The organism is Mediterraneibacter sp. HA8405 (genome assembly GCF_056148955.1).
The window spans coordinates 2189318-2246525 of record NZ_CM148758.1 but is presented as its reverse complement, the minus strand read 5'-3'; the positions used below and the strand labels follow the sequence as shown (position 1 = coordinate 2246525).

The following is a 57208-nucleotide window of genomic DNA, read 5'->3' as shown; positions in this document are numbered from 1 at the left end:
GTTATAATATTCATCGAATTTATCGAATCCGTCTGTAAACAGACCGAAAGTAGTGCAGACAAATACCCGGGCGGCTTTGCGGTTTTTCAGCTGTTTTGCCACATCCAGCATACTTTCCCCTGATGAGATCATATCATCAACAATAATAACATCCTTTCCGGCCACGTCGTCGCCGAGAAATTCGTGTGCCACAATCGGATTTTTCCCGTTTACGATTCTGGAATAATCTCTTCTTTTATAAAACATTCCCATATCAACGCCCATTACGTTGGAAAAATAAACAGCACGGTGCATTGCGCCCTCATCCGGGCTGATGATCATCATATGCGCTTTGTCCGGTTTCAGATCCGGCACTTCGCGGAAGAGCGCCTTTAAAAACTGATAGGGCGGATTAAAGCTGTCAAATCCGCTCAGAGGAATCGCATTCTGAACCCGGGGATCATGGGCGTCAAATGTGATAATATTAGAAACGCCCATTGCGTTTAATTCCTCCAGCGCCAGAGCGCAGTCGAGAGATTCTCTTCTGGTCCGCTTATGCTGGCGGCTTTCATACAGAAACGGCATGATCACATTGATGCGTTTTGCCTTTCCGGTTGCTGCAGAAATAATACGCTTCAGATCCTGATAGTGGTCGTCCGGCGACATGTGGTTGAGATGACCGCTGACAGTATAGGTAAGGCTGTAATTGCATACATCTGTCATAATAAAAAGATCTGTACCGCGGATCGTTTCTCTGAGGATGCCTTTTGCTTCTCCGGTTCCAAAACGAGGGCAGCAGCAGTCCACCAGATAATTGTTTGATTTGTAATTGACATAAAGAGAGGATTCGGAAACTTCATTGATCGTGTTTTCACGGAATGAAACGATATAATCGTTCACCTTCTGGCCCAGATCTCGGCAGCTTTCCATAGCTACAATTTTCAGCGGGGCCACGGGAAGGGTTTTTTCCAGCAGTTCAATATTTGACATGATTTTCTCCTGTATAAACATAGATTTGAGTTTCGCCCCGGCAGAAGCAATATACTGTCAGCCGGAGAATGCTTCCTATCCGGCTTATATCCGGTCAGGTTAACACATATCTTTTATATCATTTTTTATATTGAAATTCAAGCATGCCTTTGCGGGAAAAGGGAATTATGTTATACTTACAGAGAAATGGTTCCGCAGAAAGCGGATATTTCAGAAATATATAAAGATGCTTTGAAGAGGAGCAGGTTTAAATACATGAAGAAACATATACACAAAATAGCGGCTGTGGAAGAAGGCAGTATTGCCTGGGAACTGGGAATTGAACCTGGCGACCGGCTGCTGTCAATTGACGGGCATGAAATAGAAGATATTTTTGATTACCAGTTCTATGTGGAGGAAGAGGAGCTTCTGCTTCTGATCGAGAAGCCGGACGGCGAAGAATGGGAGCTGGAAATCGAGAAGGATCCGGACGAACAGCTTGGGATTGAATTTGAACAGGGACTGATGGATGAGTATCGTTCCTGCCGGAATAAATGTATTTTCTGTTTTATTGATCAGATGCCTCCGGGGATGCGGGATACGCTGTACTTTAAAGATGATGATTCCCGCCTGTCTTTTCTGCAGGGGAATTATATTACACTGACAAATATGAGTGACAGAGACGTGGAACGGATTGTCCGATACCGTCTGGAGCCGATTAATATTTCCTTTCATACAACAAATCCGGAACTTCGCTGCAGAATGCTTCATAACCGATTCGCCGGAGACGCGCTGAAAAAGGTGGACATTCTGTATCAGGGCGGCATTGAGATGAACGGTCAGATCGTTCTGTGCCGGGGTATCAATGACGGAGAAGAACTGGAGAGAAGCATCCGGGATCTGGGAAGGTATCTCCCGCTTTTAAAAAGCGTCTCTGTTGTGCCGGTGGGCCTTACAAAGTACAGAGAAGGGTTGTGCCCCCTGGAACCATTTACAAAAGAAGATGCGGTAAAAGTACTGGAAGTAATTCACCGCTGGCAGAAGAAATTTTATCAGGAATACGGGCTTCATTTTATTCATGCAGGGGACGAGTGGTATCTGCTGGCTGAGGAAGAACTGCCGGAAGAGGAACGCTATGACGGATATCTCCAGCTGGAAAACGGAGTGGGGATGCTCCGGCTCCTTCTTAATGAATTTGAAGATGTATACCAGAGTCTTGACGGCGGAGATAAAAAAGAGGTTATATCTATTGCTACGGGAAAGCTGGCCTATCCTTATCTTGCGCGTATGGCCCGGAGGATTGAGGAAAAATATCCGGGTATCTGTATTCATGTATACTGCATTCGAAATGAATTTTTCGGGGAGAGGATTACCGTATCGGGACTGATTACCGGACAGGATATTATCTCACAGCTGAAAGGGCAAAGACTGGGTAGTCGGCTGTTGATTCCCTGCAGTATGATGAAGGCTGACGAGGACGTTTTTCTGGATGATTACACGGTAAAAGAACTGTCCGAAGCTTTACAAGTACGGGTTGATATTGTAAAATCAAGCGGACAGGATCTGATCGATTCGATATTAAATGATTAAGGTAAAGGAAGGAAAAGATAGATGAGTAAACCGGTAGTAGCGATTGTCGGACGGCCAAATGTGGGGAAATCTACTTTGTTTAACGCTCTGGCAGGAGAGAAAATTTCTATCGTGAAAGATACTCCAGGGGTTACAAGAGACAGAATTTATGCGGATGTAACCTGGCTGGATAAAGAATTTACAATGATTGACACAGGCGGAATTGAGCCGGACAGCAAGGATGTGATCCTGTCCCAGATGAGGGAACAGGCTCAGATTGCCATAGATACAGCGGATGTAATCCTTTTTCTGACAGATGTCAGGCAGGGACTGACAGATGCGGATTCCAAAGTGGCTGACATGCTCAGAAGATCGGGCAAACCGGTTGTTCTTGTAGTGAATAAAGTAGACAGTTTTGAAAAATACATGCCGGATGTGTATGAATTCTACAATTTGGGGATCGGAGATCCGGTGCCGGTATCAGCGGCTTCCAGACTGGGAATCGGGGACCTGCTTGATCTGGTTATGGAGTATTTCCCGGAGCATGAGGCCGGTGAGGAAGATGACGACCGTCCGAGAGTGGCGATTGTAGGTAAGCCGAACGTGGGAAAATCCTCTATAATTAATCGCCTTCTTGGTGAGAATCGTGTGATTGTTTCTGATGTGGCAGGCACTACAAGAGATGCCATAGATACGGTCATTGTGCATGACCAGAAAGAGTATGTGTTTATTGATACGGCAGGGCTGCGCAGAAAGAGCAGGATTAAGGAAGAACTGGAGCGTTACAGTATTATCCGTACTGTGACGGCAGTGGAGCGTGCAGATGTGGTGCTTATGGTGATTGACGCTGTCGAGGGGGTAACTGAGCAGGATGCCAAAATTGCGGGGATCGCTCATGAAAGAGGCAAAGGCGTTATTATCGTTGTGAATAAATGGGATGCCATTGAAAAGAACGATCGGACAATGCGAGAATACGAAAGCAGGGTCAGACAGGTGATTTCCTATATGCCATATGCAGAAATTATGTATGTCTCTGCTGTTACGGGACAGAGACTGAATCGTCTCTATGATATGATCGACATGATAATCGCGAACCAGACAATGCGGATTGCCACCGGTGTGCTGAATGAGATTATGACAGAGGCGGTTGCCATGCAGCAGCCTCCTTCAGATAAAGGAAAGAGGCTGAAACTGTATTATATTACGCAGGTTTCAGTTAAGCCTCCCACATTTGTTATTTTCGTAAATGATAAGGAACTGATGCATTTTTCCTATACCAGATATCTGGAAAATAAGATCCGCGAGGCGTTCGGATTCCGTGGAACCCCGCTTCGGTTCATTATCAGAGAGAGAAAGGAAAAGGAGCGGTAAAGTATATGGAACGTTTAGTCTGTCTTGCGGTAGGGTATGTATGCGGTCTGCTTCAGACCGGGTATCTGATCGGTGAAATGAGTCATGTGGATATCCGGAAAAAAGGGAGCGGCAATGCAGGAACAACAAATGCGCTGAGAGTACTGGGGTGGAAGGCCGGACTCCTGACATTTGCAGGCGATGTGCTCAAATGTGTGGCGGCCTTTCTGATTGTGTACTATATGTACCGGGGGAGCGACTGCCGTCCGCTCCTGACTATGTACGCGGGAGCCGGGGTAACCCTGGGACATAACTTTCCCTTTTACATGGGGTTCAAAGGAGGGAAAGGAATTGCGGTAATGGCAGGTCTTGTTCTGGTCAACAGTTTCTGGCATCTGCCGTCCAGTCTTCTGATGATTCCGGTGACACTTGCTTTTTTTCTCGTGCCTGTCCTTATAACAAGATACATATCTGTAGGTTCTCTGTTGGCTTATACAGCGTTCCTGATTGAAATGATTATAATCGGACAGCTTGGATGGCTGGACATGGAGGCCGGGTACCGGTATGAACTTTATGGAATTCTGTTCCTTCTGACCGCTCTTGCATGGTACCGTCACAGAGCGAATATCGGGCGTCTTCTGAAGGGAACGGAAAATAAATTCGGAGCAAAGAAAAAGGAGTAAAGGGTTATGGCAAAAGCAGGCGTACTGGGAGCAGGAAGCTGGGGAACTGCACTGTCGGTTCTTCTCAGCGACAACGGACATCAGGTCACAATGTGGTCTATTGATGAAAATGAAGTGAAAATGTTAAATGAAAAACGGGAGCATGAAACAAAGCTGCCCGGCGTAAAGCTGCCGGATCAGCTGCAGATTACAGGAGATCTGGAAGACACGGTACAGGGAAAAGATTTTCTTGTACTGGCTGTACCGTCACCATTTACAAGATCAACAGCGGCAAAAATGAGCCCCTATGTAACTGAGGGACAGATTATTGTGGATGTGGCAAAAGGAATTGAGGAATCTACTCTTATGACCTTGTCTCAGCAGATAAGGCAGGAGATTCCCCAGGCAGATGTGGCAGTACTGTCCGGACCAAGCCATGCAGAGGAAGTCGGCAGAAGGCTTCCCACGACCTGTGTGATCGGAGCAGCTACAAGAAAGACCGCAGAATACCTGCAGTCCATGTTTATCAGCAAAGTATTCCGTGTATATACAAGCCCGGATATTCTCGGCATTGAACTGGGCGGCTCTCTGAAAAATGTTATTGCTCTGGCAGCGGGAATTGCAGACGGACTGGGATACGGAGACAATACAAAAGCAGCGCTGATTACAAGAGGAATCGCGGAGATTGCAAGACTGGGCGTGAAAATGGGCGGAAAAATTGAAAGCTTTACCGGTCTTACAGGAATCGGCGATCTGATTGTAACCTGTGCCAGTGTCCACAGCCGCAACCGGAAAGCAGGATATCTGATCGGGCAGGGAAAGTCTGTCCAGGAGGCGATGGATGAGGTAAAGATGGTAGTGGAAGGTGTTTACTCTGCAAAGGCTGCAGCAAAACTGGCAGAAAGATATCAGGTGTCCATGCCGATTGTAGAGGAAGTAAACAAGGTGCTCTTTGAAGGCAAGGCTCCGGCTGAGGCTGTAGACGATCTGATGATGCGGGAATCCAGAAGTGAGAACCATGCCCTTCAGTGGGAAGAATAAATTTTGAATAAGAATAAAGTCATACCCCCTTTTACGGCTGCATACACTGGTATCAGCAGAACAAGGGGGTATTTTTATGGATTCATTTCAGGTATACAGTGATATGAAAGCCCGGACAGACGGAGAAATCTATATCGGCGTTGTAGGTCCGGTGCGGACAGGCAAGTCAACCTTTATTAAAAGGTTCATGGATCTTCTGGTGCTGCCGAATATGACTGATGAGCATGCCAGAGAGAGGACGCAGGATGAACTGCCCCAGTCGGCATCAGGAACGACAATTATGACTACAGAGCCTAAATTTGTGCCGAAAGAGGCGGCAGCCGTTAAGCTCTCGGATGATGTGGAAGTGAAAATCCGGCTGATCGACTGTGTAGGGTATATGGTGGAGGGCGCTTCCGGACATGTGGAAAATGATGTGGAACGGCAGGTGAAAACACCATGGTTTGAGTATGAGATTCCGTTTACGAAAGCGGCAGCCATCGGAACCCAGAAAGTGATTCACGACCATGCTACAATCGGATTTGTAGTCACCACAGACGGAAGTGTGACCGATCTTCCCAGAGAAAATTATATTCCGGCGGAGGAGAAGACAGTAAAGGAACTTCAGTCCATCGGAAAACCTTTTCTGATTCTTTTAAACTGCCAGAAGCCCTATTCAGATGAGGCACAGAATCTGGCGCGGGAGCTGGGGGAAAAGTACAAGGTGCGGGCCGTTCCGGTGAACTGTGAACAGTTGAAGACAGATGATATCCATGAGATTATGCGCCAGATTCTCTATGAATTTCCTGTAACGGAAGTGGAATTCTATGTGCCTGGATGGGTGGAGATGCTTTCCCGGGACCACAGAATCAGGCAGGATCTTCTGTCCAATATCAGAGCTATTATGGACAGTATGAGTGATATCCGGAGCGCAGTGTCCGGGCTTGTGGAAACAGAAAGTCCGTACATAGATCAGATTACGGTTGCAAAGGTGGAAATGGATACCGGCAGGGTGCAGATCCAGATCAGCTTTGAACAGAAATATTATTATGAAGTCTTAAGTGAGCTGACGGGAACTCAGATCGGTGGGGAATATGAACTGATCCGGACCATGAAAGAACTCTCTGCCATGAAACAGGAATTCAGTCAGATCAAAGACGCTTTTGCAGATGTGAAAATGAAAGGATACGGAGTGGTGAGCCCGTCAAAAGAAGATATTAAACTTGACGAACCGGTAATTATTAAGCAGGGAAGTAAATTTGGCGTAAAGATCCGTTCCGAGGCGCCTTCTATTCATATGATACGGGCAAACATAGAGACAGAGATTGCCCCCATTGTAGGAAATGAACAGCAGGCTCAGGATCTGGCGGACTATATTAAAAAAGAAAGCGAGAGCCCGGAAGGAGTCTGGGGAACCAACATATTTGGAAAATCTGTGGAAGAGCTGGTTATGGACGGAATGCGGAATAAACTGACGATGATTAACGATGAAAGCCAGGTAAAACTTCAGGACTCCATGCAGAAGATTGTAAACGATTTCAACGGCGGCCTGGTGTGCATCATTATATAAGAATTCGGATTTGTCGAAGAGCTGTGAGTGGAGAGGCGTCCGAAAACACCTGGATACCAGGAGATTGGATAATCGGATCTGGAAATGAGGGATATGTGCTTTTGTTTCCGTTCCGCAGATAAAGAAAAACTAAAAAACCTGACGACAGGCTAAGAGCAAAATTTACAGCAGAAAACTCGCATTCGCTCAGACAATTCTGCTGTAAATTTTAACGCCTGCCGCCAGGTTTTCTGTTTTTCTAATATCTGCTCCAAAGTCACCAAAAGCACACATCCCTCATTTCCAAAAGTCGCATCCAATCGGCGGTATCCCGCTGTTTTCTGCGCACATCCAGTCAGCAGTATCCCCGACAATTCCGAATTTCAGAAAACAGGAAAAAACCGGAGCTGTTCCGACTGCAGCTGGTTGGATCTAAAGCATCACTACTGCCTGGATCACCTGCCGTCTCCGTCGTTAAAGCACCCCTTTCATTTTTAGTTTATGAGGATCTGCGAAGGAAATTTCCGAACTGAGGAACAGAAAAACGGAAGTGCAGAAAGTTTTTTGGATGCGCCTTTCAGAAGGGGGGGGACAGGGAATTCTGATGACTTTGGAATGAGTTTAGAAAAATAGGAACCTGAGAATCAGCGTCAGGATTTACAGCGGGCTCTGTCCGAGCGCATGCGAGTTAGCCCGCTGTAAATCCTGTTTTTAGCTGATTTCCAGGTTCCGTTATTTTTCTTAACTCATGGAACGGAAACAGAATTCCCTGTCCCCCTCTTCTGAATCCGTCTGCTAAAAACTTTTTTCCTTCCGAATTCTGCGTTTTTCTCCGGAGATTCCCTTCGACAAATCCGAATTCATAAAAGTTCCTTTATTGGTGGCGAGAGAGTATAATGGGGTTACGGATTAAGAAGTATTAAGGAGACTGCAAGAATGCAAAGCGGGAATATATATGAAGGACTGCTGTCTTTCCGGGGTGTCTGGCGGGAATATCAGGCGAGGATTCTCAGGGAGGCGGACTTATATCTGGAAGATAAAAGAATCCATATTGTAGCGGCTCCCGGCGCCGGGAAAACGACACTGGGAATTGAACTGATCCGAAGAAGCGGAAGACCCTGCCTGATTCTTTCGCCGAGGATTATCATACGTCAGCAGTGGCTGGAGCGAATTTATGAATCATTCATATCCCCCGGGAAAAGAATGGAGGCAGAGAAGTATTTTTCTGCTGATATACGTTGCCCCGGGCTGATTACATCTGCTACGTATCAGACATTGTTCTGCGGCATGACAGGGAAAAAAGAGACGGAGGAAGGGGAAAAGGAAGACGGGAAAGAAAAGGAAGAAGCAGACATTTCAGGGGATCAGCTGATCCGCAGGCTGAAAGAAGCCGGAATCGGTACGATCTGTCTGGATGAGTGTCATCATCTGAAAAATGAGTGGTGGAAGGCTCTGGAGGCCTTTATGGCTCAGATGGAAGATGTGACAGTCATTGCTTTGACAGCGACGCCGCCTTACGATTCCACGCCAGGACAGTGGGATCGATATATACGGATGTGCGGACCCATTGATGCAGAGATAACGGTGCCTGAGCTTGTAAAAGAAGGCAGTCTCTGTCCCCATCAGGACTATGTATGGTTTAATTATCCGTCTGAGGAAGAGGACCGGCAGGTGCGTCGTTTCCGGGAGGACGCGGACGAGATGTTTCAGACTCTGATGGAGGACAGGCAGCTCTATGAAGCGGCAGCTTCTCATAAAGCTCTTTTCAGATATGAGGAATTCTGTGATCCCATGCTGGAGAATCCGGAGTATCTGTCGGGTCTGCTTATTTACTGTCAGACCCGTGGAATTCCGTTTTCCGGCCAGTGGCTGCAGGTTCTGGGAGTAAAAGAACTTCCGGAAATGAATGAAAAGTGGATGGGATATTTCCTTCAGGGCATTCTTTTTGACAGCAGTGGCAGCTGCCCGGTTCCGGAAGAATTCAGATCTGCACTTAAAAAGGAACTGAAGGCAAGAGGGCTTATTAAGCAGAATAAAGTGAGTTTTCTTGTGAATGACAAACTGGAGAAAATGCTGATTAACAGCCGGGGAAAACTGGACAGTATTCTGCAGATAGCTGCCTGCGAACATGCTTCTCTGGGAGAAAATCTAAGAATGTTGATTCTGACCGATTATATCCGGCAGGAGTACAGAAACGCAATTGGAAATCCAGACAGAGAACTTCTCTCGACAGGGGTCCTTTCAATATTTGAACTGCTGAGGCGAAAAGGAGCAGGCTGGAGGCTGGGAGTTCTCTGCGGAACATGGATTATTCTTCCGGATACGGCCGTAGATGCATTTTGTGAAGAAGCCGGAAGTGAGTGCTCCGGGTATTTTCCGGCATTCCGCAGGCTCAGAGGAGCAGACGGAGAAGAAGTGGGATATAGTGAATTGGCTCTCAAAGAGAAAAAGGATATCTGTATCCGGGCTATGACCCGTGTCTTTGAACGCGGGTATATACAGATCCTGACCGGAACCCGGTCGCTTCTGGGGGAAGGATGGGATTCGCCCTGTATCAACTCGCTGGTTCTGGCAAGCTATGTAGGATCCTATGTGACATCTGCGCAGATGCGCGGAAGAGCGGTTCGAAGAGATATACAGCATCCGGATAAGGTGAGTAATATCTGGCATCTGGTATGTATCTGTGACGCAAAAGAAGCGAAGGAAAAGAGAAAAATGGGAATTGAAAATCCGGAGCTGTCCGAAGATTATTACACTCTGGAACGGAGGATGAAAGGAGTGCTTGGCGTGAACTATGACGGCGGAGTCATTGAGAATGGAATAGAACGCATGAGCGTCATATCTCCTCCATACACCCGGATGCATGTTGCTGAAATTAATGAAGAAATGGCGGCCAGAAGCGGGCAAAGAGATGTGGTCGCGGCTCAATGGCAGACGGCTGTATCGCTGGACGGAAGGATGGAAATGGCAGACGCATGTACGGCAAAACGCAGAACGCTGCGGCCGGGAGTCAGATTTTATCATGCCCTGGCAGCTCAGATCATCTGTACCATTATCCAGATCTGCAATATGGTTTTACGTTTTTTCATCCGAACAGGAAGGGGCTGGGAAAATCCGGTATTTTTCCTGATTACAGGTATATTTTTCATTTGTACAGTTCTGTTCGGCAGCAGAATTATTCAGCTCCTTTTTCCGGAAAGCAGATTTCGTGCTCTCGGGAATTCTGTTCTTGCGGCCCTGAAAGAAGCTGGTTATATTACCTCAGCCTGTCAGGTTATGACGGAGAGAAACAGAGAATTTGAGTTTTTCTCCTGGCTGAAGGGAGGAACGGATCGGGAAAAAGGTATCTACGCGGATACTCTCCGGCAGGCAATGGCTCCGGCCGAAAATCAGCGCTATCTGCTTGCGGCCGGCAGAATCCGGAAAGGAGCAGTGGAGTATTACTGTGTACCAGAGCTGTTTTCCGGTTCCAGGCAGAAGGCAGAAAGCTTTCAGAGAGCTATGCTGTCTGTTATGGGAAGAAACAATCTGATATATACCAGAAATCCGGCCGGGCGCAGAGTGCTGCTGAAAGCCAGAGCGTCTTCATTCTTTAACCGCAATGACCGCTGCGCGGACCAGAAAAAGTATATCAGGGGAAATTTAGAATAAGGGAAACAGGGAAAGGAATGGAAATAACGCAGAAACTAAAGCTTGAACCCTGGCACCATGGATATTATAATACAAGGAAAGGGCTGAATGGAGGCAAAAGAATGAGTGTACTATATGAAAAACTGGAAGCATGTTATAAATACTATCAGTCAGTAACTGATTTTGTACCCCGGGTAGGACTGATTCTCGGTTCAGGGCTGGGCGGATATGCAAAAAATATGAAAGTGGAAAAAGAGATTCCCTATGGAGACATTCCGGGATTTCCGGTATCTACTGTACAGGGACACGATGGGAAGTTCCTGCTTGGATATATCGGGGAAGTACCTGCAGTTGTTATGAAGGGCAGGGTTCATTATTACGAAGGATATTCCATGCAGGACGTGGTGCTCCCCACCCGTTTGATGAAGCGTATGGGCATTGATATTCTTTTTCTGACCAATGCGTCCGGCGGTATAAAAAAGGGATTTCAGGTGGGAGATTTTATGATGATTACAGATCAGATCTCCAGTTTTGTCCCTTCTCCTCTGATCGGAGAAAATGTATCCGAGCTGGGAGAAAGGTTTCCGGATATGACGCATATTTATGATCCGGATCTGATGAACCTGATCCGGAAGACAGCAGAAAAAGAGAATATTGCTATTCAGGAGGGAATCTATCTGCAGACTACAGGGCCTAATTTTGAGAGCCCGGCAGAGATTCGCATGTACGCGGCGCTTGGAGCAGATGCCGTGGGAATGAGCACGGCCTGTGAAGCAATGGCAGCGCGTCATGCAGGAATACGGGTATGCGGGATTTCCTGTATTTCCAATATGGCAAGCGGGCTCTCTGACGAGGAACTGAGTCATCTGGATGTCCAGGCCGTTGCAGACAAGCGGTCCGGAGATTTTGAACGGCTTGTAACAAAAATAATTGAGCAGATGTAGAGGAAGGAACGGACAGGGAGATGAAAACAAGGATATATAATGCAAGAATACTTTCTATGGAACCGGATCAGCCCATATTTGACGGGGAGATCTGGATTGATGGAGACATGATTTCCTATGTGGGACCGGAGAAAGATGGAGGAGAAACAATCTGGGATGAACAGATTGACGCACAGAGAAATCTGATTATGCCCGGATTTAAAAACGCGCATACGCATTCTGCCATGACGTTTCTTCGCTCCCATGCAGACGATATGAAACTGGATGAATGGCTGAACACCCGGGTATTTCCGGCTGAGGCAAAATTGACCGGTGAGGACGTTTACTGGCAGACAAAGCTGGCGGTGATGGAGTATCTCACCAGCGGTATTACATCTGTATTTGACATGTATATGTTTCGGGCAGACGGAGCCAGAGCGATGCGGGAGTGCGGATTCCGCAATGTGTTCTGCGAGAGTATTAATAATTTTGGCGGAACTCTGGAGCAGGTGGAGTCTGACTATCATACTTATAATCAGGACGAGGACAGGCTTATCTCCTATCAGCTGGGATTCCATGCAGAATATACAACCAGCCGGGAAATGATGGAGGGTCTGGCCGCTCTTTCTGAAAAATATCAGATTCCGGTATATGTGCACTGTTCGGAGACAAAAAAGGAAGTAGAGGACTGCAGGAGCCGGACAGGCATGTCTCCTGTGGCCTATATGGATTCTCTGGGGCTTTTCCGGTACGGCGGCGGGCTGTTCCACGGCGTGCATATGGATGAAGGGGATTTTGATATCATTAAAAAACGCGGTCTGTACGTGGTGACAAATCCTGCATCCAATCTGAAGCTTGCAAGTGGTATTGCTCCGGTTAAAAGATATCTTGACGAGGAAATTCCGCTGGCAATCGGCACGGATGGAGCTGCAAGCAATAACTGTCTGGATATGTTCCGGGAAATGTTTCTTGTGACCGGACTTCAGAAAGTAGTATGTGATGACCCGGAGGTAGTTCCTGCCAGAGAAGTGCTGAAGATGGCAACGGTAATCGGCGCGCATGCTATGGGCCTTGCGGAGTGCGACAGGCTTGCGCCGGGGAAGAAGGCGGACCTGATCATGATTGATCTGACGCAGCCGAATATGCAGCCGCTTCAGAATATCGAGAAAAATGTTGTATACAGCGGAAGCAAGCAGAATATAAAGATGACTATGGTCGGAGGAAAAGTTCTTTACCGGGATGGGGAATTTTTCATAGGATGCAGTCCGAGTAAAGTTTATGAAAAAGCCGGTGAGACTGTAAAGAGAATTTTAGGAGTAAAGGACTGAGAATCATTTACGGACAGACGGCAGGCATGTATTGTGCAGAAAGAAAAAACGGAATCGTCCGCAGGGGCGGAGTTGGAAGAAAGGGGTACTTAGGATGAAAGCAGCAATATTTACAATAGATTCAGGTATTTATAAGGCAAAAGCTGAGAGCGCGGCGGCTACGGCGCTGAAGCGCATGCTGGAGCATGTGGGATTTCAGGTAAAGGCAGCAGGCGCTCTGCCGCAGGACAGGGCTATGACAGCTGAAGTTATGAGACAGCTCTCGGACGCGTCTGCCGTTGATCTGATCCTGACTACGGGCGCGGTAGAGTACGGGGAGGAAGACTGTGCGCCGGATGCACTGATGGATGTGGCCGACAGACTTCTGCCGGGAATACCGGAAGCATTGAGAGCTTATAATATCCGTTATTCAAAAAAAATAATTCTGGACCGTTCAGCGGCAGGCATAAGGAAAAAAACATTGCTGATTAATCTTCCGGAAAGCGCAAAGACGGCAAAAGAAGATATGGAGTATATTCTGCCTGAGGTGGTGCAGGTTGTGGAGGCACTCAGTTTATGATAAAAGTAACATACCTGGGGCACAGCGGTTTTCTGGCAGAGCTGGAGGACGTCTGTCTTCTGTTTGACTACTATAAGGGAGAACTGCCAGAGATGGATCCGGATCAAAAAATGGCTGTTTTTGTCAGTCATTCTCATTACGACCACTACAGAAAGGATATTTTCCGCCTCAGGGATAAATTCGGGCAGATTCGGTTCATTCTTTCAGACGATGTACCCGCGGCGGAAGAAGAGGATGTTATTTTTGTCCGGCCAAATGAGTGCAGAGAAGTTCTGGGACTTGATATTACGACGCTCCGTTCCAATGATGAAGGGGTGGCTTTTCTTGTAAAATATAAAAACAGAACTATCTATCACGCCGGTGATCTGAACTGGTGGCACTGGGAAGGAGAACCGGATGCATATAATACAAAGATGCGCCGTTCCTACCAGTCGGAAATTAATAAGCTTCAGAAAGAAAAGATTGACGTGGCGTTTGTTCCCGTAGATCCGCGCCTTGGAGAGCAGTACTGCCTGGGGCTGGACTGCTTTATGAAGCGTACGGAAACAGCTAAGGTTTTCCCTATGCATTTCTGGGGAACCTATGATATATTCGACAGACTTTTTCTGGAAAAATGTACGGAAGATTACCAGGACAGAATTATGAGAATTGACAGGGAAGGACAGACTTTTCTGCTGGAAGAGTAAAAACGGCGGGAAATACAGAAAGGATACGAAATGCTTGTAAAACTTTATACAGACGGAGCCGCCCGGGGCAATCCGGACGGACCCGGCGGATATGGCAGTGTGCTTGAATATGTGGACACAAAAGGAGAGCTGCACGTCAAGGAGCTTTCTCAGGGATATGTCCGCACAACCAATAACCGGATGGAACTGATGGCGGTGATCTCCGGGCTGGAAGCGCTCAATCGTCCCTGTACGGTGGAAGTTTATTCGGATTCTCAGTATGTCGTCAATGCATTTAACCAGCACTGGGTGGACAACTGGATACAAAAAGGCTGGAAAAGAGGAAAAAATGAACCGGTAAAAAATGTAGATCTGTGGAAGCGTCTTCTTCAGGTAAAAGAACCTCATAATGTATCTTTTTACTGGGTAAAAGGCCATGACGGACATCCGCAGAATGAACGCTGTGATCAGCTTGCCACCACAGCGGCTGACGGAGATGATCTGATCGTTGACGAAGGCGTTTGAAAATAGTATAATGAAAATCTGTGTTAAGTAAGACAGACAATCGCGGCTGCGGATGCCGAAAGGCTGCAGACGAGGAAAGTCCGGGCTTCACAGGGCAGGATGCCGGATAACGTCCGGTGGAGGTGACTCCAAGGCCAGTGCAACAGAAATAAACCGCCGGGACCTCGGTTCCGGTAAGGGTGGAAAGGCAGTGTAAGAGACTACCGCCTTTCTGGTAACAGAAAGGGCACATGTAAACCCCATTCGAAGCAAGACCGGATAGAAGCAATGTGGCGGCCCGTCACGCTTCAGGTTGGTCGCTTGAGCACAGCGGCAACGCTGTGCCTAGATAGATGATTGTCCAACGACATAACCCGGCTTATCGTCTTGCTTAACACAGAAATAAAATGTATACAGATATACAGCGCGTCTATTATATATAAAATTAAAGTACAGGTAAATTTTATTCAGGCGAAAAGGCTCCGGATATCTGACTACAGACAGGAGAGTGACAAGATTATGGGAATGACTGTAAATGCAGAGCTTCCGCTTCCTTCAGATTTGAAGGAAGAATACCCCCTTTCTCCGGAAATTCTGAAGATTAAGGAGAAAAGGGATAAGGAGATCCGGAGTATCTTCACCGGAGAATCGGATAAATTTATTGTAATTGTGGGGCCATGCTCCGCGGATAATGAAGATGCGGTATGCGAGTATGTAAACCGTCTGGCAGAAGTAAATGAAAAGGTGTCGGACCGGCTTATGATTATACCGCGTATTTATACAAATAAACCCCGTACAACAGGAGAAGGCTATAAAGGAATGCTCCATCAGCCGGAACCGGATCAGGCTCCGGATCTTCTGGCAGGCATTATTGCCATCCGGAAAATGCACACACGCGCGATTCAGGAAAGCGGACTGACCGCTGCGGATGAGATGCTTTATCCGGAAAACCGGAGCTATCTGGATGATATTCTGTCCTATGAGGCAATCGGCGCCCGGTCCGTGGAAAATCAGCAGCATCGGCTTACAGCCAGCAGCATGGATATTCCGGTCGGCATGAAAAATCCCACCAGCGGCGATTTTTCCGTCATGCTTAATTCCGTTGTGGCGGCTCAGAGCGGGCATACTTTTATCTACCGGGGCATGGATGTGACGACAGCGGGCAACGATCTGGCTCATGTAATATTAAGGGGAGGTGTCGATAAATACGGCACCTGTATTCCGAATTATCACTATGAAGATCTGGAGCGGCTGCTGGACGCTTATCAGAAAAGGAACCTGAAAAATCCGGCTGCCATTGTGGATGCCAACCACTCCAATTCCAACAAAAAGTTCCGCGAACAGATCCGGATCGTAAGCGAAGTGCTTCACAGCAGGAACTACAATCCGGAACTGAAGACACTGGTGAAAGGTGTGATGATCGAAAGTTATCTGGAAGAAGGCTGCCAGAAAATTGACGAGAACCGGGTGTACGGTAAGTCCATAACCGATCCGTGCCTGGGATGGAAAGATACGGAACGGCTGATCTATAAGATCGCGGATGAGTGCTAGGAAATAATCAGAAAATTAAAATATCAGAAAAATATATTCGGCGGCGGTATGCAGAAAGAATCGACATACCGCCGCCGATTCTTTCTGCCAGTGTTTTTTATGATAGTTCTGTATACTCACAAATGCAGCCGGTTTTTTCAAGAAAGTCCTCCTGAAGTTCAGAAAGAATTTCCGGATTTGTTCCGGCGGGAACTTTCAGCATAAGCGATCTTGATGCCGGAAGATAAGAAGGGTTCTTTTTCAGAGAGACGCCATATTTTGCACATAAATTGCAGGCATTCTGAATGAGCGCGTTCTGATTGACTTTATCTGCGATGCGGATGTGCCATCCGGTCTGATCTGCGGCTCTCTGAAGAATCTCATGGTATCTTTGTCCAAAGGCAGGCGAAATAAAGCTAAGTTCAAAATACCGGTTCTCCTGGTCCTGTCTCAGACTCTTCTTTTCCGGCGAGGCCGGAACAGCTGAAAACTCATGGTCAATACAGGATAAAGCCAGATTCTGCTCAATCGGCTCTGTATCCGGAGAAGCAGGATAAAAATCCATATTGTTTTTCTCGCCGGTCGGAAGATTTATATCAGAAGAAACATATCCCGTATCCTTGCAGTCTGAGTCACTGTTTTCTGCTTTAACAACACCTTTTTTATCATACAGCTGTCCGTTTATGTTCAGCGCCCAGCCGGTTTTTCTGCAGAATTCTGCCGCGGCGGACTCATCGGAAGCAGCAGCGTCCATATCTGATGAGTCAGACAGGGTGACAGTATAACATTTTCGATCAATATAATATGAAGTTTTTAACAGTCTGTCTGTAAACAGCGTGTATAGCAGAACGCCTGCCGCATTATGGTTTACGGACGGATTAACCCTGACTGTCCAGCCGGTTTCGCTGTGGAACTTTTCTGCCATTCGGGAAAAAATATCCATATTAAGGGTGTCCGGATAATCAAAGAGCAGAAGAATTTCCTTAACATTCGTATGATAGCTGATTTTCCGGTAATTATATTCACAGAATATATTTTTAATATACTCTTCGATGTCTTGTATTGTTAATTCTTTTGGGGCGAGAGATTCTGCGACAACTTCCTTTGAATTTGCTTCAAAAAGGAAAAGCTGGCGTGTGTTTAGTGAAAAATACGGGCTTTCCATAAGACACGTCTGCATATCCTGCAGAACAGAATCGTCAGTTATCCGTTTGCCGTACCAGATATATGCGATTTGCGAGACGGGAAAATGCTTTCCGGAGTAGTGCTCATTCCAGTAATTCCACAGCAATTTGCCATCTTCCGGTCGGAATGCCTCTTTTTTCTGCATAGTAAAAGAAGGGACGAAAGGGATCTGCTTTCGTTTTGTACGTATGCTGATTTCATATTCTCTGCCGCATTCCGGCAGATATACGTTTCTGCGGAAATCCTCAGCAGAAAGTTCATTCCCAAGTTCATGTATCACATCTGTATTTCCGTGCACAAGAAAAATCCGGCGGGAGGAAAGACGATCGAGAAGCGCGGTTATCTCAGCCTTATCTCCATGCGCCGAAAGCCCAACCTGCTCGATACGGCAGCGGACCGGATATGTAACGCCGTCCAGAGTGATTTTCCGCTCTGAGGCGCCATCAGAATCACCGGAATTTTCCAGCAGATTCAGAAGCTTCCGCCCCGGGGATTCTTCATCCTGATAGCCGGTGATAATGATGCAGGCGTTTTCAGAGGTGACAAGGCTGCGCGCGTACTGTGTACTTGGTCCGCCGGTAAGCATTCCGGAGCTGGAGACGATTATGAGAGGAGACTTTCCTGAGAGCAGTTCATCCCGTTTCTGATTCGGCGCCACTGCCTGGATTTCTTTTGTATAGAATGGCTCATTTCCTTTCAGGATCCTTCGCGCAAGGGCGTTTTTCAGAAAAGTAGGATTTCGAGTGTACATGGTATTAATATCCCGTACCATGCCGTCCACATATACCGGTACAGCCGGTATCTCTCCGTTCTGGAACGCAGCCCGCAGAATCAGAAGCACTTCCTGCGCACGCCCCAGAGCAAAGCAGGGGATCAGGATTTTCTGCCCTTTTTCAATACATTCGCTGACGAGAGAGATGAGCCTGCGTTCCTCCACCTGACGATTGGAATGCAGACGATTGCCGTATGTCGTCTCTACAATGGAGACGTCCGGACGCAGTTTCGGGATATGAATGCCTTCTATTGTACGCTGGGAAAAGGCTGAAAAGTCGCCCGAATAAAAAACAGAGCCTTCTTCTGTGGTTATATAAATGCATGCGGCGCCTGCAATGTGTCCTGCAGGATAAAAAGTAACAGTGAAATTATCAAATAGCTGCAGGGATGTCTGATATCTTACAGGCGTGATACGATTCAGCATAGAAAGCACATCCTGTTCTGTATAATGCGGTATTTCATCTTCACGATAATTCATAATTTTCAGACTGTCATATAACAGAACTCTTGTCAGATCCGCCGTCATGGCTGTCATATAGATCTTTGCGTTTGGATAAGCCTTACTGATAATAGGAAGCGTTCCGATATGATCCATGTGCGCATGACTGATCAGAATGGCATCCAGTCCGCCCTGTGTCTGGATTGTCGCAAAATCGGGAATAGGATCTTTAGATCCGGACTGCCGGATTCCACAGTCCATAAGAATCCGTTTCCCGGATATATTAAGATAGATGCAGCTGCCGCCGATTTCCATAGTGCCGCCCAGAAAGTAAAATTTCATATTGTATTGCCTTTCTCATATTAAAAATCAGCCTTTTACCAAAGCCTTATCCATTGTAGCATGCCACGGGGGTTTATGATAGAATGAAATGAGAAAAAGTGAAAATGAAAAGGAAGTATCTATGATTAGGAGAATTGAGAAATAAAGTCGATAAAATATGGGAAGTGTTCTGGACCGGAGGCATTACGAATCCACTGGAAGTAATCGAGCAGTTTACATACCTGCTCTTTATAAAACAGCTGGACGACGTGGAGACAACAAAGGAAAACGGGGCAAGCTTTCTGGGCATTGATTACCAGGGGATTTTCCCGGAAGAATGTCAGAAATACCGCTGGAGCAGATTCAAGAATCTTGGTGACGCTTAGGAAATATATAACCTTGTTTTAAATGAGGTATTTCCTTTTATAAAAATTCTTCATGGAGACGGGAACTCCGCCTACAGCAAATACATGGGTGACGCCATTTTTAAGTGCCCACACCGGCTATGCTGAAAAAGCTGATCAACGGGATCGATGGACTGGAACTGGGGGACTCTGACAGCAAAGCTTCTTTCCAAAGTTGCTACGGCAGGTACAAACGGCCAGTTCCGCACATCAAGACATATCATAAAAGGCGGATGAGATGGTACTGACAGTCCATAGGTGGTTTGCCAACAAGTCCTGTCCGGGCAATTGGCTGTATGCCAGAATGGGTGATCTGGCTGAGAAGGTTACAGCGGCGCTGGGAGGAAGTTCTGATTCGGGCGGAGGTTCTGTGGTAAAGGGTACGCAGGCATTGGTTTTGAAGAATCTTTCTGAGGCAGACGAGATCAAGAAGATCGGCGCTCTGTTCACGGCAGATCAGAAGAAATGTGGGGTTCTTGCTTCTGTATCGTTGGCACAATTTATTCTGGAATCCGGGTATGTCAAGAGTGAACTGGTACAGAATCCCAATAATATCTTTGGGATGAAGTGCAGCCTGTCCGGAAATAACTGGAGCGGGTCAAGGTGGGAGGGAAAGAGCAAGTACACGAAGAAAACGCAGGAACAGCATACAGACGGAAGCTATGAGACGATCACAGCGGATTTCCGGAAGTATCCCTGTATTGAGGATTCGATCGCTGACCATTCCGCTTATCTGCTTGGTGCTAAGAATGGTAGCAAGTTCAGGTATGACGAGCTGAAGGGCTACACGGATTATAAGAAAGCAGTGCAGATCATCAAGGATGGCGGCTATGCGACAAGTCTGACTTATGTGGAGAAGCTGATTTCCATTATTGAAAAATGGAAGCTGACTGCACTGCTTATGACGTGAAGGATTCTGGCGAGGCAGAACCGATTCGATGGTATCGGGTGAGGCAAAGCTAGACTGACAGTAAGAGCCAGAAGGGAGCTTATAAGATTCTGTAGAATGCGAAGAAATGTGCGGATCAGAATCCGGGGCATAAGGTATTCGACGTAGCTGGGAATGTGGTGTATGAGCTAGAGAAGGAAGAGGTGGATGTTCCGTTTCTGGCAAAGGTCAGTATTTCGGATCTGAATATCAGGAAGGGATCTGGCATTGATTATGGAAGAACCGGGAAGTTCATCGGTCCGGGTGTTTTTACGATTGTGGAAATGAAATCCGGGAAAGGAGCTTCGGTTGGATGGGAAAGGTTGAAGAGCGGAGCAGGGTGGATTTCTTTGGATTATGTGAAGAAAATTTAAGAATACAGGTTTCTGAAAAAGGTTCTTTGAGCGTAAAAACTCAGAGAACTTTTTTTGTTGCAGAGAATAAGAGAATATTGCAGAAAAGCTGGTAAAAGGAATGATAGTTGCGGAACAAAGATTGTGGTTGCAGAACACGACTTTAAAATACACGTTGATGAAATTGGACTAGAAATGTTGCAAAAATCACCTTATATATTGATGAAAACACAACTTAGTGTTATGCTGACTGCAGATCCGAAGTAGATATCAGAACCAGAAAGCATAGGAGGTTTCATCATGAGCGAACAGGTACAGAAGGATTTTTTGCGAAAAAGAATGATAGAGTTGCGCGAGAAGAACCATAAATCTCAGTCTGAGATGGCAGAGCTTCTTCACTGTAATAAGTCAACTCTTTCCAGAGTGGAAAAGATTGGAGATCCAACAAGCTATAAAAATGTACTGAGCTACGCTGAGATGTACTGTACAGCTTTGGAGTTGACGAAGGAACAGAAGAAGCTTTTCCTGCGTGGGGAAAAGGTTGTTGTCACAGACACATCCGCATTACTTAAAACAGGCACCTCCAAATTAATTAAAAATGTTCAGCTCATCGATGAATTGAGTAAGGAATATAGCATGGTTGTTGTCCCTCAGATTGTTATCGATGAGCTGGATAATATAAAGGACAGAAATATAAATAACCTTGCTGCTAAGGCATGGCAGATTTTGAAGAGCATCGGCGATAATCCTAATGTTATCACGATGGATTATGAAGGAAAAGAAGATGATGGAAACAACGACAGTAAAATAGTGGCTGTGGCAAGGAAAGCGGCAGAGGAATTTAATTGTCAGGTGGATGTTATCACGAATGACGCTGGATTTGCAGCAAGGCTAAGTGGTGATGAAACTGTTAAGGCGCTATATTTGGAAAATTATTATGCTACAAAACAGGATTTAATGGATTTTGGCAGTATAAAAAAAATCGATCAATATTATGCTAATTCATATGATGATATTGAGACTGTTTTGGGAATAACTATTCCGAATTCAAAAGATATCAACGCTTATCTTGAAAATGGGGACACGCTTATCATTTCTGTGGTAAGAAATAAACAAAAACCATTTAATCAGAGAAAAGAAAAGATAAGGTGGTTAATTGAACATGGTGCAGATGTAAATCGGAGAGATAGCAAACAACACTACTTTCCACCCCTTTCTCATTCAATTCAAATTAATGATTTTGATATGTTTATGTTTTTACTACATGAGTGCAAAGCTAATCCCAATGTAGGGAGCAGAGATCCTTATGACACAAGTAAATTCATGCAGAAAAGAAAGAATGAAAAGACGATTAAGAACGATGGGAACATGCCTCTTATGATTGCCGCCTGGGATAATAAGATTCAGTATGTAAAAGAACTTTGTGCAGATGAACGGACAAGCTTAAATCAGCAGGATAGCAATGGTTTTACCGCACTGATAAAGGCGTGCTACTGGGGATGGCTTGAATGCAGAGATATTATCATTAAAGCGGGGGCGGATCAGAAGATTGTTGATCGTGATGGATATACCGCAGAAGATCGCTACAATGAGTTTCTTGAAACTGGTCGAAGAAAGAATGCCAATTTTAAGAAAAAGCAAAAATGGGGAGGTCAGCGGAAAAAATCATGATAGACCGAATATGTATATCAATAAATAATCGATGTAATCTTTCCTGCCGATATTGTCATTTTCATGAGAAGGGGAAGATTGAAGCTGCAGACATGGATGTATTTGAAATTCTTGACAATGTCAAAAAATATGCTGGCGATAAGTTCAAAATAGGATTTGTTGGAAATGGAGAGTGCTTTTTGGACTGGCCTTTGCTTAAGGCCTATATTTCCTATCTTGAAGACTCTCCCAATATTAGTGCTTATACCATAACAAACGGAATGGTAAATCTCGCAGAGAGTGACTGGAAATTTTTGGAGGATCACAAAATAAATGTTGGCTTCTCCATAGATGGCTATAGAGAGCTGCATAATTTGAATCGCTGCGATTCCTTTGATAGAGCAATGGAGACTGTGGAGTATTACAAACAGGTTACAGGTCATTACCCAACATTCAACGCCACTGTCGGAAGGGATAGCTTAGAAAATGCCGATGGAGTAATAGCTTTCTTTAAACCCCTTGGTACCAGGGTTACTTTTTCCCGGATGATAGGCAGATACGGGATATCTCTGCAGGAATATAGGGACTTTCTGGACAATGCGGAAAAGAAAATTCCGGTAAGACGCGGTGGAAATGACTGCACTATGTATGGAGGACAGTGCGGTTCCGGAATTAATAATTATTATTTCGCAAACGGCAAGGTGTATTACTGCGGGAATTGCATTGATCTTCCGCCGATTGGATCGAGTGGTATATCTTTTGAAAAATTGGAAAAAATCACTTTGGATTTTGACCGAAACTACTGTTATAAGGAGTTTGTATGCGAATAGGATTATATGGAATGCCCACAGCGGGGAAAACGCATATTCTGAATAAGATAGATTTTATAGAAGTCGCAAACGGTAGCAAGCTTCTTCGTGAATATGATCCGGATTTTGATATTCGTGACAAAGCGGGAAGGGAAAAAGGCAGAAAGGCGCTTGCTCAGCGGATGATGGCAAAGGAAACCTTTATCATGGATGGACATTATGCTTTCGGTGATGAAATCGTCTTCACTGAGGATGATGGGAAAATGTATGATGTATATCTGTATCTCTATGTCTCACCGGATATTATAAAAGAACGCATGGAGACTTCTGATAAGAATCGGAAGTATTTGAAGTATAATATTACTGAATGGCAAAATGCGGAGATTGCCGGACTGAGGAAATATTGCCAGGATAACGGCAAGGATTTTTATGTTCTTGATAATCCACCGGATAACTGTTTCGAGGATGTTTCCGGCATCATAGAGTTTATCTGGGAAATCATAAAAGGGTATAGTTGCGCAGTCTATGCCAGAGAATGTGCAGATTATATAATCAAAAAAAGCAAATCTGATACCATCGTGCTTCTGGATGGGGATAAAACACTAACTATCGAGGACAGTAGTGGAACCATTTTCGGATATAAAACGTGTTTGTATGATGGAAACTTTTATACTGGTTATCAGGCATGGAAGCAGAACGAGGAATTCAAGAAGTATTCGTTTGCTGATCTTACTGAAATGCCGGTCCATTTCAATGGAACAGTGAAAAATGCCATCACCGAAGATACCTATATCCTGACATCTGGTCATGAGAGAATATGGAGGTTTATTGCAAAACACCTGGGATTGGATTTTTTCTATGGTACCCAGATGTCAGCTGAGACAAAGTTTTTTATTACAAAGCATCTTCAGGCAGCAGGGAAGCACGTTATCGCCTATGGAGATGGAATGAATGACTATTTTATGCTCAAACAGGCTGATGAAGGATATCTGGTGGCAAAGCCGGACGGAACTATCAGCAGATCCTTGAAGGGAAGGAACACGGAGGGTTTAATCATTGTATGAATTAAAAAGAACAGAAGAGATAAATAAGCTAATTGCAATAACAAAATCCGATTCAGGAATATCAGGACCTGAATTGGCTAAAGCCCATATTAGGTTGGGGATGGCTATGGGCAAACGGATAACGGGACTTTCACCAGAAGATACAACAATTGTTGCAATGCTCAGAGGTGGAATTTTCTTTGCTGAGGGAATGTATTTTGCTATGGGGTGTAGGTTCCAGACATATGATCCTAAACATGAGCAGTTTGTCAGACCGGAAACGAAGAATGTTATTCTTGTAGATTCTGTCATAAATACCGGAAAGACACTTCTGGAAATACTGGATCCGGATATGAAAGTGGCCTGTTGTGTGATAAATGAGCAGGCAGTGCCAATGTTTGATGATATACTATATACGGTCAGAGTCTCAAAAAACTCATTTGTTGGGAAGAATGTAAAGAAACAGGAGGGGAAAGTTGGTCCGGATACCACGATGCGGTTATTTAACCAATTATAATACAAGAGAAAAAGATACTTATTTGACCAGGTCGAGATTACGGGCCTGGTCTTTTTGTAAGCGCCCAATATTAATGCGGTCAGATACATAATTACCCCATCCCTTTGCGAGTTGGAGTAATTCACTATAATTCACATGCGATTTTTGATAGATTGGAGTTTTTCACTCCAAGGTGCCAGCTCTGCCAGCTGTTCATCGGTCATATCTTTACTTGGCCGGTGCTCCAGTAAAAATTTAAGATATCCATAAATATTCAGATCATATGCTTTTGCCATCTCAACCATTGTGTAGACTACCGCACTGGCATTCGCTCCGTCAACGGAATTGCTGAAGAGCCAGTTCTTCCGGCCTACTGCGAATGGACGAATTGCATTCTCACTGAGATTATTGGTAAAGCTGCACCGTCCGTCTTCCAGATAAGTCTCCGCTGTATCACGCCGGTTAAGAACGTAATTCACGGCTTTATCCATCCGGGTATTCCGGACGGGCTTCTGCTGATCGAGCCACGACCAGAAAGCCTCCAGAACGGGTTTTTCCTTCTCGAGACGCAGCTGCTTCCGCTTTTCATAATCACCGGGATACTTTTTGTTAATGGAGTCCTCAATGGCGAACAACCGGCTGCAGTACTGGACGCCCTGCACTGCCGGCTGGCTGTAGTCATACTGTTTTCCTTTGGGAACGGCGTCGATAAAGTATCGACGGATATGCGCCCAACAAGAGCAGCGTCTGATCCCCGGAAGATTGTTGTATCCCTGATATCCATCCGTTTCCAGGTATCCGCTGTAGCCTTTTCCAGAAACGCCCTTGCATGGCTGCCGCTCCTGGTAGGGGAATAGCCATACAGGATGACCGCCGGAAGTCCGTCCTCGCCGCTTCGGAACAGCCACATGAACGACTGGGTCTGGGTCTGGGTCTGGGCCTGGCGCCCTTCTTCTTTTAAGACCTGGACCCGTGTCTCATCTGCCATTGCAAAACTGCGCTTCAGCAGCTCCCGATGAAAGTAATCATACATCGGCTGGAAATAGTTCTGCGAACAGTAGATGATCCAGTTGGCAAGGGTGGTCCGGCTGATCTGAGCCCCATACTGCTTCCAGTCTTTTCCTGCCGGTAAAGGGGAAGCCCGTTGGCATACTTCTGGTACATGGTCCATGCAACAGTGGATGCTGAGGCAGGACCTTTCCCAACCAGAGCCGCCGGAACCTGAGACTTTATGATCACAGGCTTTTCCGTATCGCCGAGCCCTTCCTTGCAGGATGGACATCCGTAACTCTGGCTGTAGTATTCGATCACTTTACAGGTGGCAGGAATACGATGGTTTCCCAAGGCTGTTTCTGAATAACAGAAACTGTTTCACTGTGTGTATCCGTGTATACTGGGAGGACTTCCCTTCTGTTGGCAGTTGTTTTACCCATCCGGATAAGGATTCCATTGTAACGGAATCTGAGGGATCATTTTCACTTTTCCAGTATGTATCAAACCGGTGCAGGATATATTCTTCGTTATGGTACTTATATCCGAGGGAGCGCTTCATCTTGATAAAGCTCTCGATATCAGGGGCAAGGACACTATGGAAAGAAGAATTCATAGAAGGCCTCCTTTCCATGGGATATTCAGGCTCTCTAATGATAAAGGGCACATGGAAAGCCTTTCTCCATCCAGCGACAGATAAGGGGTCAGGCTTTTGACGCTTCGCTGCCCTATAGCGGAAGAAATACGTTCCGGAGGAATGCCCCTTTGGAGCTTATGGGTTGAAAAAGTCTTTCTTGTGACATGAAACCCGGATCCCGGTACGGATCTCTGCGGCAGGATTCTTTTTAATGCATCATAACATATATTCCGTAAAAGCGGTTTGTGTGGCGCTTTCAACGATACAAACAGCAGATCCGATGAGCATTTCTTAGGGCGCCCGGATTTCAGATATTTGAAGACTGCATTGCCAACAGAGACAGGCATTGCAAGCTGGATCTCGACACCTGTTTTATCTTGTATAAAGCGGATCGCTCTATTTTTGAAATTGATATCCGATATCTTAAGCCGTACAATATCACAGCCACGGATCCCCATTTCTGTTCCAAGAAGCATGACTGCACTGTCCTGCAGCTGGATCGGAGTTGACGCTTCGGCTATATAACTGCGGATATGGCTTAATTCTTCTGCTGTGAGGACTGTGATCATGCGTTCTGTCTTTACTGCTGAACATCTCAGTACCTGGGGAAGATGCTGGTTTTCAATGATATTTTCACGATAAAGATATCTTAAAAATCTCCGGATTCGTGCATTGCAGGCATTTTTCCCTTCGGATGACAGATGTTTATCTGAAAGGTTGAAAGCTATCAGCTTCTCTGCCGAAACAGCCTGGAAAGAAGATATCTTTTCTGAAATCAGGAAGCGGAAGAATCGCAGTATCGAATAAACATCGTTATTTACGGTATCATCATCCAGTTTTTCCATGGCTCTGAGTTCCGAATAATTCATTAATGGAGACAGCATCCATTCAGGAAGCATGGACAGACCGGATACCCCATGCGGAAGTACAGCACTGAAATCAATCTTTTCTGTTGTAGCATACACTTTTAACAGAAACAGGGCTCTTCTGGCGGCAGTCCATGAACTTCCCTGAAATACCTCTTTTGTACGCTGTGCCTCCAGCCAGGCATCACTGCTCTCCAACGAATAGTCCAACTTATAGAAATCAAGAAACAGTTCAAAATATCTTAAGGCCCGCTCAAGCCCTCTGCGATAAGCGGGAACATATCCTGCTTTCTGGGATTCACGGATCAGGTCATCGATCATCTGTTGATACCGGGCAGATGGGATTTGTATCTGATGGTGTGCCTGGATGGGTTGGCGGCCAATATCACTTAACGAAGAAAGACCGATAAAAGAATCCGTTTCTAATGCGTACATATATGTGCATAATGAGCAACTTATCTGTTTTTCCTGAAACAGGAACCGGAGAAAATGGCAGATCGCTCCTTCTTCAATAAGGCGGGAAACCTGCTTTAAATGGGACAGTTCTGAAAAATGATACTCAGATATATCCTGGTATGTAATAGATGAAACCATTTCTTTCCCACGTGCCTGCAGATATTTCAGAAACAGGCTGCACCGCCTATGAATATTTTCTATCTGAGTTTCAGAAAACAATGTCTGGATATTTCCTGTAAAACGTTCAAGGACTTCAGAAAAAGAAGCTTTCAAACGCAGCGCTGAATAAGGCTTCCTCGGTGAAACCAAGACGTTAGAAACAGAACCCGTAGCATAAACTGCATTGATTTTTCGAATTACAGCTTCATGGAGGATTTTACCTTTCGATCCGAAAGGGGCATCTGAACCGCTGTCAAGTAATTCCCAGCCCAGTTCTGGCGAATAAGAAAGATTATTTTCCGTTAAGTATTCCCCCATGGTTTCATATATCCTTTTGTATTGGCTCAGGGAATGCTCCGAGTAGTGATTCTCGATCATAAAATCGAGGACAATGTTGGCATTAATTTTAAATTTTTCCATGATGGTTACCTCCTTTAAAAAGAGGATACATCATATATTTTTATCCGCATATTTTTTTCAGGGAAACGAGCATATCTTAGTATAAAAGGAAGAAATATGCGGATAACAAAAGGCTGCGGATAACGGTTCACGGAACAAAGCTTTGATCCTGTCCCGTCTTCTTCCACAGAAAAGGAAGAGAGCACTGGACGACGGATCCATCTTAAGCTGGTCTTCGATAACGGCGCAGAGTCCGTCAATGGATTTCCGCATATCCGTATAGCCGCAGACAATGTAGATCTTCTCAAGTCCGGAGATGTCACCTAACATGAGAGCTCCTGAAGCAGACGGAATGTCCTGGTGAGCAGGACAGGATCTGCATCATTGTTGATGCGAACCGTGATGTCCTTCATAGCAACTTCAATCGTATGTGAATTGTCAAGGTACGGGTTCTTCATCTGTGATGCTGTATGCTGTTCCGGAATGTGATCTGGAACAATGTCAATGAGAACCACGTCCTGTTTTGGGCGGGGGACCTCAAGATGACCATAATTCGCTGCCGGGATCTGATCCGCTGCCACTTTCCGGCAACGGCTGACCCAGTTGTAAAAGGTGCTTACTGCAATGTCGTTTTCACGGCACCAGTCAGCATCTGTCATGCCGCTCTGGCGGCATTCATTGATAAGCCGGATCTGTTCCGCCATCGGAACACGGGCTTTGCGAGTACCTCCCATAACCTATCCTCCATAATTGTAGTGAAATAGTCTAAATATCTATCGACTACAATTATAGGCAAAACTTGGGGATCAGGAAATCCGCAGGAATATTTGGCGCTTACGTCTTTTTTGTTGGAAAGTTGCAAAAAGGGTTGAATAGTTGCAGAAATGTTGAGACGTTGCTCCATAGTTGCGAAACAGTTGCGAGAGTTGTGCATAATTGATTTTATCACGGCATAATTGCAACATTATTGCTGCGGTTGCGAGAACTGGAAATAATATAGATAAAAATGCAACTAAGGATTATACTGACATTACAAAGAAACGGAAAACAACTACCAGTAAAGGAGGAACAGAACATGAAGACAAATAGAGTGAACGAAATAGTGGAAACTATGAAATCCTTTTCTAAGGACAAGTACCAGAAAAACGAACTGCTTACAGAAGTGTTCGCACTTCAACAGGAGATCGTGGGACTTACCTTCAATGGTGAGCACGTTTCTACAGCTGATCTAAAGATTTGGGATGTTGAAAGACATCTTGAACAGCTTAATCAGGATTGTGGAAATGTAGCGGACGATGAACTGCAGAGATTCGAAGATGGATCTAAAACTCTCTGTAACCTGATCAAAGCTGAAATCTCTGGAAAGAGAGGTGAAGCAAAGGCGTTTAGTGTTCTTCAGCACATCCGCTCCAAGAATATCATTCTTAAGAATGTGGAACTCAGTGATGGTAATCATCATACAGAACTGGATGCAATAGTTATTACCCCAGGTGTAGTTACAATCGTTGAAGTGAAAAACACTGCCAAGAATATCTTCATAGACGAGAATGGTGACTACTACAGAACCGGTGAATATCTCAGATGGGATTGCAACATTGCTGAGAAGATGAACTTTAAGGAAGAAGTTTTAAAGAAGGTGCTTGCCGATGATGGAATAGAGGATATTCAGATTAAAAGTATAGTTGTATTTACGGATAACAGAATTGAGGTTCAGAACAAGTATTGCGGAATCAGAACTTGCTTCGTAAGCCAGCTGGCATACATCATCGATGGATTTAAGAGAAGTACAAGCATGAGGGAGGAAGAATTGGAACATATTGAGGGACTCATCAAAGAAGCCGAATGCAAAGAAGCGTATCCGTTAGACTTTGATGTAGCACAGTACAAGATAGATTTTGCAACTTTAATGGCAATACTTGAAGAGGCATCGGCAAAAGTGGAAGAGCAGGAATACAAACAGGAGGTGGTTATCGAAAAGAAGAACGTATGGACTGTACTGGAGAATGTTTTCACATCCAGGTATGTGGGCTATGCAGGAAGTGCAACGGTGACAGCGGTAGCTATTTCTACTGTGGCTATCAGCGGAATCAGAGAAGGAGGTAGATAATTATGACAATCAAAATTTTGAGGAAAGGTGACCGTGTGATCAATGTCACATCAGATTTTATCGCAGTTGAACGAAAGGGCGGAGAGGTTGATATCATTCCAATTTTTAAGGATGGAGAGATAATAAGGGTTGATCCGGAGAACATTGTAACTATAGGATATGGCGATAATATTGCTCAGACGAAAGCTGGTGATGTGACCATTACAACATTTTAGGAGGTGCTGATTATGGCAGGGAAAAAGGATAAAGCAGTTGTAGCAATTATATCAGGCCTTACTGATAATCAGGCTGCTCAGATAACGAAGGACATTCTTAAGTCCAAACAAAAGAACGCCCCTCTGGGAAGGGGAACAGTAGCATCAGGGTTTATGTCAAGCATAGGTGCATTGTTACAAAAAGGTACTAAGCAGATTGGAGGGTGATGGATATGGCAAGGAAAAGATCGGCAGCACACACAAAGGCACAGAAGGCTGGAAGGGAAAGAGACAGGAATGTTTGTCAGATATGTGGTTCGAGAGACCAGGTGGAAGGTCACCACATAATTGACCATCAGTTTAGTGGTGCGGCTTTGACGGATAATATCATCGCCCTCTGCCGTAAACACCATAATGATGTCCACAATGGCAAGATTGACATTCTGAAAATATAGGAGGGCTACGAATATGACAATATACACGACCAATGAATGGAAGGGCTACGGGAAGCAAAATTATTATTGGAATGAGTATCGTTTGGAGGGCGATCGAGTTGTAAAGTACAAGTGCCATCGGCAGAAATCCTTTGATGGTGATGAAAATAACTGGGAAAAAGATGAGCACGAAGAGGATTCCTGGGCATTAGATGATCCAAACATGCCAGAATGGCTGCATCAGTATCTGTAAGAAAAAGATAGCGGTAGACAATAAATCAATAATAATCGAGAGGTGATGTTAAACCTGCGGTTGTCTGTAAAAAGTAGATGACGGCAGGTTTTTTTCATATAAGGGTTTTAAACATCGGATTTTCTTTGTCTGGGATGTGAGAGGCAGAACCGCATCCGGCAGAGATGATCCGTTTTATTTTAGCTCTGTCTCCAAAATCGAGAGATGGAGGTGCCATATGACGGTTGAAGAAATGAAGGCTGTGGATATAAGGACTGTAAGCAGGGACGAACTGGTGGATATCCGGGATGTGGTGATCGATCAGGACGCACCGAAGGAAGAGCGGATTAAGAGCTTCCTGCAGCAGATCCGGAAAAACGATATGGATACAGCAAAAAAGATTTTAAGCATTGCTGAGAATATCAGAAAAAATTCCGAAGAAACAGCATAGAATTCATTTTTGTCGAAATGTACTTCCGGGCAAAAAGCAGAAACCGGAAAAGAAGTTTTTATAAGACTTATTCAGAAGAGGGGACAGGAAATTCTGATTCCGTTCTTTCCATGAACTAAGAAAAATAACGGAACCTAGAATCAGCTAAAAGCAGGATTTACACCGGGCTGACTTGCATACGCTCAGACAGAGCCCGCCGTAAAATCCTGACGCTGATTTTCAGGTTCTTATTTTTCTAACCTCATTTCCAAATACGATTATCAATCAAACAGTATCCGGGTGTTTTCGTTGGTTCCCCATTCATAGTTCCCCGACAAATCCGAATCTATCTTCTCCTGCGGTATTTCTCTTCGCAGTATTTGCACCGGTACACCTGATTTTCCTCATCTGTCAGGACGAAGATGTGATCCAGTTCCTGCTCGATGGATGTGATGCATCTTGGATTTCTGCACCGAATGACATTTTTGATCTCTTTTGGAAGTTTCAGTTCCTTTTTTTCTACGATTTCTTCATTTTCAATGATGTTGACTGTGATGTTGTGATCAATAAAGCCGAGGATATCAAGATCCATAAAGTCAATGGGGCATTCGATTTTGATAATATCTTTTTTGCCCATTTTGCTGCTCCGCGCGTTTTTAATAATAGCTACGCAGCAGTCCAGTTTATCCAGGTGAAGGTATTTATAGATGTCCATGCTCTTTCCGGCTTCAATATGATCCAGCACAAAGCCTTCAGAGATGCGTCCTACGTTTAATGTATTTTCTACCATTTTTTACTCCTTTTCTCTTCCTTAATCAACATGTATATCCAGCAGTGTCAGAATCAGCGCCATACGTACATATACACCGTACTGTACCTGGCGGAAATATGCGGCGCGGGGATCGCTGTCCACTTCAACCGAAATTTCATTTACTCTGGGAAGCGGATGAAGAACATACATATCTTCCGGAGCAAGTTTCATCTTTTCCTTGTCCAGAATGTAGAAATCTTTCATGCGCACATAATCTTCTTCATTAAAGAAACGTTCTTTCTGAACTCTTGTCATATAGAGGATGTCCAGAGAAGGCATCGCGTCTTCCAGGCGGACAACTTCTTCATAAGGAATCTGGTTTTTATCCAGTACATCGTGACGGATATATTCCGGAAGTCTCAGCTCTTCCGGTGAGATCAGAACAAAGCGGATGCCTTCATAGCGTACAAGCGCGTTAATCAGAGAATGTACGGTACGTCCGAATTTCAGATCGCCGCACAGTCCGATGGTCATATTGTTCAGGCGGCCTTTCAGGCTCCGGATCGTAAGAAGGTCGGTCAGTGTCTGGGTTGGATGCTGATGTCCGCCGTCTCCGGCATTGATGACCGGAATAGAGGAGTGCTGACAGGCAACCATGGGGGCTCCTTCCTTCGGGTGTCTCATGGCGCAGATATCTGCGTAGCAGGAGACGGTACGAATTGTGTCAGATACGCTTTCACCCTTGGATGCAGAGCTGGAGTCTGCGGAGGAGAAACCGAGAACGCTGCCGCCCAGGTTTAACATAGCGGCCTCATGGCTTAAGCGGGTACGGGTACTTGGCTCATAAAACAAAGTAGCCAGTTTTTTGCCTGCACAGGCATGTGCGTACTTTTCACGGTTTGCCTCAATATCCTGGGCAAGATCCAGAAGTTTTTCAAGCTCTTCCACTGAAAAATCCAGCGGGCTCATCAAATGTCTCATAAATAACCTCCTTGAATAAGCGCCTTTGGCGCTGATTTATTTTTATCTGTACTGAAGTAATTCTTCTACGCTTTTTCTCTTTGGAGCTTCCGGGGCAATGTCCGGATATCCGATGGCGATTAGTGCGCCGAGCTCCTGCTCCTTCGGAATATGTAACAGATCTGAAATCCCGTCTTCGTCAAAAACCCCCATAATAACTGTGCCAAGTCCTTTGTCTTTTGCAGCAAGACAGAAAGTCTGACAGGATACTCCCACATCAAACATCTGCCAGCGTTCCCCCTTTTTCGTGGTAAAGGAACCGTCCCGCTCAAAGCCGCATCTTCCTTTTATAAAAGTGACGGCCATCAGCACAGGGGTCTGGCGGATAATATTTGCATTGTATTCTGGGGTATAACGGTCTGCAATTTCCTTAAGAAGTGAAGGATCTTCGATTGCAGTATAACGGGTGATCTGTGTGTTTTTCCAGGAAGGGGAATAAGAGGCCAGTGCAACAATAGATTCAAGAAGAGAATGATCTACCGGGTCAGGCCTGTATCTGCGGATACTTCTGCGGGTTTCAATGCATTCAGTAACAGTCATATGCGTACCTCCCTTTTCTTTAGACAGGCAGGTCCCGGAAAAAGGACCTGCCTTATATTCCATCTAATCATATACTAAATCGGAGGTATTTTCAACACCAACCGACTATTTTTTCGAAGAGCCGGGACAAGAGCATCGGGATTATTTTTTGCAGGTATTCCGGGGAAAGGTAAGCAGTTTTTCAAATATCAGACCTGCGCCGAACCAGTACGGGGCATAATCCAGCCGGATCAGTCCCCGCACGCTGCAGGGAGAAGTACTGTAGTCCCAGGGACATGCATTGTGACGCTTCAGCAGGCTTCCGGTCAGGTATTCGCCTGCAAAGATACAGCAGGTATATATGGTGCCCCGGACAAAAATATTTTTCCCTTTCAGAATCCGGCATACGGGAGTAAGAAAACAGGCCATTCCATAGATGGGAAACATCCAGATAGAAGTATGGGCAGTCAGAGAATGCTCTTTATTTTTCAGGGATCCAAGTCCTGTAAATATAATTTCCATGCACCAGCCCAGAATGCCGCATAAGATAAATTTGTTTTTCATCATAAGAAAAGTATGTATCAGAACACCGGATTTTATGCTATACTATACATTAGTTTGTGCAAAGGAGAAAAAAAGAATGGCATCACTGGAGGAATTAAGAGAACAGCTGGACCAGATTGATGATAAAATTGCAGAACTCTATGAAGAGAGAATGGAGGTCTGCGCCCGGGTCGGCGAATATAAAATCCAGGCGGGACGCAAAGTATTTGACCGCCAGAGAGAGAAGGAAAAACTTGCCGATGTGGCATCAAAGGTAAAAGGAGAGTTTAACCGCAAGGGAATTCAGGAACTGTATCAGCAGCTTATGTCCATGAGCCGGAAGCTTCAGTACCAGCAGCTTGTGGCGGCGGGAGCTCTGGGCAGGCTTCCCTTTATCCAGGTAGACAGTCTGGACAAAAAAAATGCGAGAGTAGTATTTCAGGGAACAGAGGGAGCCTACAGCCAGGCGGCCATGCAGCAGTTTTTTGGAAACGATGTGAATAATTTCCATGTAAGAACTTTCCGGGAGGCAATGGAAGCAATTGAAGAAGGATCTGCCGATTATGCGGTGCTTCCGATAGAAAATTCGTCTGCAGGGCCGGTAAATGAGATGTATGATCTTCTGGATGAATTTGAAAATTATATTGTGGCAGAGACTATCCTGCCGGTTGTACATACTTTAAGCGGACTTCCGGGAGCGAAGATCTCCGATATACAGAGGGTGTATTCCAAGGCAGAGGCGCTGATGCAGACATCACGGTTTCTGGAAGACCATTCCGACTGGCAGAAAATCAGTGTTGTAAATACAGCCATTGCGGCGAAAAAGGTTTTAAAGGAACAGGACATTACACAGGGGGCAGTATGCAGCGCTTACGCGGCAAAAGTACACGGCCTGTCTGTTCTTGTGGAAGGAATCAATGACGATCCGGATAACTGTACTCGGTTTATTGTGGTAACGAACCAGAAAATATATTTAAAAAATGCTTCTAAAATCAGCATTCGGTTTGAACTGCCCCATCAGAGCGGGTCTCTGTATGGGATTCTTTCGCATTTTATATATAATGACCTGAATATGACCAAGATTGAATCCCGTCCCATAAAAGGAAAACAGTGGGAATACCGGTTTTTTGTAGACTTTGAGGGTAATATGGAGGACGGAGCTGTGAAGAATGCTATCCGGGGATTAAGAGAAGAAACAAGAAATCTGAAAATCCTTGGAAATTATTAATGCATCCTGAAAAATTTGGAATAGAAAACCGGAGGAAGAGCAATGCGTACCAATGAACTGATGTTATATAAAAACATGGAATTCGGGGACATCCTGAAAGACATGACATTTCTTATGGAAAACTATGAAAATGATTACTATAATAAGGAAGATTTGAGAAGTCTGCTTTTTGAGTGTGTCAACCGTCTACTGGAACTTTCTGTCAGCCATGGATTTGAAGGAAACCTCTGGCATACTTATCTTACTTATCTGCTGGCCAGCGATGAGAATGCATACAGTACGTCCTGTGAGATTGTAGGACCTGTGGACGGCAGCATTAACGAGATCGCAAGGCACGATTTTGACATATTCAAGGAGCTGTTTGACTATGATTTCCAGGGGATGGAGAAAAGTCTGGACGCCGGCTGTCTGAATCTGCTTATGGATTATCAGAACGTAAAAGGCGGAGGCAAAGTATTTAACCGGAGAATCCGGGACCGGATTCTGTGATCTTGCCCGGGCTCTTGCGTCTGCTTTGGATGTAGATGATTTCAAAGATAAGCTTACACAGTTTTATAAAGAATTCGGCGTGGGAAAACTGGGACTTCACAAAGCCTTCCGAGTGGAACATCCGGATAATGCCGGAGTACAGATTGTCCCCATTACAAACATCGCTCATGTTCATCTGGATGACCTGGTAGGGTATGAGATTGCAAAGAAAAAACTGATTGACAATACAGAGGCATTTGTGATGGGGAGAAGGGCAAATAACTGTCTGCTTTTCGGAGACGCGGGAACAGGAAAATCGTCTTCCATCAAAGCAATCCTGAATCAGTACTATGACCAGGGACTCCGTATGATTGAAGTGTATAAGCATCAGTTTAAAGATCTCAATGACGTGATTGCCCAGATTAAGAACCGGAATTATAAATTTATTATTTATATGGATGATCTTTCTTTTGAAGAGTTTGAAATCGAGTATAAATATCTGAAAGCCGTAATCGAGGGAGGTCTGGAGCGGAAGCCGGAAAATGTGCTGATCTACGCCACCTCAAACCGGAGACATCTGATCCGGGAGACTTTCCGGGATAAAGCGGACCGGGACGAGGAACTTCACACCAACGACACCGTTCAGGAGAAACTTTCCCTTGTGGCGCGGTTCGGTGTTACGATCTATTTCGGATCGCCGGACAAGAAAGAATTTCAGGAGATTGTGCGGGTTCTGGCAAGAAAAGGCGGTATAGATATGCCGGAGGAAGAACTGCTTTTAGAAGCAAACAAATGGGAGCTGTCCCACGGCGGACTGTCCGGAAGAACGGCGCAGCAGTTTGTGGATTATCTTCTGGGAACCAGATAAAACAGCAGAAAAACAGAAAGCATCATAAAAACGTGTGCATCAGAACTGTTCTGTGCACACGTTTTTTGTCCTGCATGATATTTCGGGCCGTTTTCTGAAGCAGTCTTTTTACTGTGCTGAATCAGCAGTCCGGATCTGGGAAATGTCGCTGTCGATAACCAGGGAGTAATTTGTGTAGTATACTACAAATCCGGGTTTTCCTCCGTTTGGTTTTTTAACATGCTTCTTCTCCACATAATCAATCTCTACTTTTTCACTTCCGCGCTGGCTAGAATAGTATGCCGCAAGCCTTCCGGCTTCTTCAAATGTGGAATCCGGAAGCTCGGCTCCGCCGGATTTTACAATTACATGGGAACCGGGAGCTTTTTTCGCGTGGAACCACCAGTCATTTCCGGAAGCAAAATGGAAGGTAAGCTCTTCATTCTGCAGATTATTTTTTCCTACATAAATATGAAAGCCGTCGCTGGAAATATAATGAAGCGGTTCGCTTCTGGTCTGCCTTTTCTTTCGGCCTGATCTCTGACGGATGTAGCCGGCAGCGGCCAGTTCTTCCTTGATCTGTGCCAGATCGTCTTCCGTCAGGGCGATATCAAGGGAAGTCTGTACGGATTCCAGGTAGGCAATGTCATCCCTGGTCTCCCGGGAGAGCTCAGAGAGTGCCTCAAAAGTCCGCTTTTGTTTATTGTATCTGGCAAAATATCTCTGGGCATTTTCCTGAGGCGTTTTTGTGGGATCCAGAGGAATGGTAATCATTTCGTTTGTGTAGTAATTCAGAGCTTCCAGCTCTTTTGCCCCTTCTGCCACATTGTAGCCGTAAGTATTGATCAGCTCTCCGTAAATCCGGTATTTCTCCCGGTTTTCTGTATCTTTAAGCTGGCGGAGCTGGAGGTCATATTTTTTCCGGTTCCGTTCCAGCGCCGTCTGGACAATATGGCGGATATCCGCAGACTTCTGCCGGATCCGGCCCAGCTGGCTCCGGGTGGAATAAAACGTTCGGAGCACCTCAGATATCGAAGAATAGTGCTGCGCCGTATATCCCGGGAAATGGGTAAGGGGCAGGGAAGAAAATTCCTTCGGCTCCTGTCCCTCAAAATAAATCACCGGTGAAAATTCCTTCTCTTTCACGGCAGAAAAGTAAATTTCGAACTGGTGAAACAGATGGAAAAGGATATCTTCCGAATATTCTTTTGCAGGAATGGAAGAATCCATTCCCGCCAGATAACAGATCTCTTCCGCGGTGACAGGGCTGATTCCTGTAAAGCTTGTATAGATTGCTTTCGAAAGAGGAAGGGGCTTTTCTGTCAGCAGGTGTGTAAAATCTTCCCGGGATACAGTAAGAGGGTCGGCTTTGTGCATTGTGTCAGGGATAAAGTATTCCCTGCCTGGGAGCACTTCACGAACGGAGCTTACCTGAGCCGGGATATGTTTGATACTGTCGATGATTTTCCCTTCTTCACTGCAGAAGATAATATTACTGTGTTTTCCCATGATTTCCACGATCAGAACTTTCCGGCACAGATCTCCCAGGTCATCCAGATGCTCAATGGTAAAGCGGATGATCCGTTCCAGTTTTGGCTGGGAGATGTCAATGATCCGGCCGTTTGCAATATGCTTTCGCAGAAGCATGCAGAAATTCGGAGCAGTCATGGGAGAAGGTTTATTTGTATCGGACAGATAGATCAGAGGAAGAGAAGCGTTCGCGGAAATCAGAAGACGCTTCTGGCCTTCCGGCGTCTTAATAGTCAGAAGCAGTTCGTCTGCCTCCGGCTGTGCGATTCTTGCGATCCTTCCATTTAATAACTGCCCGCGCAGTTCGTGGACAAGATTTGCCACCACAATTCCATCAAATGCCATAATTATATCATTCCTTATTTTCAGATTTCATACCATTATATCACAAGTAGAATCAGTGAAAAAGACCTGTTGACCATTTCAGATGCAAGGAGGTATAATAAATAGAACGGTTTGTACATACCCCTGGTATAAGCGCTCCGTCAGCGGATCTGAGGCAGTATGTATGAACAAAAGCGAATAATTCAGATCGGAACGAGGAATATAACATGATTAAGAGCATGACAGGCTTTGGAAGATGCGAGATACAGAAAGACGCAAAAAAATTTACGGTAGAATTAAAAAGTGTGAATCACCGTTATCTGGATGTAAATATCCGGATGCCGAAGAAACTGAACTTTTTTGAAACTGCGATCCGGACCCTCCTGAAATCTTATGCCAACAGGGGCAAGATAGATATATTTATTACATATGAGGATACTTCACAGGCGCAGGTTTCTGTAAAGTACAACAGTGTAATTGCGGCAGAGTATCTGAAACATCTCCGTCAGATGTCAGAGGAGTTCGGCCTGGAGGATGATATCCGGGTATCAGTTCTGTCCCGCTATCCGGAAGTATTTACAATGGAAGAGCAGACCGAGGATGAAGAAGAACTGTGGAACGGACTGAAGGAAGCGCTGGAAGGCGCGTTTGCCCAGTTCGTTGAGACACGGACAAAAGAGGGAGAAAATCTGAAAAAAGATATTCTGGGCAAGCTGGATCTTCTGGAAAAGGAGGTAGCCTGTGTGGAGGAACGCTCTCCTCAGATTGTGGCTGAGTACCGGCAGAAGCTGGAAGAAAAGGTAAAAGAGCTGCTTGCTGATACCCAGATTGAGGAAAGCCGGATCGCCGCTGAGGTGATTTTGTTTGCCGACAAAATCTGTACGGATGAAGAAGTGGTCAGGCTGAAAAGCCACATCCGTCATATGTGCGCCACACTGGAAGAGAAGGAAGGGATCGGCCGGAAACTGGATTTTATCGCACAGGAGATGAATCGTGAGGCAAATACGATTCTGTCAAAGGCAAATGATCTGGAAGTATCCAATCATGCCATCAGTCTGAAAACCGAGATTGAGAAAATACGGGAACAGATTCAGAATATTGAGTAAATTCAAAGCCAGTCTGATGTCACAGAAACAAAACAGCAGACAGGAAGAAAATGTATAGTATTAAAGAAGGAAGAGAAAGATGAGTGACAGAGGGATTTTGATCGTTGTATCCGGATTTTCCGGGTCCGGAAAAGGAACGCTGATGAAAGAGCTTCTGAAAAGGTATCCGGACATATATGCCCTTTCAATTTCCGCCACAACAAGGGCGCCCCGGGAAGGGGAAGAGGACGGAAGGGAATATTTTTTCATTTCAAAAGACGAATTTGAAAAAATGATTGCCAAAGATGAGCTGATAGAGTATGCTAGATATGTTGAAAATTATTACGGTACGCCCCGCAGATATGTGGAAGAGAAAATGAAGCAGGGAAAAGATGTGATTCTTGAGATCGAGATTCAGGGAGCTCTGAAGGTAAAAAAGGCGTTTCCGGACACCCTGCTGCTTTTTGTGACTCCGCCGTCGGCGGAAGAGCTGCAGTCCCGCCTTATCGGAAGAGGCACAGAGACTATGGAAGTGATCCGCTCCCGCATGGACAGGGCCTGTGAGGAGGCGCAGGGCATGGAATTATATGATTATCTGATTGTCAACGATGATCTGGATGCCTGTGTGGAAGAAATGCACAGTATCATTCGGGGAGAACACCGCAGAACCAGCCGCAATACAGACTTTATGGAAAAAATAAAAGAAGATCTTATAAATCTGAAAGGAGAAAATTAAGTATGCTGCATCCGTCATATACAGACCTGATGAAAGTAGTAAACAAAGATGTTGAAGAGGGAGAATCCAAGGTTGTCAACAGCCGTTATTCTATTGTAATGGCTACATCCAAAAGAGCCAGACAGCTGATTTCAGGAGAACTTCCTCTTGTAGATACAAAAGAAGGCGAGAAGCCGCTTTCCATTGCAATTGATGAAATGAATCAGGGTAAATTAAAAATTCTTGCTGAGAACGAAGATGAAGAATAAAAGGCAGACAGGGCAGATGCACACGGGGTATCTGCTTTTTTACGATATGGACTTAACAACAGAAAAAAATCCTGTTACAGCCGCTTCCAGGTCAATTTCTGCTGTCTGGTAAAAGAAGCACAATGACAGGATTATGCCTGACGGAGGTAATTATGAAAATATTATTCCTTTCTCTGGGGTGTGACAAAAATCTTGTGGACAGCGAAGTAATGCTTGGCATGCTTACATCCCGGGGATATGAGATTACAGATGACGAAAATGAGGCAGATATTATTGTAATTAATACGTGCTGCTTTATCCACGACGCCATGGAAGAGAGTATTCAGAATATTCTTGATATGGCGGAATACAAAAAGAACGGAAAGGCAAAGGCCCTGATCGTAGCCGGGTGTCTTGCCCAGCGTTACCGCCAGGAGATTCTGGATGAAATCCCGGAGGTGGACGAGGTTCTTGGAACAACAGCCATTGATCAGATTATACGGGCAGTGGATCAGGCGCTGGAAGGCAGGAAAGAAGTAATCCTTTCTGATCTTAATGCCCTGCCTCTTCCGGAAACCAGAAGAGCGGTGTCTACCGGCGGACACTTTGCTTACCTGAAGATCGCGGAGGGGTGCGACAAACACTGTACCTATTGCATCATACCGAAACTCCGGGGGTCCTACCGCAGTGTTCCCATGGAACACCTGCTGAAAGAAGCCCGGGATCTGGCTGATCAGGGAGTAAAAGAGCTGATTCTGGTTGCACAGGAGACGACGCTTTATGGAAAAGATATTTACGGCGAAAAGTCACTTCACAGACTGGTTAAAGAACTGTGCCGGATCAACGGAATCCAGTGGATCCGTATCCTGTACTGTTACCCGGAGGAGATTACAGATGAACTGATTCAGGTAATGAAAGAGGAGAAGAAAGTCTGTCATTATCTGGATCTTCCGATTCAGCATGCAAATGACCAGGTGCTTAAAAGAATGGGCAGACGGACAACAAAGCAGGAGCTGATTGATATTGTCAGTAAATTAAGAAAAGAAATTCCGGATATCTGTCTGCGGACGACGCTGATTACCGGTTTCCCCGGAGAAACCCGGGAGCAGCATGAAGAACTGATGGACTTTGTGGATGAGATGGAATTTGACCGGCTTGGTGTATTCACGTATTCGCCGGAAGAAGGGACTCCGGCCGCAGAGATGCCCGGACAGATCGACCAGGAGGTCAAAGAGGAGCGCCAGGCAGAGCTGATGGAGCTTCAGCAGGAAGTGGCATTTGACAAGGCCGGGGAAATGAAAGGCCGGGAAGTGCTTGTGATGATAGAAGGAAAGGTCGCTGACGAAAATGCCTATGTGGGACGGACATACCGGGATGCCCCGAATGTAGACGGCCTGATCTTTATCAACACAGAAGAGGAACTGGTTTCCGGCGACTTTGTGAAAGTGGAAGTAACCGGAGCCCTGGATTATGATCTGATAGGAGGACTTGTGGAATGAACCTGCCGAATAAACTGACAGTTTTACGTGTGATTATGGTGCCTTTTTTTGTGTTTTTTATGCTTACGGATGTAGGCGGAGAGGCAAACAAATGGATTGCTCTGGCAATTTTTGTTGTTGCAAGTCTGACAGACATGCTGGATGGAAAAATTGCCAGAAAATATAACCTTGTGACAAATTTCGGAAAATTTATGGATCCCCTTGCGGATAAACTGCTTGTCTGCTCGGCTATGATCTGTCTGATTCCGTCCGGAAAACTGAACACGGCGATTGTGATTGTTATTATTGCCCGCGAGTTTATTATCAGCGGTTTCCGCCTTGTTGCGTCTGACAGCGGAATTGTGATTGCGGCAAGCTACTGGGGAAAATTCAAGACAGTATTCCAGATGGCTATGATTATTGTGTTGATTGCCGATCTGGGCGGCGTGTTCGATCTGGTGGGCCAGATTCTGGTCTGGATCGCGCTGGCTCTTACGATCATATCTCTTGTGGATTATATCTGGAAAAACAGAAAGGTTCTGACCCGGGGAGGAATGTAAATAAAAAATAAGGGAGAAACGGCCGCGGCGGCATGTTCCGGAGAAGATCCGAAACTGCCGCCGTTAATGTTTCCATAAGTCAGATAAAAATCTTGTCAAAGGAAGATTGACGAATTGTGGAAATTATGAGAAAATAAATCATATATGGGGCAGACGAAAATATCCGCGGCAGGTGGCGGATGGACATGCGTCATATGCGAAGAAAATCATATATTTGAAAGGAGTTTTAACATGATTTATTCACATGAAGTAGAAATGATGTGTCCGGTAGCGCAGGGCGCGAATCACGGACCAGCTCCGATCCCGGAAGAGGCGAAATGGGTAAAAGCAAAAGAGATTAAAGATATCTCCGGTTTTACACACGGCGTAGGCTGGTGTGCACCTCAGCAGGGAGCATGTAAACTGACACTGAATGTAAAGGATGGCGTCATTCAGGAAGCGCTGGTAGAGACACTTGGATGTTCAGGAATGACACATTCCGCTGCTATGGCATCTGAGATTCTTCCCGGCAAGACAATTTTAGAGGCACTGAACACAGACCTTGTCTGTGATGCAATTAATACAGCAATGAGAGAACTGTTCCTTCAGATCGTTTACGGAAGAACACAGAGTGCATTCTCCGAAGACGGACTTGCAATCGGTGCAGGCCTGGAAGACCTTGGAAAAGGACTTCGTTCTCAGGTTGGTACAATGTACGGAACACTTGCAAAAGGTCCTCGTTACCTTGAGATGGCAGAGGGTTATGTTACAGGAATTGCTCTTGATGACAACGATGAGATCATCGGATATCAGTTCGTAAACCTTGGAAAATTCACAGATTTCGTTAAAAACGGCGATACACCGAACGATGCTTGGGAGAAAGCAAAAGGACAGTACGGCCGTGTTGATGATGCTGTGAAGATCATCGATCCGCGTAAAGAGTAATACCGGCTGGCGGATAGGGACGATTTTATAAAGTAATCTCAACAAAGGTAAATAAATCAGGAGGATATATAAATGGCTTTATTTGAATCATATGAAAGAAGAATTGATAAAATCAATGAAGTTTTAAACAGCTACGGTATCGCTTCTCTGGAAGAGGCAGAGAAGATTACAAAGGATGCCGGACTGGATGTTTACAATCAGATCAAAGGCATTCAGCCGATCTGCTTTGAGAATGCATGCTGGGCTTACATCACAGGCGCGGCAATCGCAATCAAGAAAGACTGCAGAAACGCTGCTGACGCGGCAGCTGCAATCGGAGAAGGACTTCAGGCATTCTGTATTCCGGGATCCGTTGCAGATCAGCGTAAAGTAGGTCTGGGACACGGAAACCTTGGAAAGATGCTCCTTGAAGAGTCTACAGACTGCTTCTGCTTCCTTGCGGGACATGAGTCATTCGCAGCAGCTGAGGGTGCAATCGGTATCGCAGAGAAAGCAAACAAAGTTCGTAAAAAACCGCTTCGTGTTATCCTGAACGGTCTCGGAAAAGACGCAGCGAAGATCATTTCCAGAATCAACGGATTTACATATGTACAGACAGAGTACGACTACTTCACAGGCGAGCTCAAAGAAGTTTCCCGTACAGCTTACTCTGACGGACTCCGTTCCAAAGTTAACTGCTATGGTGCAAATGATGTCCGCGAGGGTGTTGCGATTATGTGGAAAGAGGGCGTTGATGTTTCTATCACAGGAAACTCTACAAACCCGACACGTTTCCAGCATCCGGTAGCAGGTACATACAAGAAAGAGTGTGTAGATGCAGGAAAGAAATACTTCTCAGTTGCATCCGGCGGCGGTACAGGACGTACACTTCACCCGGACAACATGGCCGCAGGACCGGCTTCCTATGGTATGACAGATACAATGGGACGTATGCACTCCGATGCACAGTTCGCAGGTTCCTCTTCCGTACCGGCTCACGTTGAGATGATGGGTCTGATCGGTGCAGGAAACAACCCGATGGTTGGTATGACTGTTGCTGTCGCAGTTTCCATTGAGGAAGCAGCAAAGGCCGGCAAGTTTTAAGAAAATTTAATCTCCTATAAAAATGCAGTACTGGAAAACATGTTTTCCGGTGCTGCATTTTCTTGGTGTATAATCCAGAATATGCTATACTCTCGAATGATGAAATAAGAGATGAGACCAGAACAGATGGAGAAAATGAGACATGGAAGAGAAAAAGACAATACTTATTATAGAAGATGATGCAGACATCAGCCAGCTTCTGTATACTGCTCTTTCCAAAGCCGGTTATGATGCGGTGCAGGCATATTCCGGAACAGAGGGGAAGATGCTGCTGGGGATGAAAGAGAAAAGATTTGCTCTGATCCTTCTGGATCTGATGCTGCCCGGGATATCCGGGGAGGAACTGCTTTCATTTATCCGTTCTGACAGTGATATCCCGGTGATTGTATTGACAGCGAAAGACGAGCTGGACGATAAGATCAGCGTGCTCATCGGTGGAGCAGACGATTATATTACGAAACCATTTGAGATACCGGAAGTGCTTGCGCGGATACAGGTGCAGTTAAGACATGCGGTAAAAGAACAGGAATCCGACAGACTTACTTACCGCGATATGGTTCTGGATAAGACAACACGGCAGGTGATGATTGGGGGAAGCCCTCTTCCTAAGATTACAAAACAGGAGTTTGCAATCCTGGAACTTCTGATCCGCCATCCGAAACAGGTATACAGCAAAGAAGATATTTTTGAATATGCATGGGAAGAACCGTATATCGGAGAAACGAAAACCCTGGATGTTCACATCAGCAACATCCGCAAGAAAATCAAGGCTGTGAGTTCAGACGAGTATATTGAGACTGTATGGGGAATCGGTTATCGGCTTCATCCGTAATCTTTACTCTTTTTTTACTTTTTATTTGCGTTTGATTAGGGAGTGTACTCTATGATAACAGTACAGCGGTGATACAGGAAAGATATTTTCCAGAGGCCGCCTGTATAAAAAGAAAAAGGAGAGCGGAAGATGAGTGAGATCTTATTGCAGACCAGCGGACTGACAAAAAAGTATGGACGCCATAAAGCTGTAGATCATGTGAACATTCATATCAAAAAGGGTGCTATATATGGCTTTATCGGCAGAAACGGAGCGGGAAAGACGACCTGTCTCCGTATGATCAGCGGACTGGCAAAACCGACAGAGGGCGAGATAACCCTGTTCGGATATCAGGGAAAAGAACTGAAAGAAGTACGTTCCAGAATCGGATGTCTGATTGAGGCGCCGGGACTGTACGGGAATATGACAGCCTATGAGAATATGAAGATCAAATGCAGACTGTTCGGCATCAGCAAACCCGGATATATTGAAGAGATTCTTGATACGGTCGGATTAAAGGATGTGGGGAAGAAGAAAACAAAGCATTTTTCCCTGGGAATGAAACAGCGTCTGGGAATTGGCCTGGCGCTTGTGGGAGAACCGGACCTGCTGGTACTGGACGAACCGATTAACGGACTGGATCCGCAGGGAATTGCGGAAGTCAGAGATACGATCCAGTCCCTCTGTGATCAGAGAAAAATGACCGTTCTGATATCCAGCCACATTCTGGAAGAACTCTCCAAAATTGCCACGGATTACGGCATCATACACAACGGCGTCCTCCTGCAGGAGCTGACCAGGGACGAACTGATGAGGCACTGCAGTGAGAGAATCGAAATTACGCTGGAACATCCGGAAGCGGCAATTCCTGTACTGGATGGTATGGGATTTACCAATTATCAGGTGACAGATAAACATCATATTCATGTGTTTGAGCGCCTGAATGAAAGTGATGTTCTGAACATGGCTCTGGCCCGGGCGGGAATTCCTGTCAGAGGAATTGCTGTTACAAGTGAGGAACTTGAGAATTATTTTCTGAATCTGACGGGAGGTGCCAGCCATGTTTAATATGATAAAAATGGATCTGTACAGGATGTTTCATACAAAGGCCCTGTATGTGATCTGGATTGTACTGGCAGCGGCTGTGTTATTTACAACCAGTATGTCCAGGGAAGATCTGCAGTATATTCAGGAGGAATCTCAGGAGAATGAAAGCACAGGCGATGCGGCAGCGGAGGGAGAAAATCAGGAAGCGGAAATGATCAATATGGGAATGCAGGTTACGATTCCCACGCAGCCGGGAGAAAAAGTAACGCTGTTTGACCAGGTATTTGCAAATCTTCAGGCGAAATTTGTTGCTTTGTTCTTCCTTATTTTTACAGTGCTGTATTCCTCGGCCGATATCGGCAGCGGATATATTAAGAACATCGGCGGTCAGGTGAGAGACCGGTCGTCGCTGATTATATCCAGAGCAGCGGTCCTTCTGGTATATACAGTACTTTCCATGGCTCTTTATCTGATCTTTCAGGCTGTCTGCCAGAGGATATGTTTCGGTTATCTGATCTGGGGCGAGGCGGCGCAGTTCTGGAAATATGTGGGTATGCAGACTGTTCTGCACTATGCTCTTGTTCTGATCACCATGGCGCTGGCAGTAATCCTCAAATATAATGTAATCAGTATGACTCTGGCAATCTGTCTGACAATGAATGTACTGGTTATCTTTTACAGTGCGATAGACAAAGTCATTCACAGTCTGGGAGCAGAAGACTTTCATATAATTGAACATACAGTGACAGGCAAGATTGCGCTTCTGTCCATGAACGGGGGATCAAAAGAGTATCTGCTTGCCCTGGCTACGGCGGCTGTGTTCGGAGCAGCTGCAACGGCTCTGACCTGTATTGTATTCAGAAGGAGAGATGTCTGATAAAATCCGTAAAAGCCGGAAGAAAATAAACGGCTGAAAATAAGATGCTTTATGTATGAAACGGCGGGGCAGCCTCTGAAACTCTGCCCTGCCGCAGGAAAAAAGGAGACAGAATTATGGGAATTATTGCAGGAATACTGGGAGGATTATTTCTCGTCCAGACGGTTCTGTTTTTGAAATATCAGCGGCAGGTGAAGGACATCTGCCGCCAGCTTGCGTTTCTGATTAAAAATGACAGCAATATGCTGATTACTTCAGATATAGAAACCGGAGGAATCGGGAAACTCAGGGATTTGCTGAATGAGCTTCTGTCCCTGCGGCGCGGCGAGAAAAGCAGATATGAGGAAAAGGAAAAGATGATTTCAGAGATCTACACCAGCCTGTCCCATGATATCCGTACGCCTCTGACTTCGCTGGACGGATATTTCCAGCTGCTGGAGACCACTCAGGAACCCGGGGAACAGAGCCGTTATATCCGGATTATTCAGGAGCGGATATCAAGTCTTAAGGAAATGCTGGAAGAGCTGTTCCTTTTTGCAAAGTTAAAAAATGATTCCTATCAGATCGACATCTCTCTGTGCTGTTTCAGCAGCATTTTAAAGGAAACCGTGTTTTCTTACTATGATGAGTGGCAGAGGTCAGGAATTGAGCCGGAGATTCAGATCCCTGAGGAACGGCTTTATTTCATGGGAAATGAGCAGTCCCTGAGAAGGCTGATTCAGAATGTGATTAAAAACGGACTGGATCACGGGAAAGACAGGATCGGAATCCGGCTCTGCAGAAAAGAGGGAATGCTCTGCCTGAAAATCAACAATCAGACGGATCATCCGGAAAAAATTGATATTTCACGGGTTTTTGAACGGTTTTATAAGTCGGACGGCGCCAGAAGCAGAACTTCCAGCGGACTGGGGCTTTCCATTGCCAGAGAACTGGCTGTGCGGATGGGAGGCAAAATGGAGGCCGGCATCTGTGAGGACCAGTTCTGGATCGAGGCGGAATTCCCGGAAGTTCAGGGATAAGGCAGCAGTATATTTCCTCCGGCGCGATTTTCGGATTTCTGCCGCTGTGCGTGGCTTACAGTACAGCCAAGCGGTTCGGCGGCCGGCCCATCATGGGAATTGTAATCGGCTGTATTATGCTGACCAACAGTCTGGCGGATGCAAGCGCCGCGGTGGTATATTTTACTGATCTTGCCGCTCTGGGATTCGGCACAACGGTGGTTCCCGGAATTGCACTTGCAGATCCGGCTCACAATGGATATATAAACTATATTATTGCCCATATAATCGCTCTGGCAGCAGGATTCCTTTTCGCATTTCTGCTTGGAATCGGGTTTGACAGGAAAAAAGTGGCTGCAGCTCCGGAAGGAGAAAGGCAGACGGAACAGAAACCGGCAGCGCCGGAAAACGGGATCGGGCAGCAGGCAGATCCCGGCCCGGAGAAAACGGACGGGCGCGGAGAGATGCCGGAGGAGATCAGCGCTTTCACATCCGGAGAATTTATCGGCATAGAAAAAGTCAAAGATCCTACTTTTGCTCAGAAAGTGCTTGGCGATGGTGTGGCAATTGTGCCGTCGGAAGGCAGAATCTATGCCCCCTGTGACGCAGCGGTAGAGATGGTAATGGACACAAAACACGCTGTAGGACTTCGTACATCAGCAGGAAACGGGCTGCTGATACATGTAGGAATTGACACAGTAAACCTGGAAGGGAAATATTTTGACGTACATGTATCAGAGGGGCAGAGTCTGAAAAAAGGAGATCTGATTCTGGATTTTGACAGAGAAAAAATTGCTGCAGAAGGATATGATACTTCCGCATGTCTGATCTTTACGGAACATGCAGAAGGAACACATGTTGACAGGGAGCCGGAAAGAACAGTGAAGGCAGGAGAGAAGATCGCAGTTATTACAAAATAAGAGGACAGTTTATGGAAAACGGATTTCAGAAAGAAAGGGAACAATTAAAAAAGATGAAACGGACAGTTGAGAGCTGTCCGTTTCGGACCAGATATCATATTATGCCGCCGGTGGGATGGCTCAATGACCCGAACGGACTCTGCCAGTTCCGGGGTGTCTATCATGCTTATCTATCCGGAAGATATGACGCAGCACATCAGAGATCCGAAAGTATGGAAAGAAAACGGAAGATATTTTATGGTTCTTGGCGCACGCAGAAGAGACTGGGATTCCAGGGGAAACCGATGCGATAAGGGCGGCATGCTTCTCTATACATCCGGTGATAAAAGAAAATGGAGTCTGTATCAGGAATATGTTCCGGAAAAACCCTTCGGCTATATGTGGGAGTGCCCGGATATTTTCCGCCTGGGCGGCAGGAAGATTCTGTCTTTCTGTCCACAGGGACTTCCCTCTGAAGCAGAGAAAATTCACCGGAATCTGTCTGTGAAAAACGGCTGGCAGCACTGTCTGACCATTCCCACAGAGCTTACCTTTCACGACGGCAGAATCTTCCGTATGCCGGTGCGGGAACTGGAAGATCTTCCCTGGGCAAAAATGAAAAAAGAAAACGGAAGGTATCACTGGGCAGATCGGACAGTCCGTCTGCAGATCAAAGAAATAAATGGGAATAGACAGACAATCCGTCTGGGAAATGAAAAGAACGGTCTGACCATTCTTGCAGACGGGGACAGAGTCGAGCTGTCTTTTTCCGGGAATTCAGGAAACCCGTCCAGGTGTGGCGGCGGCCGGGGAAGAAGAACCGGCCGTGTAGAGGGCATGGTCCGGGAAATGCTTGTGATAATCGACAGTTCCATAGTGGAGGTCTTTGTAAACAGCGGAGAAACTGTATTTACGACCAGGATTTATCTGGAAAAAGAAGAAAGAGAACTGGATGTCAGCGGGTGCAGCGGATGCGAGATTGTTGCAATCTGATTTTTCCGGCGTTATAATTTTCATGTGAAAAGGAGGCAGCTGAACAATGAAAGTATTAATGATCAATGGAAGCCCTCATGCAAAGGGAAATACATATATTGCTCTGCATGAGATGGAAAAAATATTTGCGGAGGAAGGAATTGAAACAGAGATTCTTCATATCGGGAATAAAGATATCAGAGGCTGTATTGCCTGTCATTCCTGCGCGCAGAATGGAAAATGTGTTTTTGACGATCTTGTAAATGAGACAGCTCCAAAGTTTAAGGAATGCGACGGCCTTGTTGTGGCCAGTCCGGTATATTATGCATCGGCAAATGCAACTCTTGTCGCTTTTCTTGACCGTTTATTCTACAGCACTTCATTCGATAAAACAATGAAAGTAGGAGCAAGTGTGGTAGCGGCAAGAAGAGGAGGCCTTTCCTCTACATTTGACGAGCTGAACAAGTATTTTACAATCTGCGGTATGCCGGTGGCATCCGGGCAGTACTGGAACAGCATTCATGGAAGAGAGCCGGGAGAGGCGCAGCAGGATCCGGAAGGACTTCAGACTATGCGGACTTTGGCGCGGAATATGTCTTTTCTGATGAAGAGCATTGCTCTTGGAAAAGAAAAATATGGTCTGCCGGATAAGGAAAAGCCCTGTTTTACCAATTTTATCCGGTAAAGAGAATGCTTTGCATCGGAGAAAGGAGAAAATATGGAGTTAAGAGAAGAACTGATCCGATTAAGAGAAAGCACCGGGATGAATAAAAAACAGTTTTCCGTGTATTTTGGAATTCCCTACCGTACATTCCAGGACTGGGAGCTGGGCAACCGCAGAGTGCCGGAATATCTGTTCCGCCTTATGGAGTATAAAGTAAGAATGGAAAAACTTGCAGAGAAAAACCAGGACGACTCTGTATAGAGCCAGGTATATTGTTATATATCGAAGCAGCAGATGCAGGAACGGCTCATCCCTCTTTAAAAACAGAATATCTGACGCTTTTAGGAAAATATGTGGGAACTCTCAAAGGAGACGGATACTATTTTGTAAATCCGTTCTGCACCGCTGTAAATCCTGCGGCAGATACCCATCTGAATCAGAGCGGTGATGTAGATAACGGCGCGGCAAAATCCGCCTTGTCTCTGGCATTCAGTTCCGGAAGAGCAGAAGTAAATGTGCCGGGCAAGAAGAAATTATCCCTGAAGATTATGACATTGAACAACAACCGCCAGAAAATCAATGACTGCCTGGGGAATCCGGTGGAAATCGGCATTGCAGTGATGTGGAGAGTAGTGGATACTGCAAAGGCAGTGTTTAATGTAGATAATTATAAAGAATATCTTTCTCTTCAGTGCGATACTGCTCTGCGCAATATTGTCCGGATTTATCCTTATGATGTGGCTCCGAATGTGGATACTACTGGCGACGGGATTGCCGATGAGGGAAGCCTCAGAGGATCCAGCGAAGTTGTGGCGGCCCGGATCCGGGACGAGATCCAGAAGCGTGTGGAAGAAGCGGGACTTGAGATTGTGGAGGCACGAATCACATATCTTGCTGTAAATTCGGGCAGCCTTTACTGAAATGGCAGATAAAGGGAAAAAGCAGATTCCGCTCAGACTATCCGCGAAGCTCTATGAAGCCATTGCAGCCTGGGCTGAAGATGATTTTCGCTCAGTGAACGGACAGATTGAGTATCTGCTGACTGAATGTGTAAGACAGAGAAAAAAGAAGGGGAAATATATTTCAGAGAATATATTTGATACAGAGGAAAAAGAATGAAGATTCGGCAGGCTTCCGGCGGAAGCCTGCCGAATTCTGCGAACAGAGCAGGTCTGAGCGGCCCGCCGGGGAAAGCGGCATACGTTTTCCCTATATTTGTCCATATCTGAAAAGTATTAGACAGGATTGCGGGAAAAGAATATAATTAAAACAGTTGAAAGTATAAACCGGCTGTATGCCGGCACAGGTGTGGAATCTAAAACAGAAAGAAGGAAAGAAAAATGATTTACAGAAATTTTCAGGATTTGAAGCTTTCTGCGTTGGGAATGGGAGCTATGCGTCTGCCGGTAATCAATGGAGATGATGCGCGTGTAGACGAAGCCAGAACAGAGGAAATGATTGATTACGCAATGTCTCAGGGCATAAATTATTATGATACGGCATGGGGATATCATAATGGAAATTCAGAACTTACAGTTGGAAGGGCACTGCACAAATATCCGAGAGACAGTTTTTTCCTGGCAGATAAATTTCCGGGATATGACTTGTCCAATATGGATAAAGTGGAAGAAATATTTGAAGAGCAACTGAAAAAGTGTCAGGTAGAATATTTCGATTTTTACCTGTTCCACAATGTCTGTGAGATGAATATTGATGCTTATCTGAACCCGAAATACGGGATCTATGACTATCTTATTGAACAGAAAAAGGCGGGAAGAATCCGTCACCTGGGATTTTCTGCTCATGGAAGCTATGAGGTGGTAAAGCGCTTTCTGGATGCATACGGCAGGGATATGGAGTTCTGCCAGCTTCAGCTTAACTATCTGGACTGGAAATTCCAGGGCGGAAAAGAAAAAGTCAAACTTCTGAAAGAATGGAATATTCCGGTATGGGTAATGGAACCGCTTCGCGGCGGAAGACTGGCAGTCCTTGCAGAAAAAGACGAGGCAGCATTAAAAGAGCTGCGTCCGGATGAGAAAATTCCTGCCTGGGCTTTCCGTTTCCTGCAGTCTGTGCCCTCTGTGACAATGGTGCTTTCCGGCATGTCATCCATGGAACAGCTTCAGGAGAATATTCGTACATATTCAGAAGATAAACCATTGAATGAAAAGGAGATGGAGACACTGCTGGCCATAGCAGACGGTATGCTGGAGAAAAAGATTCTTCCATGTACTTCCTGCCACTACTGTGTGAGTCACTGTCCTCAGGAGCTGGATATTCCGGAACTACTGGCTCTTTACAATGAACATTGCTTTACAGAAGGGGGATTCATCGCTCCGATGGCGCTTTCTTCTTATCCGAAGGAGAAGCTTCCAAGCGCATGCATCGGCTGTGGAAGCTGCCAGGCTGTCTGTCCCCAGCAGATTGATATACCGGAGGCAATGAGCGATTTCGCACAGAAACTGAACCTGTAACAGATACAGTGCAGCTGTATAATAATAACTTCAGCCGGAACAGAAGAAAACCGCTTTTGTTCCGGCTGTTTTATTGATTTAATTATTATTAAATGTTATAGTATGAATAATACAAATAACATTTTAAAAGGGAATTCGTACAAGCAGGAGGAGGCCGGAAGATGAGCCAAAACGATGAACAGGATTTTGTCAATATCAAAATATGGAATTTATTTCGAAATCATTTTAAGAGTTCTGTAACAGAAGCTTCCTATTGGTCGGATATTACGGAGTTCTGCCGTTTTACCGGCAAACAGTTTGACACGGCCGGCAGAAAAGATGTGGAACGGTATTATCGGATGATGGGAAAGAAAGTCGAAGAAGGAAAGATCAGTCCTCTGACTTTGACGAAAAAATTCAGGGAACTTCATTCTTTTGCCAGTTTTCTGACGGAAGAGGGGTATGCATCCGGTGAAGATTATTTTTATCCATATCTGAAGCATTTGAAAAAGGAAGACAGACTGGCAAAATCTATTCCTGTAGAACATATGGATGCATTGCTTTCGGCGGCATCAGAGAATCTTATGTGTTATGCGATTTTGTCTCTTATGTACCGTGCGGGATTGTCATCTACGGAGATTTCCGGGCTGAACGGCCCGGATGACTTCATATTGCAGGGATCAGATGTTTATGTAATACTTTCCGGACGGGAAGAATCATGTTTCATACCGGAAGATGTATGGGAAATACTGAAAGAATATATGGATCAGCGAGAAGAGCATCCCAGCCTTTTTTATAACCGGAGCGGACGGAGACTGAATACTATGTATATCAGCCGGATGATGAAAAAATACTGTAGACTGGCAGGAATTCCGGCTTACAGTGCAGAAGCGGTCCGCAACAGCTGTGCATTTAATCTGTTCGCATATGGAGCGTCCTCTGGTCAGACTGCTGCACAGATGGGAACAACACAGCAGCAGATCCGGCGGTACAAAGGCGCAGGCTATAGAGATAATCTGCGAAAGCAGGCCAACGCCCTTGTAAAAGTCCGGATTGAAAAGCCATAATGAGCTGGCCGGATTCTATTTACAGCAATGACATCTCTTACAGAAAATACTGTTATGCCAGATACTTTCGTACCAGACAGGAAACGAATCCGGCGGCGCAAAGTCCCATCAGGGCATTGTGCATAGAACCGTACACAAGCAGTGCACCTTTCAGCCCGTACAGAATATCCGGAGAAGAAGGCACAAACCGATTGAACAGGAAGGCAAGATAGGAAGTGACAAATACAATAATAAAAGAAGTAAGTCCTCTTCCGGTATCTTCCTTCCAGATGCCTCCGGCATCCCTTACCCGGACTCTTGTCATAGCCCAGAAAAAGGAAATGATTTCAAAGAGCAGGAAAATTGCAACAACGGTAAGATAAGCCAGCAGAGTCTGCGAAAATGATTTCTGCCGGATGGACTCCGATATGTCGCCGTAGGGTACGCTTGCTCTCCAGAAAGTATAGGTTACATAAATACTGACTGCCAGGATCAGGATCAGAGTCAGCTGACGGATTATGATGCCGGAGATCCGGGAAAGTGTCCGCCCGCCTTTCTGGATCGGAGCGGCCAGATGCACCCCGCTTCGCCTTTTTCTGAATTTTTTTCTGCCGGAGCCGGAATTATAATCGTCATCACTATATTCGGGACCGTAACCTGCATTATAATTTCTTCCCCCGCTGTCATAGATGCTTTCATAATCTTCCACAGGAAATTCTCCGTCTGAAGGTTGTTGTCCGGAATAGCCGGCCCGGCCGGGATTTTTGGGAAAATCAGAGGAAATATCCGGGTCTCCATCGTATGTTACTTCGAAATTTTCATCAAATATGTCAGAGAAATCCTTTTTTGAATCCATGGAAATCCCTCGCTTTCTTTCATCATTTTTAAAAAATCTTTTTTATGGTATACTGTTTTTGTGAAATTCTCAACCCCTGTCACGAAAAATTAAGAAGATTATTATAGATTTCTCACAGACTGCAGCTGTATTGTGCGGAAACAGACAGAGAGGGCAGCGTGAATTCAGACACAGTCAGTATTGCCTTACAAAAGTGTAAGAAGGACAGGGGGATTTGTAAGCGCATGAAATGGTAAGTTTTTCTCCGGTTCTGTTAAAATAAAACAGCAGATAAAAGATTGGCACAGACAGAATCAGGAGGCTGAAAGCTATGAATACAATTTTGACGGAGAAGGAAGAGGATTTTGCAGAAAAACGGAACAGAAGAAAAACCAGAACAGGAAGGGCGCTGGGCTGGATACTGCTTGCGGCAGCCGTGTTATTCATTATTCCCGTGGGCTGTATCATGTTTGTGATTTCCGGGGTCTGGTCCGCCGCTGACAGAGTTATGAACAGAATAGGGAAATGAATACCCGGGAAATAAGCAGCAGTTTGATGTAAATCTTTTTAACATTGTTTTAAAAATCTTTTTATTTTCTTAAGAATTCCTTTTCTATTATCTTAAGATCATGTGTTTAAAATAGACACAAATAGAATTTAAGATGCAAAAAGGAATAGAAGAGGGCAGTACATATGAAATATCTGACTTTTACTGTGCCGTGTTATAATTCTGAGAGTTATATGAGGCGATGCGTGGATTCTCTGCTGTGTTTTGGAAAAGATGCAGAGATTATCCTGATCGATGACGGTTCCACAGACGGAACGGGAGAAATTGCAGATGAATACCAGAACAGGTTTCCTGATATTGTAAAAACTGTTCATAAAGAAAATGGAGGCCATGGTTCCGGAGTCAACAAGGGTCTGGAAATGGCAGAAGGCCTGTATTTTAAAGTTGTGGATTCTGATGACTGGCTGGATCCGGAAGCATGTCAGAAACTTTTGTTTCGAATCCGGGAGCTTTGCGGCGGAGGAAGATATGAGTTCGCAGAGAACATACCGGATCTGTTCATATGTAACTATGTATATGATCATCTGGACGAAGGCTCCAGCAGAGTTATGGATTACAGAAATGTTTTTCCGGATGAAAAGATGTGTACCTGGAATTCGATCGGAAGATTTAAGCCGTCGCAGTATCTGATCATGCATTCTCTGATATTTCGGACCGAGGTACTGCGGAAATCCAATGTTAAGCTCCCGGAGCACACATTTTATGTAGATAATCTCTTTTCATACCAGCCGCTGCCGTATGCGGATAATCTTTATTACATGGATATTGATCTGTATCACTATTATCTCGGAAGAGAGGATCAGTCGGTGAATGAAAAGGTGCTGATGAAGCGGATTGATCAGCAGATCCGTGTGACAGAAATGGTGGCCCGCTGTGTGGATCTGAAAAAAGTCAGAAAAGTATATCCGAAACTGGCATCATATATGACGAGAAATATTTCGATCATGCTGTCGATTTCATCGATTCATCTGTTGCTGATTCAGACAGATGAAGCCAGAAGCAAAAGAAAAGAAATGTGGAAAAATATCCGGCAGCACGATAAGAGACTTTATTACCGGCTCCGGTATTCCACGCTCAGCGGACTGACATATCTGCCCGGCAGGCTGGGCGGCAGACTGACCATCGGTGGTTATCGGTTTGCAAGAAAAATCTATCAGTTTCAGTAAAGACAG

General features: G+C 45.4%; 58 protein-coding genes, 1 other RNA gene and 4 pseudogenes (1 of these 63 only partly in view). 50 read left to right on the top strand and 13 right to left on the bottom strand.

The genetic code is table 11. The features are described from left to right. Positions 1-969, bottom strand: partial view of a ribose-phosphate pyrophosphokinase gene (locus AC0QUU_RS10610; RefSeq protein ID WP_474542688.1) — the 5' portion only. Its footprint begins 219 nt before the window's first position; the window shows 969 of its 1188 coding nt (coding positions 1-969); its start codon is at positions 967-969; the stop codon falls past the left edge of the window. 255 nt (positions 970-1224) lie between these two features. Between AC0QUU_RS10610 and AC0QUU_RS10605 the strand changes: the two genes are divergently transcribed. The 13 genes from AC0QUU_RS10605 (at position 1225) to AC0QUU_RS10545 (ending at position 16258) form a co-directional block, all read left to right on the top strand. After that, complete coding sequence (locus AC0QUU_RS10605; protein ID WP_474542687.1) at positions 1225-2538, top strand: DUF512 domain-containing protein; 1314 nt, start codon at positions 1225-1227, stop codon at positions 2536-2538. Positions 2539-2559: 21 nt separating this feature from the next. Continuing rightward, positions 2560-3888: a ribosome biogenesis GTPase Der gene (der, locus tag AC0QUU_RS10600; protein WP_474542686.1), complete on the top strand. Its 1329-nt coding sequence runs from the start codon at positions 2560-2562 to the stop codon at positions 3886-3888. Positions 3889-3893: 5 nt separating this feature from the next. Continuing rightward, positions 3894-4550 (top strand): glycerol-3-phosphate 1-O-acyltransferase PlsY, encoded by a 657-nt coding sequence (gene plsY, locus AC0QUU_RS10595; RefSeq protein ID WP_474542685.1) that lies wholly within the window; start codon positions 3894-3896, stop codon positions 4548-4550. Between the two features lie 6 nt (positions 4551-4556). Next, positions 4557-5570 (top strand): NAD(P)H-dependent glycerol-3-phosphate dehydrogenase, encoded by a 1014-nt coding sequence (locus AC0QUU_RS10590; protein WP_474542684.1) that lies wholly within the window; start codon positions 4557-4559, stop codon positions 5568-5570. A 76-nt stretch (positions 5571-5646) separates the two neighbouring features. Then, the gene (gene spoIVA / locus AC0QUU_RS10585; protein ID WP_474542683.1) at positions 5647-7119 is read left to right on the top strand and encodes a stage IV sporulation protein A; all 1473 of its coding nucleotides are present in this window, start codon (positions 5647-5649) and stop codon (positions 7117-7119) included. 915 nt (positions 7120-8034) lie between these two features. Then, positions 8035-10749 carry a DEAD/DEAH box helicase family protein gene (locus AC0QUU_RS10580; protein WP_474542682.1) on the top strand — a complete coding sequence of 905 codons (2715 nt, stop codon included), beginning with the start codon at positions 8035-8037 and terminating at the stop codon, positions 10747-10749. Positions 10750-10850: 101 nt separating this feature from the next. Beyond that, on the top strand, positions 10851-11672 hold the full coding sequence (locus AC0QUU_RS10575; protein WP_474542680.1) for a purine-nucleoside phosphorylase: 822 nt from the start codon (positions 10851-10853) through the stop codon (positions 11670-11672). Positions 11673-11692: 20 nt separating this feature from the next. Then, on the top strand, positions 11693-12979 hold the full coding sequence (locus AC0QUU_RS10570; protein WP_474542678.1) for an amidohydrolase family protein: 1287 nt from the start codon (positions 11693-11695) through the stop codon (positions 12977-12979). Between the two features lie 94 nt (positions 12980-13073). Then, positions 13074-13538, top strand: coding sequence for a MogA/MoaB family molybdenum cofactor biosynthesis protein (locus AC0QUU_RS10565; RefSeq protein ID WP_474542676.1), 465 nt, complete (start codon positions 13074-13076; stop codon positions 13536-13538). Beyond that, complete coding sequence (locus tag AC0QUU_RS10560) at positions 13535-14224, top strand: MBL fold metallo-hydrolase (RefSeq protein ID WP_474542674.1); 690 nt, start codon at positions 13535-13537, stop codon at positions 14222-14224. Before AC0QUU_RS10565 ends, AC0QUU_RS10560 begins: the two co-directional genes overlap by 4 nt. Positions 14225-14254: 30 nt before the next feature. Next, positions 14255-14728 (top strand): ribonuclease HI, encoded by a 474-nt coding sequence (gene rnhA / locus AC0QUU_RS10555; RefSeq protein WP_474542672.1) that lies wholly within the window; start codon positions 14255-14257, stop codon positions 14726-14728. A gap of 24 nt (positions 14729-14752) precedes the next feature. Then, an RNA gene (gene rnpB, locus AC0QUU_RS10550) (RNase P RNA component class A) lies at positions 14753-15105 on the top strand. A 121-nt stretch (positions 15106-15226) separates the two neighbouring features. After that, the gene (locus tag AC0QUU_RS10545) at positions 15227-16258 is read left to right on the top strand and encodes a 3-deoxy-7-phosphoheptulonate synthase (protein WP_474542671.1); all 1032 of its coding nucleotides are present in this window, start codon (positions 15227-15229) and stop codon (positions 16256-16258) included. Positions 16259-16355: 97 nt separating this feature from the next. Here the strand turns inward: AC0QUU_RS10545 and AC0QUU_RS10540 are convergent, their stop codons facing one another. After that, a complete protein-coding gene (locus tag AC0QUU_RS10540; RefSeq protein ID WP_474542668.1) occupies positions 16356-18977 on the bottom strand; it encodes an MBL fold metallo-hydrolase in 2622 nt (873 codons plus the stop codon). A gap of 134 nt (positions 18978-19111) precedes the next feature. On the opposite strand from AC0QUU_RS10540, the pseudogene AC0QUU_RS10535 reads away from it, so the two are divergent. The 7 genes and pseudogenes from AC0QUU_RS10535 to AC0QUU_RS10505 all read left to right on the top strand — a co-directional run. Then, positions 19112-19588 (top strand): annotated as a pseudogene (locus AC0QUU_RS10535) (type I restriction-modification system subunit M N-terminal domain-containing protein); the annotation flags it as partial. A 10-nt stretch (positions 19589-19598) separates the two neighbouring features. Further along, positions 19599-20270, top strand: coding sequence for a glycoside hydrolase family 73 protein (locus tag AC0QUU_RS10530; protein ID WP_474542666.1), 672 nt, complete (start codon positions 19599-19601; stop codon positions 20268-20270). A gap of 331 nt (positions 20271-20601) precedes the next feature. After that, complete coding sequence (locus AC0QUU_RS10525; protein WP_474542664.1) at positions 20602-20757, top strand: hypothetical protein; 156 nt, start codon at positions 20602-20604, stop codon at positions 20755-20757. A gap of 184 nt (positions 20758-20941) precedes the next feature. Next, positions 20942-22312 (top strand): ankyrin repeat domain-containing protein, encoded by a 1371-nt coding sequence (locus AC0QUU_RS10520; protein WP_474542663.1) that lies wholly within the window; start codon positions 20942-20944, stop codon positions 22310-22312. After that, positions 22285-23121 (top strand): radical SAM protein, encoded by an 837-nt coding sequence (locus tag AC0QUU_RS10515; RefSeq protein WP_474542661.1) that lies wholly within the window; start codon positions 22285-22287, stop codon positions 23119-23121. The genes AC0QUU_RS10520 and AC0QUU_RS10515 overlap by 28 nt, the downstream gene beginning before the upstream one ends. Continuing rightward, positions 23112-24164, top strand: a complete 1053-nt coding sequence (locus AC0QUU_RS10510; RefSeq protein ID WP_474542659.1) for an HAD family hydrolase — start codon at positions 23112-23114, stop codon at positions 24162-24164. The genes AC0QUU_RS10515 and AC0QUU_RS10510 overlap by 10 nt, the downstream gene beginning before the upstream one ends. Next, positions 24157-24660, top strand: a complete 504-nt coding sequence (locus AC0QUU_RS10505) for a phosphoribosyltransferase (RefSeq protein ID WP_474542657.1) — start codon at positions 24157-24159, stop codon at positions 24658-24660. The genes AC0QUU_RS10510 and AC0QUU_RS10505 overlap by 8 nt, the downstream gene beginning before the upstream one ends. Positions 24661-24791: 131 nt before the next feature. On the opposite strand, the pseudogene tnpC reads toward AC0QUU_RS10505, so the two are convergent. From tnpC to tnpA, 5 genes and pseudogenes are all read right to left on the bottom strand, one after another. Continuing rightward, positions 24792-25803 (bottom strand): annotated as a pseudogene (tnpC, locus tag AC0QUU_RS10500) (IS66 family transposase). Positions 25804-25951: 148 nt separating this feature from the next. After that, positions 25952-26245, bottom strand: coding sequence for a hypothetical protein (locus AC0QUU_RS10495; protein WP_474542655.1), 294 nt, complete (start codon positions 26243-26245; stop codon positions 25952-25954). Beyond that, on the bottom strand, positions 26242-28167 hold the full coding sequence (locus tag AC0QUU_RS10490) for a tyrosine-type recombinase/integrase (RefSeq protein ID WP_474542653.1): 1926 nt from the start codon (positions 28165-28167) through the stop codon (positions 26242-26244). The genes AC0QUU_RS10495 and AC0QUU_RS10490 overlap by 4 nt, the downstream gene beginning before the upstream one ends. A gap of 57 nt (positions 28168-28224) precedes the next feature. After that, a complete protein-coding gene (gene tnpB, locus AC0QUU_RS10485) occupies positions 28225-28476 on the bottom strand; it encodes an IS66 family insertion sequence element accessory protein TnpB (RefSeq protein ID WP_474542651.1) in 252 nt (83 codons plus the stop codon). Continuing rightward, positions 28470-28880 (bottom strand): IS66 family insertion sequence element accessory protein TnpA, encoded by a 411-nt coding sequence (gene tnpA / locus AC0QUU_RS10480; protein WP_474542649.1) that lies wholly within the window; start codon positions 28878-28880, stop codon positions 28470-28472. The genes tnpB and tnpA overlap by 7 nt, the downstream gene beginning before the upstream one ends. 341 nt (positions 28881-29221) lie before the next feature. Here tnpA and AC0QUU_RS10475 point away from each other — a divergent pair, with 341 nt between their 5' ends. From AC0QUU_RS10475 to AC0QUU_RS10450, 6 genes are all read left to right on the top strand, one after another. Then, positions 29222-30253 carry a nuclease-related domain-containing protein gene (locus AC0QUU_RS10475; RefSeq protein ID WP_474542647.1) on the top strand — a complete coding sequence of 344 codons (1032 nt, stop codon included), beginning with the start codon at positions 29222-29224 and terminating at the stop codon, positions 30251-30253. 2 nt (positions 30254-30255) lie between these two features. After that, the gene (locus AC0QUU_RS10470) at positions 30256-30468 is read left to right on the top strand and encodes a hypothetical protein (RefSeq protein WP_474542645.1); all 213 of its coding nucleotides are present in this window, start codon (positions 30256-30258) and stop codon (positions 30466-30468) included. Positions 30469-30480: 12 nt separating this feature from the next. Then, the gene (locus tag AC0QUU_RS10465) at positions 30481-30675 is read left to right on the top strand and encodes a hypothetical protein (RefSeq protein ID WP_474542643.1); all 195 of its coding nucleotides are present in this window, start codon (positions 30481-30483) and stop codon (positions 30673-30675) included. A 5-nt stretch (positions 30676-30680) separates the two neighbouring features. After that, positions 30681-30902 (top strand): HNH endonuclease, encoded by a 222-nt coding sequence (locus AC0QUU_RS10460; RefSeq protein WP_474542641.1) that lies wholly within the window; start codon positions 30681-30683, stop codon positions 30900-30902. Between the two features lie 13 nt (positions 30903-30915). Next, on the top strand, positions 30916-31134 hold the full coding sequence (locus tag AC0QUU_RS10455; protein WP_474542640.1) for a hypothetical protein: 219 nt from the start codon (positions 30916-30918) through the stop codon (positions 31132-31134). A gap of 217 nt (positions 31135-31351) precedes the next feature. Beyond that, positions 31352-31564 (top strand): DUF6870 family protein, encoded by a 213-nt coding sequence (locus AC0QUU_RS10450; RefSeq protein ID WP_474542639.1) that lies wholly within the window; start codon positions 31352-31354, stop codon positions 31562-31564. Positions 31565-31889: 325 nt separating this feature from the next. Here AC0QUU_RS10450 and AC0QUU_RS10445 read toward each other — a convergent pair whose 3' ends face one another. The 4 genes from AC0QUU_RS10445 to AC0QUU_RS10430 form a co-directional block, all read right to left on the bottom strand. Continuing rightward, positions 31890-32333: an aspartate carbamoyltransferase regulatory subunit gene (locus AC0QUU_RS10445; RefSeq protein ID WP_474542637.1), complete on the bottom strand. Its 444-nt coding sequence runs from the start codon at positions 32331-32333 to the stop codon at positions 31890-31892. Between the two features lie 21 nt (positions 32334-32354). Further along, positions 32355-33275 carry an aspartate carbamoyltransferase gene (gene pyrB, locus AC0QUU_RS10440; RefSeq protein WP_474542636.1) on the bottom strand — a complete coding sequence of 307 codons (921 nt, stop codon included), beginning with the start codon at positions 33273-33275 and terminating at the stop codon, positions 32355-32357. Between the two features lie 42 nt (positions 33276-33317). Then, the gene (locus tag AC0QUU_RS10435; RefSeq protein ID WP_474542635.1) at positions 33318-33854 is read right to left on the bottom strand and encodes a nitroreductase family protein; all 537 of its coding nucleotides are present in this window, start codon (positions 33852-33854) and stop codon (positions 33318-33320) included. A 141-nt stretch (positions 33855-33995) separates the two neighbouring features. Beyond that, the gene (locus AC0QUU_RS10430) at positions 33996-34400 is read right to left on the bottom strand and encodes a putative ABC transporter permease (protein ID WP_474542633.1); all 405 of its coding nucleotides are present in this window, start codon (positions 34398-34400) and stop codon (positions 33996-33998) included. Positions 34401-34473: 73 nt separating this feature from the next. Between AC0QUU_RS10430 and pheA the strand changes: the two genes are divergently transcribed. Both pheA and AC0QUU_RS10420 read left to right on the top strand, forming a co-directional pair. After that, a complete protein-coding gene (gene pheA / locus AC0QUU_RS10425; protein ID WP_474542631.1) occupies positions 34474-35604 on the top strand; it encodes a prephenate dehydratase in 1131 nt (376 codons plus the stop codon). A gap of 42 nt (positions 35605-35646) precedes the next feature. Further along, positions 35647-36940, top strand: a pseudogene (locus AC0QUU_RS10420) (ATP-binding protein). Between the two features lie 108 nt (positions 36941-37048). Here the strand turns inward: AC0QUU_RS10420 and AC0QUU_RS10415 are convergent. Further along, a complete protein-coding gene (locus AC0QUU_RS10415) occupies positions 37049-38794 on the bottom strand; it encodes an Rqc2 family fibronectin-binding protein (RefSeq protein ID WP_474542630.1) in 1746 nt (581 codons plus the stop codon). A gap of 206 nt (positions 38795-39000) precedes the next feature. On the opposite strand from AC0QUU_RS10415, the gene AC0QUU_RS10410 reads away from it, so the two are divergent. The 20 genes and pseudogenes from AC0QUU_RS10410 to AC0QUU_RS10315 all read left to right on the top strand — a co-directional run bounded on the left by AC0QUU_RS10410 (position 39001) and on the right by AC0QUU_RS10315 (position 54654). Further along, positions 39001-39879 (top strand): YicC/YloC family endoribonuclease, encoded by an 879-nt coding sequence (locus tag AC0QUU_RS10410; protein ID WP_474542629.1) that lies wholly within the window; start codon positions 39001-39003, stop codon positions 39877-39879. Between the two features lie 79 nt (positions 39880-39958). Continuing rightward, the gene (gene gmk, locus AC0QUU_RS10405; protein ID WP_474542627.1) at positions 39959-40594 is read left to right on the top strand and encodes a guanylate kinase; all 636 of its coding nucleotides are present in this window, start codon (positions 39959-39961) and stop codon (positions 40592-40594) included. Positions 40595-40596: 2 nt separating this feature from the next. After that, positions 40597-40842 (top strand): DNA-directed RNA polymerase subunit omega, encoded by a 246-nt coding sequence (gene rpoZ, locus AC0QUU_RS10400; RefSeq protein WP_474542626.1) that lies wholly within the window; start codon positions 40597-40599, stop codon positions 40840-40842. A 152-nt stretch (positions 40843-40994) separates the two neighbouring features. Then, entirely contained in the window at positions 40995-42320 is a 1326-nt protein-coding gene (gene rimO, locus AC0QUU_RS10395; RefSeq protein ID WP_474542625.1) for a 30S ribosomal protein S12 methylthiotransferase RimO, read from the top strand. Then, positions 42317-42859, top strand: a complete 543-nt coding sequence (gene pgsA, locus AC0QUU_RS10390) for a CDP-diacylglycerol--glycerol-3-phosphate 3-phosphatidyltransferase (RefSeq protein WP_474542624.1) — start codon at positions 42317-42319, stop codon at positions 42857-42859. Before rimO ends, pgsA begins: the two co-directional genes overlap by 4 nt. Positions 42860-43090: 231 nt before the next feature. Next, on the top strand, positions 43091-43783 hold the full coding sequence (locus tag AC0QUU_RS10385; protein ID WP_474542622.1) for an iron-sulfur cluster assembly scaffold protein: 693 nt from the start codon (positions 43091-43093) through the stop codon (positions 43781-43783). A gap of 72 nt (positions 43784-43855) precedes the next feature. After that, entirely contained in the window at positions 43856-44866 is a 1011-nt protein-coding gene (locus AC0QUU_RS10380) for a GGGtGRT protein (protein ID WP_087150521.1), read from the top strand. Between the two features lie 142 nt (positions 44867-45008). Then, on the top strand, positions 45009-45698 hold the full coding sequence (locus AC0QUU_RS10375; RefSeq protein ID WP_474542620.1) for a response regulator transcription factor: 690 nt from the start codon (positions 45009-45011) through the stop codon (positions 45696-45698). 129 nt (positions 45699-45827) lie between these two features. Next, positions 45828-46745, top strand: coding sequence for an ABC transporter ATP-binding protein (locus AC0QUU_RS10370; protein WP_474542618.1), 918 nt, complete (start codon positions 45828-45830; stop codon positions 46743-46745). Next, positions 46738-47601 (top strand): ABC transporter permease, encoded by an 864-nt coding sequence (locus tag AC0QUU_RS10365; protein WP_474542617.1) that lies wholly within the window; start codon positions 46738-46740, stop codon positions 47599-47601. Before AC0QUU_RS10370 ends, AC0QUU_RS10365 begins: the two co-directional genes overlap by 8 nt. Before the next feature lie 116 nt (positions 47602-47717). Then, positions 47718-48620, top strand: a complete 903-nt coding sequence (locus AC0QUU_RS10360) for a sensor histidine kinase (protein ID WP_474542616.1) — start codon at positions 47718-47720, stop codon at positions 48618-48620. A 50-nt stretch (positions 48621-48670) separates the two neighbouring features. Next, positions 48671-49519 carry a PTS sugar transporter subunit IIA gene (locus AC0QUU_RS10355; protein WP_474542615.1) on the top strand — a complete coding sequence of 283 codons (849 nt, stop codon included), beginning with the start codon at positions 48671-48673 and terminating at the stop codon, positions 49517-49519. An 11-nt stretch (positions 49520-49530) separates the two neighbouring features. Continuing rightward, on the top strand, positions 49531-49812 hold the full coding sequence (locus AC0QUU_RS10350) for a hypothetical protein (RefSeq protein WP_474542613.1): 282 nt from the start codon (positions 49531-49533) through the stop codon (positions 49810-49812). Beyond that, positions 49703-50491, top strand: coding sequence for a GH32 C-terminal domain-containing protein (locus tag AC0QUU_RS10345; protein ID WP_474542612.1), 789 nt, complete (start codon positions 49703-49705; stop codon positions 50489-50491). Before AC0QUU_RS10350 ends, AC0QUU_RS10345 begins: the two co-directional genes overlap by 110 nt. Before the next feature lie 46 nt (positions 50492-50537). After that, positions 50538-51155: a flavodoxin family protein gene (locus tag AC0QUU_RS10340; protein ID WP_474542611.1), complete on the top strand. Its 618-nt coding sequence runs from the start codon at positions 50538-50540 to the stop codon at positions 51153-51155. 33 nt (positions 51156-51188) lie between these two features. After that, the gene (locus AC0QUU_RS10335; RefSeq protein ID WP_474542610.1) at positions 51189-51395 is read left to right on the top strand and encodes a helix-turn-helix domain-containing protein; all 207 of its coding nucleotides are present in this window, start codon (positions 51189-51191) and stop codon (positions 51393-51395) included. 71 nt (positions 51396-51466) lie between these two features. Continuing rightward, positions 51467-52030: pseudogene (locus AC0QUU_RS10330) on the top strand (SPFH domain-containing protein); the annotation flags it as partial. A 25-nt stretch (positions 52031-52055) separates the two neighbouring features. After that, complete coding sequence (locus tag AC0QUU_RS10325; RefSeq protein ID WP_474542608.1) at positions 52056-52253, top strand: type II toxin-antitoxin system antitoxin; 198 nt, start codon at positions 52056-52058, stop codon at positions 52251-52253. Positions 52254-52474: 221 nt separating this feature from the next. Beyond that, a complete protein-coding gene (locus AC0QUU_RS10320; RefSeq protein WP_474542606.1) occupies positions 52475-53608 on the top strand; it encodes an aldo/keto reductase in 1134 nt (377 codons plus the stop codon). Positions 53609-53769: 161 nt separating this feature from the next. Beyond that, positions 53770-54654: a tyrosine-type recombinase/integrase gene (locus AC0QUU_RS10315; protein ID WP_474542605.1), complete on the top strand. Its 885-nt coding sequence runs from the start codon at positions 53770-53772 to the stop codon at positions 54652-54654. A gap of 52 nt (positions 54655-54706) precedes the next feature. On the opposite strand, the gene AC0QUU_RS10310 is transcribed toward AC0QUU_RS10315, so the two are convergent. Beyond that, positions 54707-55489, bottom strand: coding sequence for a hypothetical protein (locus AC0QUU_RS10310; RefSeq protein ID WP_474542604.1), 783 nt, complete (start codon positions 55487-55489; stop codon positions 54707-54709). 310 nt (positions 55490-55799) lie between these two features. Here AC0QUU_RS10310 and AC0QUU_RS10305 point away from each other — a divergent pair, with 310 nt between their 5' ends. Together AC0QUU_RS10305 and AC0QUU_RS10300 are read left to right on the top strand one after the other, a co-directional pair. Further along, the gene (locus tag AC0QUU_RS10305) at positions 55800-55997 is read left to right on the top strand and encodes a hypothetical protein (RefSeq protein ID WP_474542603.1); all 198 of its coding nucleotides are present in this window, start codon (positions 55800-55802) and stop codon (positions 55995-55997) included. Positions 55998-56161: 164 nt separating this feature from the next. After that, positions 56162-57202 carry a glycosyltransferase family 2 protein gene (locus AC0QUU_RS10300; protein ID WP_474542602.1) on the top strand — a complete coding sequence of 347 codons (1041 nt, stop codon included), beginning with the start codon at positions 56162-56164 and terminating at the stop codon, positions 57200-57202. Positions 57203-57208: the final 6 nt, after the last annotated feature.

Coding starts and splice junctions, on each gene's coding strand:
- AC0QUU_RS10605 (WP_474542687.1), top strand. CDS start 1,225: ATGAAGAAACATATACACAAAATAGCGGCTGTGGAAGAAGGCAGTATT.
- AC0QUU_RS10490 (WP_474542653.1), bottom strand. CDS start 28,167: ATGGAAAAATTTAAAATTAATGCCAACATTGTCCTCGATTTTATGATC.
- AC0QUU_RS10515 (WP_474542661.1), top strand. CDS start 22,285: ATGGGGAGGTCAGCGGAAAAAATCATGATAGACCGAATATGTATATCA.
- AC0QUU_RS10365 (WP_474542617.1), top strand. CDS start 46,738: ATGTTTAATATGATAAAAATGGATCTGTACAGGATGTTTCATACAAAG.
- gmk (WP_474542627.1), top strand. CDS start 39,959: ATGAGTGACAGAGGGATTTTGATCGTTGTATCCGGATTTTCCGGGTCC.
- AC0QUU_RS10570 (WP_474542678.1), top strand. CDS start 11,693: ATGAAAACAAGGATATATAATGCAAGAATACTTTCTATGGAACCGGAT.
- tnpA (WP_474542649.1), bottom strand. CDS start 28,880: ATGGGAGGTACTCGCAAAGCCCGTGTTCCGATGGCGGAACAGATCCGG.
- AC0QUU_RS10580 (WP_474542682.1), top strand. CDS start 8,035: ATGCAAAGCGGGAATATATATGAAGGACTGCTGTCTTTCCGGGGTGTC.
- AC0QUU_RS10495 (WP_474542655.1), bottom strand. CDS start 26,245: ATGAATTCTTCTTTCCATAGTGTCCTTGCCCCTGATATCGAGAGCTTT.
- plsY (WP_474542685.1), top strand. CDS start 3,894: ATGGAACGTTTAGTCTGTCTTGCGGTAGGGTATGTATGCGGTCTGCTT.
- AC0QUU_RS10465 (WP_474542643.1), top strand. CDS start 30,481: ATGGCAGGGAAAAAGGATAAAGCAGTTGTAGCAATTATATCAGGCCTT.
- AC0QUU_RS10380 (WP_087150521.1), top strand. CDS start 43,856: ATGGCTTTATTTGAATCATATGAAAGAAGAATTGATAAAATCAATGAA.
- rimO (WP_474542625.1), top strand. CDS start 40,995: ATGAAAATATTATTCCTTTCTCTGGGGTGTGACAAAAATCTTGTGGAC.
- AC0QUU_RS10560 (WP_474542674.1), top strand. CDS start 13,535: ATGATAAAAGTAACATACCTGGGGCACAGCGGTTTTCTGGCAGAGCTG.
- AC0QUU_RS10475 (WP_474542647.1), top strand. CDS start 29,222: ATGAAGACAAATAGAGTGAACGAAATAGTGGAAACTATGAAATCCTTT.
- AC0QUU_RS10320 (WP_474542606.1), top strand. CDS start 52,475: ATGATTTACAGAAATTTTCAGGATTTGAAGCTTTCTGCGTTGGGAATG.
- AC0QUU_RS10305 (WP_474542603.1), top strand. CDS start 55,800: ATGAATACAATTTTGACGGAGAAGGAAGAGGATTTTGCAGAAAAACGG.
- rpoZ (WP_474542626.1), top strand. CDS start 40,597: ATGCTGCATCCGTCATATACAGACCTGATGAAAGTAGTAAACAAAGAT.
- AC0QUU_RS10445 (WP_474542637.1), bottom strand. CDS start 32,333: ATGGTAGAAAATACATTAAACGTAGGACGCATCTCTGAAGGCTTTGTG.
- AC0QUU_RS10435 (WP_474542635.1), bottom strand. CDS start 33,854: ATGACTGTTACTGAATGCATTGAAACCCGCAGAAGTATCCGCAGATAC.
- AC0QUU_RS10540 (WP_474542668.1), bottom strand. CDS start 18,977: ATGAAATTTTACTTTCTGGGCGGCACTATGGAAATCGGCGGCAGCTGC.
- AC0QUU_RS10325 (WP_474542608.1), top strand. CDS start 52,056: ATGGCAGATAAAGGGAAAAAGCAGATTCCGCTCAGACTATCCGCGAAG.
- AC0QUU_RS10360 (WP_474542616.1), top strand. CDS start 47,718: ATGGGAATTATTGCAGGAATACTGGGAGGATTATTTCTCGTCCAGACG.
- pgsA (WP_474542624.1), top strand. CDS start 42,317: ATGAACCTGCCGAATAAACTGACAGTTTTACGTGTGATTATGGTGCCT.
- AC0QUU_RS10345 (WP_474542612.1), top strand. CDS start 49,703: ATGACGCAGCACATCAGAGATCCGAAAGTATGGAAAGAAAACGGAAGA.
- AC0QUU_RS10590 (WP_474542684.1), top strand. CDS start 4,557: ATGGCAAAAGCAGGCGTACTGGGAGCAGGAAGCTGGGGAACTGCACTG.
- AC0QUU_RS10430 (WP_474542633.1), bottom strand. CDS start 34,400: ATGATGAAAAACAAATTTATCTTATGCGGCATTCTGGGCTGGTGCATG.
- AC0QUU_RS10300 (WP_474542602.1), top strand. CDS start 56,162: ATGAAATATCTGACTTTTACTGTGCCGTGTTATAATTCTGAGAGTTAT.
- AC0QUU_RS10315 (WP_474542605.1), top strand. CDS start 53,770: ATGAGCCAAAACGATGAACAGGATTTTGTCAATATCAAAATATGGAAT.
- AC0QUU_RS10375 (WP_474542620.1), top strand. CDS start 45,009: ATGGAAGAGAAAAAGACAATACTTATTATAGAAGATGATGCAGACATC.
- AC0QUU_RS10455 (WP_474542640.1), top strand. CDS start 30,916: ATGACAATATACACGACCAATGAATGGAAGGGCTACGGGAAGCAAAAT.
- AC0QUU_RS10415 (WP_474542630.1), bottom strand. CDS start 38,794: ATGGCATTTGATGGAATTGTGGTGGCAAATCTTGTCCACGAACTGCGC.
- spoIVA (WP_474542683.1), top strand. CDS start 5,647: ATGGATTCATTTCAGGTATACAGTGATATGAAAGCCCGGACAGACGGA.
- AC0QUU_RS10310 (WP_474542604.1), bottom strand. CDS start 55,489: ATGGATTCAAAAAAGGATTTCTCTGACATATTTGATGAAAATTTCGAA.
- AC0QUU_RS10525 (WP_474542664.1), top strand. CDS start 20,602: ATGGGAAAGGTTGAAGAGCGGAGCAGGGTGGATTTCTTTGGATTATGT.
- AC0QUU_RS10335 (WP_474542610.1), top strand. CDS start 51,189: ATGGAGTTAAGAGAAGAACTGATCCGATTAAGAGAAAGCACCGGGATG.
- AC0QUU_RS10565 (WP_474542676.1), top strand. CDS start 13,074: ATGAAAGCAGCAATATTTACAATAGATTCAGGTATTTATAAGGCAAAA.
- pheA (WP_474542631.1), top strand. CDS start 34,474: ATGGCATCACTGGAGGAATTAAGAGAACAGCTGGACCAGATTGATGAT.
- AC0QUU_RS10530 (WP_474542666.1), top strand. CDS start 19,599: ATGGTACTGACAGTCCATAGGTGGTTTGCCAACAAGTCCTGTCCGGGC.
- AC0QUU_RS10545 (WP_474542671.1), top strand. CDS start 15,227: ATGGGAATGACTGTAAATGCAGAGCTTCCGCTTCCTTCAGATTTGAAG.
- AC0QUU_RS10410 (WP_474542629.1), top strand. CDS start 39,001: ATGATTAAGAGCATGACAGGCTTTGGAAGATGCGAGATACAGAAAGAC.
- AC0QUU_RS10450 (WP_474542639.1), top strand. CDS start 31,352: ATGACGGTTGAAGAAATGAAGGCTGTGGATATAAGGACTGTAAGCAGG.
- AC0QUU_RS10370 (WP_474542618.1), top strand. CDS start 45,828: ATGAGTGAGATCTTATTGCAGACCAGCGGACTGACAAAAAAGTATGGA.
- AC0QUU_RS10460 (WP_474542641.1), top strand. CDS start 30,681: ATGGCAAGGAAAAGATCGGCAGCACACACAAAGGCACAGAAGGCTGGA.
- AC0QUU_RS10575 (WP_474542680.1), top strand. CDS start 10,851: ATGAGTGTACTATATGAAAAACTGGAAGCATGTTATAAATACTATCAG.
- pyrB (WP_474542636.1), bottom strand. CDS start 33,275: ATGAGACATTTGATGAGCCCGCTGGATTTTTCAGTGGAAGAGCTTGAA.
- rnhA (WP_474542672.1), top strand. CDS start 14,255: ATGCTTGTAAAACTTTATACAGACGGAGCCGCCCGGGGCAATCCGGAC.
- AC0QUU_RS10340 (WP_474542611.1), top strand. CDS start 50,538: ATGAAAGTATTAATGATCAATGGAAGCCCTCATGCAAAGGGAAATACA.
- AC0QUU_RS10350 (WP_474542613.1), top strand. CDS start 49,531: ATGGAAAACGGATTTCAGAAAGAAAGGGAACAATTAAAAAAGATGAAA.
- AC0QUU_RS10520 (WP_474542663.1), top strand. CDS start 20,942: ATGAGCGAACAGGTACAGAAGGATTTTTTGCGAAAAAGAATGATAGAG.
- tnpB (WP_474542651.1), bottom strand. CDS start 28,476: ATGTTAGGTGACATCTCCGGACTTGAGAAGATCTACATTGTCTGCGGC.
- AC0QUU_RS10470 (WP_474542645.1), top strand. CDS start 30,256: ATGACAATCAAAATTTTGAGGAAAGGTGACCGTGTGATCAATGTCACA.
- der (WP_474542686.1), top strand. CDS start 2,560: ATGAGTAAACCGGTAGTAGCGATTGTCGGACGGCCAAATGTGGGGAAA.
- AC0QUU_RS10510 (WP_474542659.1), top strand. CDS start 23,112: ATGCGAATAGGATTATATGGAATGCCCACAGCGGGGAAAACGCATATT.
- AC0QUU_RS10385 (WP_474542622.1), top strand. CDS start 43,091: ATGATTTATTCACATGAAGTAGAAATGATGTGTCCGGTAGCGCAGGGC.